Origin of the sequence: Chthonobacter rhizosphaerae (assembly GCF_013839525.1) — a bacterium.
GTDB lineage: Bacteria > Pseudomonadota > Alphaproteobacteria > Rhizobiales > Pleomorphomonadaceae > Chthonobacter > Chthonobacter rhizosphaerae.
In genome coordinates, this window is the sequence record NZ_JACDIS010000016.1 from 1 (window position 1) to 55,836 (window position 55,836).

A 55,836-nucleotide genomic window follows, 5' to 3' on the forward strand; every position below is an offset into this window, starting at 1 on the left:
GTCGTCGATGGCCGCGCCCTCGCGCAGGAACTCCGGGTTCGACACCACCGCCACGTCGGCGCGCGGATTGGCCTCGCGGATGATTCGCTCCACCTCGTCGCCGGTGCCGACCGGCACCGTGGACTTGGTCACCACCACGGTGAAGCCCTTCACCGCCGACGCGATCTCCCGGGCCGCCCCATGGACGTAGGAGAGGTCCGCGTGCCCGTCGCCGCGCCGCGACGGCGTGCCGACCGCGATGAACACCACGTCGGCGTCCGCCACCGGCTGCTCCAGCGCCGTCGTGAACGACAGCCGACCCGCCGCCACGTTCGTCGCCACCAGCTGGTCGAGGCCCGGCTCGAAGATGGGGATCTGCCCGCCGAGGAGGGCGTCGATCTTGCGCTGGTCCTTGTCGATGCACACGACCGTGTGGCCGAAGTCCGCCAGGCAGGCCCCCGACACCAGGCCCACGTACCCCGAGCCGATCATGGCGATTCGCATTGCAGACACTCCAGAATTCGCCCGACCGCCCCCGCGCCGGACCCGCCCGGCATGCGGTCCTACTCGCGGGCGGTCAGACCACCGGGATCCCGGCGGCGGCCCGGGCGGCGCGCTCGCCGGCGAGGCGGCGGAACCGCCCGCACTCTAGTGAGCCCGATCCGCAGGCGCCAGCCGGATCGCCCGGCGCGAGAGGCGCTGCGTCGCCATGGCGCCGCCTGCGTTGCATCCGTGCACAGGGGAACGGGCCGCGCCGGCGCGCCCGAACGGAAACCGCCGGGTCCCATCGGGCCCGGCGGTCTGTCCTGCCGGCGTCGCCGGCGATCGGATCTTCGAGGCGCGGTCAGTAGCCGCTGCCGGAGAGGAACTCGGTCCACACGGTGCGCAGGATGATTCGCATGTCGAGCGCCACCGAGAAGTGCCGGATGTACTCCAGATCGTGCTCCACCCGGAGCCGCGCCTTGTTGGCGTCCGTGGTCGGCCCCCGGTAGCCGTTCACCTGGGCAAGCCCGGTGAGGCCCGGCCGCATGGCGTGGCGCAGCGGGTAGTTCGGCACCAGTTCCTCGTACGGAACGCCGCCGGCGAGCATGCCCGCCACGTGCGGCCGCGGACCGACGAGCGACATGTCGCCCTTCAAGACGTTGAGGAGCTGCGGCAGCTCGTCGATGCTGGTCCGCCGGATGAAGCGGCCGATCGGAGTGACGCGCGGATCGTTCTCCGTCGTCTGGGCGACGCCGGAGACGTCGCACCGGTCGGTGTACATCGAGCGGAACTTGTAGATCTCGAACTCCACGTTGCCGAGACCCACCCGGTACTGCTTGAAGAACACCGGCCCACGGCTGCTCAGCTTGATGATGAGCGCGACCGTCAGGAGGAGAGGGGCGAGCGCGATCAGGGCGGCGAGGGCGAGGGTGAAGTCCATCGCCCGCTTGACGCCGTGCTGCCACGGCGCCGCCGAGCCCAGGATGGTCTGGACCGGCTCGGCGCTGCGGACGGCGCCCTGCGGCACCGGCGTGCGCCGGGCGGTGCTTGCGACTGCCGCGGTGCGGCCGGCGCGGGCTCGATTGTCCCCCTGCGGCTGCCAGATCACCGACTGCAGCGGCGCCGAATCGTCAGCCTCGGACGGAAAGGACCCGACCGGAGACGCGCCAGCGAGGGAGTATTCCGTAGTGCGAACTGGCGAAACCGCCAGACTGTTGAAATAGTCGTTCGCTAACCGCTTGAAAAAGCCGGCTTGCATCATGGAACGCATTTCGAACTCCAGAAAAATAACAAGCCTTGCAGCTGGCACCGCTCAGCCCGCGGAGAACGCGGAAGTCCAATCTCAAAAATCGATAACCAATGTTGCGATACGGTAAACAACCATTAATCTCGCCTTTTAACTGTATGTTAGCCATCGGTCTGATTGCAACAGAAACCTCGGCCTCGGCCATACAGCTTGGAAGAATTTGGTTACCGTGACCGCCCCGTTGAGACTCGCTTGGATCGGACCGTGAAGGTGATATTCCCGACTTCGAAGACACCTGGACTGGCAGGCGAACCGACCCGTCAATCCTAACTAATTTCGGAGGATAAAGCTAAAATTGTTGCATTGCAACAACCTAATGCATGCCTCTGTCTTATCAAGTTGTATGCATGAATAAACTTGGCCTGACTCTCCGTTGCTCGCAAAGCGGCCGAATCATCGAACAATCAACTGGATTTGACCCCGTGACACGCGCCTTCTGGCGCACCCCGGCCTGCCCGGAGAGCCGATCCGACTCTTCACTTGGGCAAGCACCGTGTCCGGAACGACACAGCACCCTCCTTAACGGATGAGCCGTTCGGCTTGTTCCAGATGGTTTATCTAAACTTATCGCGGCCAAACTGGGGCGGCGGCCCCCGGGGTCAGGGTTTTCCCTAATTATAATCGTCTTCGCATGTGTCCCATGCTCGTCCGAACGTGACCGTGACCGGAGGGGGCGATGGTGCGCAAGCGGGTCTGGACGACGCTCGTCCTGATCGCACTTGGAGTTCTGGCGGACAGGGCGAGCGCGGGATTCGTGCCGTCCGACGAGGCCAGCGTCGAGCTTCCGCTCGCCATCCGGCTGACCGAGGCCGAGCCGGCGTCCGAGCCCTTCGGCCATTCCATGTTCTGCCGCCGCGTGCCGTCCCTCTGCACGGTCCGGCCGGGCCAGCGCCCGGCGGACGCCGATGGCGCCCTCGTCCTCGACCATCCCGCCATGGACATGATCTCCCGCGTCCACCGCGTGGTGAACCGCGCGATTCGCCCCCAGGCCGAGCGGGTCGGCGCGCCCGACCACTGGAAGGTCGGCGGCGTGTCCGGCGACTGCGAGGACTACGCGCTCGCCAAGCGCGAGCTCCTGGTGCGGCTCGGCGTGCCCAGCCGCGCGCTCCGCCTCGCCACCGGGCACCTGCGGAACGGCGAGTATCACGCCGTCCTCCTCGTCCGCACCGATCGCGGCGACCTCGTCCTCGACAACCTCAACCGGGACGTCCGCGCCGCCGAACGGTCCGGCCTGCGATTCGACATGATCCAGGATGGCGACGACCCGCGGGTGTTCCGCCGCGTCCGACCGGCCGCCGAGGCGAGGGCCCTAGGCGTCTGAGGGCCAGGCCTCCGCCGCCGACGTCACGGCGTCAGGACCCGCGCGCTCTCGCTTCCCGCGACTTCCGGGACCGCCTGCGGGGTGGACCGGGAGCCGGTCTGCCGCACGATCGCCCGGAGCGCGAGGCCGAGGCCGAGTCCCGCGTTCAGCGCCAGCATCGTGCCGACCAGCGCCAGCGCGCCGGTCCACAGCCCGTGGACGGCGACGAAAACGGGAGCGCCCACCACCAGCGCGAGCCCGGCGAACAGCGCCAGTCCCGCAGGTCGAAATCGGAGACCGGCCATGATGCCGAACAGAGCTGTCGCAGCATAGAGCAGAGTCATCTCGCAACCGCCGTATCCGAACGCGTCTCCGTGGCCTTGGAAACCTTACGTTTACTTACAGAACGGGTCCGTGGACGAAAGGTTCGCCCGGGCGCCGCCGGCCATCGACGATTACGCCGCCGAACTCGTTAGCGCCGGATTACGGCAAACCTTGAAAGCAAGAACAAGTATGCTTTTTCGGCAAATCCGGCGAACTCTGTCGTCGCCGCGTTTGCTTGGCGGGCCGGCGCAACGGAGCCGCACAATCGTCGGCGTCCGGCTCCGGGGATCGTGATCGGCGCGCCCCTGGAGATATCGCCGGGATGCGTTACGTTTTCCCGGGCCCGTCATCTGCATCTCTTGGAAGCTTATGGTCTCGCATACGTTCGGAACACTGGCCTCCATGGCGTCCGTCGGCCGCTCGGGGCCGCTCGCGGCCGCGTTCGTCTTCGTGGCCGTCGTGGCGGTCGCGCTCGCGGCGCTCACCACCGCCGGATCGGCCGGCGCGGCCGTGGCGCTCCTGGTGGCGGGCGTCGGCGCGGCCGCCGTCTGGCTCCATGCCGACGCGGACGCGCCTTTCGGCCTGCCCAACCTCGTCACCCTCGTCCGGCTCGCCCTCGCGGCCCTCCTCGCCGGACACGTGGCCGACCGGAGCGTCGCCTCGCCGGCCGAAACGCTCGCCTGGGGATTCGCGGCCGTCGCGGCGGTCGGCCTCGCGCTCGACGGGGTCGACGGCTGGCTCGCCCGCCGCTTCGGCCCGGACACGCCGTTCGGCGCCCGCTTCGACATGGAGACCGACGCCTTCGCGATCCTGGCCCTGTCCGCCCTGGCGGTCGTCTCCGGCAAGGTCGGCGCCTGGGCGCTCGCCATCGGGCTCATGCGCTACGTCTTCGTGGCGGCCGCCTGGGTCTGGCCGTGGCTCGCCGGCCCGCTGCCGCCGTCGGTGCGCCGGAAGGCGGTCTGCGTGCTGCAGGGAGCGGTGCTCATCCTCCTGGCGCTGCCGCCCGTCGGCCCCGGACCCGGCGCGCCCCTCGCGGCGGCGGCCCTCCTGGCGCTCGCCTGGTCCTTCGCCGTCGATGTCCGCCACCTCGCCCGGTCGCGCTCCCGGTGACCGTCCGCCCGGCTCTCCTTGCGGGCATCGCCCGCTCGCTCGCCGTCTACTACGGCCAGCCCTGGAAGACGGCGGCGCTCCGCCGCCTCTACGCCGGCATCGTCCGGCCGGGCGACCTTGCGTTCGACATCGGCTGCCACGTGGGCAACCGCACCCGCGCCCTGCACCGGCTCGGCGCGCGCGTGGTCGCCCTGGAGCCGCAGCCCGATCTCCACGCGCTCCTCGCCCGCATCCTGCCGGCCGACCGGGTGGTCCTCCTCCGCAAGGCGGCCGGGGCCGCTCCGGGCCGGCTGACGCTCGCGGTCAGCAGCCGCCACCCCACCGTCTCCACCCTGTCCCGGTCCTGGATCGACCAGGTCTCCCGCACGGAGGGCTTCGCCGGCGTCCGCTGGGACGACGCGGTCGAGGTGGAGGTCGTCACCCTGGACGGCCTCATCGCCGAGCACGGCATGCCACGGTTCGTGAAGATCGACGTGGAGGGCTTCGAGCCCGAGATCCTCGCCGGCCTGTCCCGTCCCGTGCCCTGGGTCGCGTTCGAATACCTGCCGGCGACGCGCTCGCTCGCCGACGCCTGCCTCGGCCGGCTCGCCGCGCTCGGCCCCTACCGGTTCAACCGCACCGAGGGCGAGGACCACCGCTTCCGCCATGCGGACTGGCTCGATGCCGCCGCCATGGCGGCTGTGCTCGCCGGGATCGGATCCGACGAGCGCTCCGGCGACGTCTACGCCCGGCTCGACCCGGCCTGACGCGCCCCAGCCGTCAGCGCCGCGAGAGCGAGGCCCGGCAGGGCGCCCGCGATCACCACCGCCCCGTAGAGAGCCGCCGTCGCGGCCCCTTCGGCGGCGGTCAGCCCGGCCAGCGGCCAGAGCGCCGCCGCCGTTCCCTCGCGCAGCCCCCATCCGCCCACCGTGATGGGCACCAGCATGCTCAGGAGCGTCAGCGGCACCAGCACCAGCAGCCCCACCGGCGGCAGCGGCGCGCCCACCGCCTCCGCCGCCAGCGCGAACACCGCCACGTAGCTTGCCGCGATCAGGAGGCTCACGCCGCCCTGCACCGCCCAGGCGCCCCGCTCTCCAAAGGCGCGGCGGAAATCCGGCCCGAGGTCGGCGAGCGCCGCCCGCACCGGCGCCGGACCCACCCGGCCGGCGACCGCGACCGCCGCCGCCCCCGCCGCCATCACGGCCGGCACCGCCAGCACCAGGGCCGCCGCGCCGGGCGGCGCTCCGGAAAGGCCCGCCAGCGCCGCCGCCGCCAGCCCGCCCGCGGCCATCACGGCGAAGGCCGCCTGTCCGGCCAGCCGCTCCAGCACCACGGCGCGCACGGCCGCCCGGGTCGCGGGCGGCCCGCCGCCGGCGTGGCGCGACCGCAGGGCGCGCATCACGTCGCCGGCCATGCCGCCCGGCAGCACCATGTTGAGGAGGCTCGACAGGTGATAGTCCGCCGCCGCCGGCCCGAACGGCAGATCCAGCCCCAGCCGCCCGGCCGTAAACCGCCAGCGCCACGCGGAAGCCAGGATCTGCCCGGCCACCACCGGCAGCGCCAGCAGCAGCGGGCCGGCGTCGACCCGGGCGAGAACCGCCCAGAGCGCCGCCGGATCGACCGCCAGCGCCGTCGCCGGCAGAAGCACAGCCGCCGCCAGCCAGCGCCAGCCGGACGCGGCGGCCCGGTATCGCGTTCGGCTCTTGCGCGGAGCGGTCCTGTCGGGGTCTTCTCGTCCGGATGAGGAGGTCATTGCATGGCGGGCGAGGGCGTGTCGGATCAGCGCGAGGGCCGGGCGGGGCGGACCGCCGGCGAGCCGGCGTCCACGTCCTCTACGGTCGTCACCGTCCTGGCGATCACCGTCCTCATGGCGGCCCTGCTCCTCCCGGATGCGGTGGAGCATATCACGCCCGCCGCCTTTCTGCGTCTGCCGCTCGAGCTCGTGCTGCTCGTCCTGGCGCTCGCCGTCCTGCCGACCCGGCTCGGGCGCCTCCTGGTTCCGGTCGCCGGCCTGCTCGTCGGGCTCGCGGCCATCGCGGGCCTCGCCGACATCGGCACCCGCATGGCCTTCGCCCGCCCGTTCGACGCGGTGCTCGACTGGCACCTGCTGCCGTCCGCCATGCACCTCCTCGCCGGGACCCTCGGCCCGGTCGGCGCGTGGATCGGCGCCGCCGTGGCGGCTCTCCTTTCGGTGGCGCTCCTCGGCCTCGGCGTCTGGGCGGTCCGCCGGCTCGCCCGTCTCGTCGCCCGCTCGCCGCGCCGGGCGGCCCTTGGCGCCCTCTCCCTCGCTGCGCTCTGGAGCGTCCTCTCCTTCTCCGGCGCGGCCATCGACCCGCGCCTTCCGATCGCCGCGGCCGACGCCTCAAGGTCCACGGTCGAACGGATCGCCCGGGCGAGCGCGAGCCTCGCCGACATGGAGGCCTTCGAGGGCATCGCCGCCATCGACGCCTTCCGGACCGTGCCGGCCGACCAGCTCCTCGCCGGCCTGCACGGCAAGGACGTGCTGCTCGTCTTCGTGGAGAGCTACGGCCGCGACGCCCTGGAGAACCCGCTGTTCGCGCCAAACGTGACGGCCCTTCTCGCCGCCGGCGACAGCCGCCTCGCCAAGGCCGGCGTCGGCGTGCGCAGCGCTTTCCTGACGTCCCCCACCGTCGGCGGCCAGAGCTGGCTCGCGCACGGCACGGTCCTCTCCGGCCTCTGGATCGGCAACCAGCAGCGTTACGACAGCCTCGTCGCCGGGGACCGCTTCACTTTGGTGGATGCGTTCTCGAAAGCCGGCTGGCGCACCGTGGCGGTGATGCCGGCGATCGTGCGGCCCTGGCCGGAAGGCGAGACCTTCGGCTACGAGGCCATCTACGCCGCCAAGGACCTCGGCTATCGGGGCCGCCCGTTCGACTGGGTCACCATGCCCGACCAGTACACCCTGGCCACCCTTCACGACCGCGAGCGCACGCTCGGGCCGCGCCGCCCCGTCATGGCCGAGGTGGCGCTCATCTCCAGCCACGCGCCCTGGACGCCCGTGCCCCGGCTCGTTCCCTGGCCCGAGGTGGGCGACGGCACCATCTTCGACCCCATGACCCTGGAGGGCGACCCGCCGGAGGTCGTCTGGCGCGACACCGGGCGCGTCCGCACCCAGTACCGGCTCGCCCTCGAATACACCCTCTCGACGATCCTCTCCTACGTGGAGACCTTCGGCGGCGAGGACCTCGTCACCATCGTGGTCGGCGACCACCAGCCGGCGCCGCTCGTCACGGGGGAGGGGGCCACCCGCGACGTGCCGATCCACATCCTCGCCAGCGACCCCGCCGTCCTCAACCGGATCGCCGACTGGGGCTTCGCCGAAACACTCGTGCCGCCGCCGGACGCGCCCGTCTGGCGCATGGACGCCCTGCGCGACCGACTGCTCGCCGCTTTCGACGCCGACTACGCGCCCGCCGTCACCTCGGCGCCCCATCCGGCGGTGCCGGGCCTTTCGGTGGACTGACCGCGCCGGTCGTCCCGGAACGGATGGTCCACGTCGGTGAGGTCGTCGTCGAGCGCCGCGCCGCGCATCATCGACGGCGACCGGGGCATGCCGCTGCGGTCGCTGTAGTCGTAGACGTGGCTCGAGCGCTCGTGGTTCGCCGCCTGGGCGGCCCGCGCGGCCATCACGTCCACCAGCGTCACGCCGATCAGCGAGGCGATGGCGACGCCGGCCGCGTTCCGGTGGGGGTTGTGGCGGTTCATGGCCGTCGCCGCGCTGGCGATGTCCAGCATGTCGCCGGCCACCCGCGCCCAGAGCCACGGGGCCGGATTGCGCGCCGACAGAAGCCCGACGCCGGTCACGATCTCGCGCATCCCGAAGGCGCGCACTACGGGCTCCGTGCCGCGCAAGCCGAGGGTGCGGGTCACCGAACCCGGGGACACCAGTTCGGCCACGCCGAGTGCGATGGAGAACCAGCCGAGGCCGGTCGCCAGCGACTGCGGGTCCATGTGGTTCCCATGGTGGGAGCCGGTCAGGTGATGGGACATGACACTCCTCCTCCTCAGGTCTTCAGGACCACCTTGATGCACCCGTCCTCCTTGTCCCGGAACGCCTTGTACATGTCCGGGCCCTTGTCGAGCGGCACCGTGTGGGTGATCACGAAGGACGGGTCGATCTTGCCCTCCTCGATCATCCGCAGGAGATCGTGGATGTAGCGGTTCACGTGGGTCTGCCCCATCCGGATGGTCAGGCCCTTGTTCATGGCCGCGCCGAACGGCAGCTTGTCCACGAGCCCGCCGTAGACGCCCGGGACGGACAGGACGCCCGCCGGCCGGCAGAGGTACATCATCTCGCGCAGCACGTGCGGCCGGTCGCTCTCCAGCATCACGGCCTGCTTGGCGCGGTCGACCATGCTGTCGATGGAGCGCGAGGCGTGCGCCTCCATGCCGACCGCGTCGATGCACTTCTCCGGACCCTTGCGGTCGGTCAGCTCGTCGATGCGCTCGACCACGCTCTCCTCGTCGAAGTTGATCGTGATGGCGCCGCCGGCCCGCGCCATGGACAGGCGCTCCGGCACGTTGTCGATCGCGATCACCTGCTTGGCGCCGAGGAGGATCGCCGAGCGGATCGCCATCTGGCCCACCGGGCCGGCGCCCCAGATCGCCACCGTGTCCGTCGGCTCGATGTCGCACTGGACGGCCGCCTGCCAGCCGGTCGGGAAGATGTCCGTCAGGAACAGCACCTGCTCGTCGGAGAGGCTCGACGGCACCTTCACCGGCCCGGCGTCGGCGAACGGCACGCGCACGTACTCGGCCTGCCCGCCCGGATAGCCGCCGGTCAGGTGCGTGTAGCCGAAGAGGCCCGCCGTCGTGCGGCCGAACGCCTTCTCGGCGAGGTCCTTGTTGCGGTTGGTCCGCTCGCAGACGGAGAAGTTGCCCCGCTTGCACTGGTCGCACTCGCCGCAGATGATCGTGAACGGCACCACGATCCGGTCGCCGACCTTCAGCTTCTTGTTGTCGCGCCCCACCTCCATCACTTCGCCCATGAACTCGTGGCCCATGATGTCGCCGGACTTCATGCCCGGCACGAAGCCGTCGTAGAGGTGCAGGTCGGAGCCGCAGATGGCGCAGCTCGACACCTTGATGATGACGTCGCGCCCGTCCTCGATCCGCGGATCCGGGACGCTCTCGCAGCGGATGTCCTTCTTGCCGTGCCAGACGAGGGCCTTCATGGGGCGGATCTCCTTCTTCCTCGGGGGGACGCCGCTGGGGCATCATTCACTCCGAGCACAAAGGTCCGGCGCCGTCGTTCGTTCCCGCTCCGGGGTCGAATTTGATCGCCTCGCCAAGGGCTTGGCTCAAGCTCCAGGCGGCCGGGAAGCCCGGCCGCCGCGTCGCCGATCGCGCCCCTGTTCAGGCCGCGAAGGCCGCCTTGTGGGCCGTCAGGAAATCCCGCAGCCGCTCCGGCTCCCGGCCGGTCAGCCGCTTCACCGTGTCGGTCACCGTGCCGGCGCGCCCGAGCCGGGTGTTGGTGTCGAACGTCACCACCAGGTCCACCACGAACGGCGGCAGGCCCGCGGCGGTGAGCCCGGCCCGGAGATCGTCGTCGCTCACGTCCACCACCGCCAGCCGCCGGCCGGTGATCTCCGTCACCAGCGCGGCGATCTCCGCCTTGGTCAGCGCCTCCGGGCCGGAGACCTCCTCCACGGTCGAGGCCGTCGTGTCCGCCGTCAGCGCCGCCGCCGCCACCCGGGCGCAATCCGCCCGCGACACGTCGGCGAGCCGGCCCGCTCCGGCCGCCGACACCCACTGGCCGCTCTGAAGCGCCTGGGGCAGCGAACCGACGAGGTTCTCGAAATACCAGTGGTTCCGCAGGATGGTGTGCGGCAGGCCGCTCGCCCGGATCGCCTCCTCGGTGCCCCAGTGATCACCCGCGAAGGACACCGGCGAGCCCGGCTCCGGCTGCGGCATGGACGTGTAGATCACGTGGCCCACCCCGGCCGCCTTCGCCGCCGCGACGGCCGCCTTCTGCTGGGCGAGCCGCTGGCCCGGCACCGCGATGGCGTCCGTGGAGACGATCAGCAGCCGGTCCACCCCCTGGAACGCCGCCTCCAGCGACGCCGGATCGTCGAAGTCCGCCCGGCGCGTCTCGACACCGCGCGCGGCATGGTCCGCGAGCTTGGACGGATCGCGGCTCGCCGCGACGATCCGGTCGCCGCCGGGCGAGGCGAGAAGCGCGTCGAGGACGAGGCGGCCGAACTGGCCTGAGGCGCCGGTGACGAGAAGGGTGCGCGACATGGGTGGGAGGCTCCGGGCTGGGGGCGCCGGACACCGCCCGTCGCACCCTTGAGAAAAAGACTGGTCTCAAATCGAGACCAGGTCTATTTCTGTCATCGCCCGAGCGGCCGCAAGACGGCAGCTTTCCCGCCCATAGGCACACCGACGTAACCAGGACACGGCCCCATGAGCGCTCTCGCCGACCCGGACCGGAAGGACCTGCGGCCCTCCGCGGGCTTCGACCCCGGCCAGTGTCCCGTCCGCGACGTCCTCGACCGCATCGGCGACAAGTGGAGCACGCTCCTCGTCCTCACCCTGTCCGACGGCCCGCTCCGCTTCGGCGCGCTCCGGCGCGCGGTGCCGGACATTTCCCAGCGCATGCTCACCCAGACCCTGCGCGACCTTCAGCGCGACGGCCTGATCAGCCGCCACGTTTTCCCTACGCAGCCGCCGGCCGTGGAATACCGCCTCACGCCGCTCGGCCGCTCCATTCTGGCGCCGCTCTCGGCGCTCACCCGTTGGGCGGACGACCACCACGGCGAGATCCGCCAGGCCCGCGCCGCCTTCGACGCGGGCTGACGTCGCCGGCGATCCCGGGATAGGGGAGGGGGCGCCCGCGTCAGCGCCGCCCCCGGCCATCGGACCCGACCCATCTCCGCGTGCCGAGCGGACGAGGCCGCGAACCCCGGCGCTCACGCGCCGCCAAGCGCCGTCCACGTCTCCCGCGACACCGGCCACATCTCCTTCGTGTCCGTGTGTTCCACGTAGAAGAGATCGCCGCCGGCCTGCCAGTCGTCCGCGTCCAGGTGGTTCATGCTGCCGAGCGCCAGCTTGCCGCTCTCGTGGAGCGCCCGCAGCGTCGTCTTCTGGCCGTCGGCCATCACCGGATCATCCAGTCCGCGCATCGTCCCCTCCCGGTCGGCCCCCCGGGGCCCAACCCACGCCTCGGCCTCAGCGTTCCCGAACGGCCGGACCACCCGGCGTCATGGTCGGCTCCAGGCCGACCACCGATGCATTCGGCCCTCGGCGACCCGTCACACGCCCGCTTCCGGCTCCAGCGGCGCCGGCCCGGACAGCACCACCACGGAGGTCCGCACCGGCACGCGGCGGTGCAGGTCGATGATGTCCTGGTTGAACAGCCGGATGCAGCCGCTCGACACCGACCGGCCGATGCTGTCCGGCTCGTTGGTGCCGTGGATGCGATAGAGCGTGTCGCGGCCGTCCCGGTAGAGATACAGCGCCCGCGCGCCGAGCGGGTTTCGCAGCCCGCCCTCCAGGCCGTCCTTGAACGGGCCGTAGCGCTCCGGCTCCAGGGAGATCATGTTCGGCGTCGGGGTCCAGCGGGGCCATTCGGCCTTGCGCCCGACGATCGCCTCGCCCTGGTAGTCGAACCCGGCCTTGCCCACGCCGCAGCCGTATCGCAGCGCCGTCCCGCCTTCCTGCACCAGGAACAGGAACCGGTCGGACGGGCTCACCACGATCGACCCCGGCCGGCCCGGTCCCGAATAGGTCACCACCTGCCTGAGGAATCGCGGGTCGATTCGGCTGACGTCGATCGCCGGCACCGGGAAGGGCTCGTCCGGAATCGCCGCGTACATGGCCACGTAGGCCGGGTCCACCCGCGGCGTCTGCGGCACCGGGCTCGCCATGCGGCCGGACGCGCAGGCGGCGAGGGTGAACGGCATTCCGGCGACGAACGCGCGGCGGCTGAGGGTGGACATCGGACGAACCTTTTCTCTTCCAGGGGAAACGAAACCGCTTCTAACGGGCCGAATGTGACCGCACCTTGGTCCCCGTCGGGCGACCGTGCGGCCTGAAGCTTCCGCCCGTGCTTCGTGCCTCGGCGTGGCGTCGCCGCAACAGGGGCCGCCGTCGCCCCGGATCTCGGCCGAAGCGTCGGCGCAACACCCGCCGGCGAACCTGTGCGGCCGTCATGCGCGGCCCCGTCGTCAAGCCCGCCGCGGTCGCGGATTTCCTCGGTTTTCCATGGCTTTCCACAGTTTTCTGGAATCCGGGTCGCAGCGCCGTTCGGGGCTTCTCCTCACACTTCGTTAACCCTGCGCTTCGTATTCGAATGGGGGTGACGAACACGGCGGACGGCTAGGTCCGAAGAGGCTCCGATTGACGATGCGATCTGCGGCGCGACCCCCCATGGGCTCCCCTGACAAGACCCCCGCGAACTCCCCTGGCGCGGCGGCGTCCGGCGTCCGTCCGGGCGGCGGTCCGGTGGCGCGCCCGCCGGAATCGCACCACGAGCGCGCCACGCTGCGCCAGGACCCGCGCGCCGGCACCTCCCACCAGACGCCGGTGCCGGTCCACGAGATCGTGGCGGCCACGTTCGAGGAGATCGCGGTGCCGAGCTGGTTCCAGCCGTTCATCGCCGTGCCGAACGTCCGCTTCACCCGCACGCCCGACGTGCTGCGCCGCCGCCGGGCCGGGCAGGACGCCCCGGACGGCGAGCCGGAGGCCGCCGACGGCGAAGACCCGGCGTCTGCGGCCGCTGAGGTCCAGGCCTCCGCGCCCGCCGTCCGGCCGGACGCCGCCCCGTCCACGCCCGCCGTTCCCGCGGCCGGCAGGCCGTCGCCCGCCGCACGGCCCGGCGCCGAGGCTCCGGCCGGCCGCGCGGCCTTCGGCCCCGCCGCCCCCGGCCCGCTGCCCGGACTGAGAGCCGCCGGCCCCACCTCGCCGATCACCGCGCGCCCCGCCCAGCCCGTCGCCGCCCGCCCGGCCGAGCCCGATCCGGCGCCCGCTGCCCCCGACTTCCGCCCCCCGGCCGCCGCGCCGCTGGCGGTCCGTCCGCGCGCCGTCGTGCCGCCGAAGACGGCTCGCCCGGCTCCCGTCGCCGAAGCGCCCGCGTCCGTCCGCCAGCAGGCGCCCGCCGTCGAGGCCGCGTCCGCGCCGTGGGACGACGAGGAGGAGACGCCCGTTCTCCCGGACGAGATCCTGCTCGCCGAGACCAACATCCTCGGCCTCACCAGCATGCCCGCCATCCGGGCCACCGCCGTCTTCGCCTGGCCGGCCTATGATCCGGTGCCGGACGAGGTCGGCGTTGCGAGCGAGCCCGCTTACGAGTGGGTCGATTCCGACGAGGCCGAAGCCGTCGAGGTGTCCGTCGAGCCGACCGGCGTCGAAGCCGAGCCGGCCGACGCCTTCGAGGCCGCTTCCGCCGAGGACGCCGAACCCGTCGACGTCATCGCGCCGGACTACGCCGTGCCGGACGTGGTCGGCCCCGACCAGTACGGCTACGAGCTGCCGCCGCTCGCGCTCCTCACCGATCCGCCGAACCAGGAGCCGTCCTTCGACGTCTCGGCCGAATTCCTGGACAAGAATTCGCTCCTTCTCCAGCAGACGCTGCACGACTTCGGCGTGCGCGGCGAGATCATCGACGCCAGCCCCGGCCCGGTCGTGACCCTCTACGAGCTGGAGCCGGCTCCCGGCACCAAGTCGAGCCGCGTCATCTCGCTCTCCAGCGACATCTCCCGCTCCATGAGCGCCATCTCGGCCCGCGTGGCCGTGGTGGAGGGTCGCAACGTCATCGGCATCGAACTGCCGAACGCCCGGCGCGAGACCGTCTGGCTCCGCGAACTCCTCGCCAGCCACGATTTCGCGGAGGCCCGCGCCAAGCTCGGCATCTGCCTCGGCAAGACCATCGGCGGCGACCCGGTCATCGCGGACCTCGCCCGCATGCCGCACCTGCTCGTCGCCGGCACCACCGGCTCGGGCAAGTCGGTCGCCATCAACACCATGATCCTGTCGCTCCTCTACCGGCTGAAGCCGGAGGAATGCCGCCTGATCATGATCGACCCCAAGATGCTGGAGCTCTCCGTCTACGAGGGCATCCCCCACCTCCTCACCCCCGTGGTGACCGATCCGCGCAAGGCGGTCGTCGCCCTCAAGTGGGCGGTGCGCGAGATGGAGGACCGGTACAAGAAGATGTCCCGTCTCGCCGTGCGCAACATCGACGGCTTCAACGCCCGCATGGTGGAGGCGCGCGCCCGGCATGCCGCGCTCGTGGCCGCCGGCCGCGACGAGGAGGCGGAGACCTTCGCCGAGGAGATGGAGGGCATGACGCCGCTGCCCTACATCGTCGTCATCGTGGACGAGATGGCCGACCTCATGATGGTCGCCGGCAAGGACATCGAGGGCGCCATCCAGCGCCTCGCCCAGATGGCCCGCGCCGCCGGCATCCACCTCATCATGGCCACCCAGCGCCCGTCGGTGGACGTCATCACCGGCACCATCAAGGCCAACTTCCCGACCCGGATCTCCTTCCAGGTCACGTCCAAGATCGACAGCCGGACCATCCTCGGCGAGATGGGCGCCGAACAGCTCCTCGGCCAGGGCGACATGCTCTACATGGCCGGCGGCGGCCGCATCACCCGCGTCCACGGCCCGTTCGTCTCCGACCAGGAGGTGGAGAAGGTGGTGGCGCACCTGAAGGTCCAGGGCCGGCCGGAATACCTCGACGCCGTCACCGCGAGCGACGAGGCCGCGGGCCCGCCGCCCGCTCCCAAGGGCGGCGGCGACACCCCGGTGATGGACGCCGGCGAGTTCACCCTGACGCCCGAGGAGGTCGGCGGCGACCTCTACGCCCAGGCGGTCGCCCTCGTCCTGCGCGACCGCAAGGCGTCCACGTCCTACGTCCAGCGGCGGCTCCAGATCGGCTACAACCGCGCCGCCTCGCTGATGGAGCAGATGGAGAAGGAAGGCATCGTCGGGCAGGCGAACCACGCCGGCAAGCGCGAGATCTTCGGCATCGGCCACTCCGCCCACGACGACGACTGACGGCCGGGCGCGGCCGGCGACGACAGCCGGCGACGGCGAAATCCCGACGGGCGGCGCTGATGCGTCGCCCGTCATCGTTCGTGCAGGAACGCTCGCCCGTGTCTCTCGTTCTGCTCGTTCGCGGACCGCAGCCGCGCGCCGACGCCCGTCGTCGGTCGCCGGGGCGGTCCGCCGCCAGCATGGAGCCGTCCCGTCGTGACCACAAAGCCCGCCCCCCACCATCCGACCTTCGAGACGCTGGAACCCGACGGCCTCACGCCGGTGCTCGACCGCAACATCGAAATGCTCCGCCGCCGCCGCGCCGAGGAGCAGCGGAACGCCGGCGTCCAGGAGCGGATCGCCGAGGCGGTCACCCGCTTCACCGGCAGCATGATGTTCGTCTACATCCACCTCGTCATCGTGGCGCTCTGGGTGGCGGTGAACCTCGGCATGGTGCCGGGCGTGCCGGCCTTCGACGAAACCTTCGTGATCCTGGCCACCTCCGCGTCCGTGGAGGCCATCTTCCTCTCCACCTTCGTGCTGATCAGCCAGAACCGCGCCGCCGCCGCCGCCGACCGCCGCGCCGACCTCGACCTGCAGATCAACCTTCTCGCCGAGCACGAGGTGACCAAGCTCATCTCGCTCACCCGCGCCATCGCCCAGCGGCTCGGCGTGGAGGAGGCCGCCGATCCCGGCCTGCCGGAACTGGAGCGCAACGTCGCCCCGGAGAAGGTCCTCGACCAGCTGGAGGAGCGTCTCGCCGACCCGACCGCCGACGACCGGACGCCCGAGCCCGCCGTCACCCGCTGACCACCGCGCCGGCCGGTCGCCGAGTCGCCCGCGTGGTCACCCCGAAACGACAATGGCCGGACGATCCCGTCCGGCCATGCGCATTCGTTCGGTCGCCCGTCCGGGCTGACGTCAGAGGCGGGTGGTCGTGCGCCGGCGGCCCGCGATCATGCCCCAGATGGCCAGCACCACGATCGCGCCCACGATCGCCCCGATGAAGCCGGCGCCGTCGTTGGGTCCGTACCAGCCGAGCGCCCGGCCGAGGAAGGTCGCCACGAAGGCGCCGATGATGCCGAGGATGGTGGTGAGGATGAAGCCCTTCGGCTCGTTGTCGCCCGGCATGATGAACTTGGCGATGACGCCGGCGATGAAGCCGATGATGATGGTCCAGATGATGCTCATAAGTGCTCTCCCGATCTCCGCTCTGAAGCCGTCCCCACCGGGTCCGCAGGACACCGGAGACGGGCCTCCGGCCCCGGACCGGCCGGGCCGCGGGACGAAGGCCGCGTCCGGCCGGGCGGTCGGCCCGGCCGGCTAGCGCTCATCGCCCAACGGGAGAGCGTCCTCCAAGGTTTCAAGAATTCGGGGTTTCGCCGTCTCGGACCTCCGCTCGGGGCGCGGGCGCGCCGTCAGGCGCCGCAGCACGCCTCCAGCGAGCGCATCGCCCCGTCGAATGCCCGCGCGGGCCGGGCGGCGCCGTCCGGCCTCGGCGCGGCGGCCACGCCGCCCGCCGCCACCTTGCCGGCGCGGCGCCTGGCCGCGATGCGGTTCATCAGGGCGCGCACGTCGCCGGGCTCCACGCCGTCGCTCGCCATCACGAGGCGCACGATCGGCTCGTCCAGGAGGTCGGTGAGGGTCGGCTCGAAGATGGTGTCGACGGCTCGGTACATGGCAGGCCTCCTCGGGGTGCGGGTGTGGCGAATCGGCGGCGCCGCCGCTGCGGACCCCGGCGGCCCGCCGCGCCGCCGACGGCCGCGAACGATTTCTGTGTCACTCGATATATTAATGCTGTCCGACTTGTGCAGCCCCGTCAAGCCGTTTATTTAATGACCGATACAGAATTAAAGGAACCCGCCCCATGGCTCCGCGCGGACGGCCCCGCGGCTTCGACCGAGACGACGCCCTCCTGAAGGCGATGGATCTGTTCTGGCGGCACGGCTACGAAGGCGTGTCGATCGCGGATCTCGCCGCCGGCATGGGGATTAACTCCCCCAGCCTCTACGCGGCCTTCGGCTCCAAGGAGACGCTCTTCTTCGAGGCGGTGCAGCGCTTCGGCGAGACCGCCGGCGACCGCATGCTGGCAGCCCTGTCCGACGCGCCCAGCGCCCGCGCCGGCATCGCCGCCATGCTCCGCTCCATGGCCGAGTGCGTCACCACCAGCGGCAAGCCCACCGGCTGCATGATCACCCTGGCGGCCACCAACTGCTCGCCCGCCAACGGGCGCGTGGAGGCCAAGCTCTGCGAAAACCGCCGCCGCACCGTGGATGCGCTTCGCGTGCGCCTCGTCCGCGCCGTGGAGGAGGGCGAACTCCCCGCCACCACCGACGTGCCGTCCCTCGCCACCTATTTCGCCACGGTCCTCAACGGCCTCTCCCTCCAGGCCCGCGACGGCGCCACCCGCTCCGACCTCATGGCCTCCGTCGACCACGCCATGGCGGCCTTCGACCGCACCGCCCGCCTCAACGCCCCCGCCTGACGCCCCCGGCATCCCCGACGCCCTGGCCCGAATCTCCTGGCATCCCAAACGCCTCTGGCCCGCATGCCCCTGAGGCGCCCGCGCCGTCATGGCCCGCGCAGTCCGACCATCCCCGACGTTCCGCGCCGTCATGGTCCGCGCAGGCTGACCACCTACGCATTCTCCACCGCACGGAGCCCCGCCCCCTGGAGCCCCGCGCACGTGCACCTTGCCGCCCGTCACTCCACGCGGAGTTCCGTCCCCACCATCCGGCCCACGGGCGTGCGCTCGTCCCCGGTCACGAACGTGATCTCCGACCCGACCGCGTCCAGGTCGTCCGCGTCCGTCGCCACGCAGGCGATGGTGGTGCCGACCGCCCGCTTCATGTCGGTCGGCATGACGCGCCATTTGATCGGGTCGAGGGTGATGTTCATGCTCACCGGGCCGGTCTTCTCCGCGTGCAGGATCAGCCCCATGGCGACCATCTTGGCCATCTCGCCGCGGCAGTCGCGGGCCTTCGCGGGGTTCGGGGCGGCGGTCGCCGGCAGGGCGGCGGCGATCGCGAGGGCGGCGGCAAGGGCAAGGCGCATGGGTCGTCTCCTCCGGAACTGGCCGCTCCTGCGGCGGCGTTGGGCGGATAATTGGGGTCCGTCCGGCCACATGCCAGGGCCTTCTGCCGGATCGGCCCGGAAAAGGTGACGCAGCCCGCGCTCCCGATAGGCGCTCGGCCGCGGACGGAGTAGATATGGGGGAACCTCAACCGGACGCTCCGCCATGGCCGTTCCCGAACTCCTCCCCACCGTCGAGCGCTATCACCCTGCGGCGCGCATCCTGCACTGGATGGTGGCGGTCCTCCTGTTCGTGGTCTTCCCGGTCGGCGCGGTCATCAAGTTCATCAAGGAGGACGTGAAGCTCACCTTCTACGCCATCCACGAGAACCTCGGCTTCCTCATCCTCTGGCTGATGCTCGCCCGGCTCACCGTTCGTCTCCTGGTGCCGCCGCCCCTGGAGCCGCCCATGCCGAAGATCTTCGTACGGGCCGCCGGCATCACCCACAGGCTCCTCTACGCGGCTCTCATCCTGCAGCCCATCTTCGGCTTCCTCGCCACCAACGCCTTCGGCTTCCCGCTCAACTGGTTCGGCCTCGGCGTCGTCTGGAGCCCGATCGGCAAGGATCCGGAGCTGGCGCCCATCTTGATGAGCGTGCATGTGGCGCTCGGATGGTCCATCCTGGTCCTGTTCGCGCTCCACATCGGCGGCGTCGTCTTCCATCACGTGCTCCGGCGCGACCCGACCCTCTACCGAATGCTCTGAATGGCGCCCGAAGACAGCACCGCCACCGCCCTCTGGATCACCGCTCCGCGCAAGGCCGAACTCCAGGCCGAAACCCTGCCCGGCCGAGGCCCCGGCACCGTTCTCGTGCGCATGCGCTATTCCGGCGTCAGCCGCGGCACGGAGCGCCTCGTCTTCGAGGGCCGGGTCCCCGTCGGCGAGCACGAGCGCATGCGCGCGCCCTTCCAGGACGGCGACTTCCGCTTTCCGGTCAAATACGGCTACGCCGCCGTCGCCGAAGTCGAGGAGGGGCCGCCCGAATGCCGCGGCCGCACCGTCTTCCTCCTCCATCCGCACCAGACCCGCGCCGTCGTGCCCGAAGAGAGCGTCACCGTCCTGCCGGAGGGCGTGCCGGCCCGCCGGGCGGTGCTGGCCGCCAACATGGAGACCGCCCTCACCGTGGTCTGGGACGGCCGCGTCGGCCCCGGCGACCGGGTCGCCGTCGTCGGCTGCGGCGTGGTCGGCCTTCTCGTCGGCCATCTCGCGTCGCGCATTCCCGGCACCGCCGTCACCGTCGTCGACGTCGACCCGGCGAAGGCCGCGCCCGCCGCCGCCCTCGGCCTCGCCTTCGCGCCGCCGGACGCCGTGCCCACCGGCTGCGACGTGGTCGTCCACGCCAGCGCCACCGGCGACGGCCTCGCCACCGCCATCGCGGCCGCCGGCTTCGAGGCCACCGTCGTGGAGGCCAGCTGGTATGGCGACGCCGACGTGCCCGCCCGTCTCGGCGGCGCCTTCCACAGCCAGCGCCTCAGGCTCGTCTGCAGCCAGGTCGGCCACGTGCCGCCGGACCGCCGGGCGCGCTTCTCCGCCGAGCGCCGGCTGATCACCGCCCTCGGCCTCCTCGCCGACGACCGGCTCGACGCGCTCATCTCCGGCGAGACCGCCTTTTCCGACGCGCCCGCCGCCTATCCGGGCATCCTCGCGTCCCCGACCACCCTCTGCCACGTGTTCCGCTATTGAGGCGCCACAGGCGGGGCGATATCCGAAAAGGGTCTGGCGATCAGGTCTGGCCGTCCGCCGCCGCGCGCCTATGTTGACGCTGAAGCCAGCGGTCTCCCCAAGTGCCTTCCGCATGCAAGACGAGGTTCCATGTTCGCCGTCGAAGTCCGCGACCACATGATGATCGCCCACAGCCTGCCGAGGCCGGTGTTCGGCCCCGCCCAGGGCCTGCACGGGGCCACCTACGTGGTGGACGCCGCCTTCTTCACCGAGGCGCTCGACGACGACGGCCTCGTGGTGGACATCGGCCTCGCGTCGGAGGCCCTGAAGGCCATCCTGAAGCCGCTCACCTACCGCAACCTCGACGACGTTCCTGCCTTCGCCGGCAAGGTCACGACCACCGAATTCCTCGCCAAGGCGCTGTTCGACCAACTCGCCGCCGCCATCCGGGACGGCGCGCTCGGCCCCGGCGGCGCCCGCATCCGCCGCCTCAAGGTCACCCTCCACGAAAGCCACGTGGCGCGCGCCTGGTACGAGGCGGCGCTCTGACCGGGACGGGACCGATCATGACCAGCGACGGCATCGTGTTCGCGATCCCGGGCGACCTTCATCAGCGCACCGGCGGCTACGGCTACGACCGCCGGCTGATGGCGGCGCTCGCCGCCGGCGGCCTGCCCGTCCGGCACCTGCGCCTCGCCGTCGGCTTCCCGGCGCCCACCCGGGTCGATCTCCAGCACGCTGACGCCGCCCTCGCGGACCTTCCCGACGGCGCGACCGTCCTCATCGACGGCCTCGCCTACGCGGCCATGCCGGATGCGATGACCCGCCACGCCGGCCGCCTCCGCCTCGTCGGCCTCTGCCACCACCCGCTCGCCCTGGAGACCGGGCTCGACGCCGCCACCGCCGCCGCCTACCGGGCGAGCGAGGCGGCGGCGCTCAAAGCCTGCCGCGCCGTCGTGGTCACCAGTCCGGCCACCGCCGCCATCCTCGCCGACCTGTTCGCCTATCCGGCCGACCGGATCGCCGTCGCCGTGCCGGGCACCGACCCGCGCCCGCCCGCGCCCTGCCGGGGCGATCCGCCGGTCCTCCTCACGGTCGCGACCCTCACCCGCCGCAAGGCGCACGACGTCCTCGTCCGGGCGCTCGCCGCCATCGCCGATCTGCCCTGGCGGGCCCGCTTCGTCGGCGGCGACGGCTTCGATCCCGCCTGGGCGGCGAGCCTTCGCGCCCTGGTGGCCGAGCACGGCCTCGGCGACCGCGTCGCCTTCGTGGGTTCGGTGGACGACGCCACCGACGAACTCATGGCCGCCGACGTCTTCGTCCTCCCGTCCCGCTTCGAGGGCTACGGCATGGCCTTCGCCGAGGCCATGGCTCATGGCCTGCCCGTCGTGGCCGCCCGCGCCGGCGCCGTCCCGGACGTGGTGCCCGAGGCCGCCGGCGCCCTGGTGCCGCCCGACGACGTCGACGCCCTCGCGGACGCGCTCCGCCGCCTCCTGTCCGACCGCGACCTTTACGAGCGGGCGCGGGCTGGATCCCGGCGGGCGGGCGAGGCGTTGCCCACATGGACCGACACGGCGGCCATCGTCCGCCGTCTGCTGGAGAGGGTGAGCGGATGACGGGCTTTTCGGCGGACTGGCTGGACCTGCGCGAGGCGGCCGACGCCGCCGCCCGCGACCGGCGCCTTCTGGACGACGCCGCCGCCCTGGTGGACGGCAAGCCGGACCCGCTGGTCGTCGACCTCGGCGCCGGCACCGGCGCCACGTTCCGGGCCCTCCGGCCGAAGCTGCGCAACCCGGCGTCCTGGCTCCTCGTCGACGCCGACCTCGACCTCCTCCAGGAGGCGGAGCGCCGCGCCGACGGCATCCCCCACGTGGAGGTGCTGCGCTTCGATCTCGCCGCTCCTGCGCCGCTGCCGCTCACCGACGCGACCCTCGTCACCGCGTCCGCCTTCTTCGACCTTGTGGGCGGCCCCTTCCTGGAGCGGCTGATCGCCACCGCCGCGGCGAACCGCGCCGCCCTCTACGCGGCGCTCACCTACGACGGCACCACCAGCTATTCCGTCGCCCACGACCTTGACGCCGCCGTCCTCGCCGCCTTCAACCGGCACCAGCGCGGCGACAAGGGCTTCGGCCCGGCCCTCGGCCCCACCGCCCCCCAGGCCCTCGCCGAGGCCCTGTCGCGCGCCGGCTACCGGGTCCAGGCGGCCGCCAGTCCGTGGCGTCTCGGCCCGGACGACGCGGCGCTCGTCCGCCCGCTCCTCACCGGCATGGCCGACGCCGTCCGCCAGACCGGCGACGTGGACGCGGCCGCCCTCGACGACTGGCTCGCCTTTCGCCTCGACAAGGCCGGCGACAGCCGCATGACCGTCGGCCACGTGGATGTGCTGGCGCGTCTTTGAGCTTTCATCCGCGCCGGGCCCGTCCGAAACTCCCCCGCCGGTCGTGAGCGATCGAGGGGAGGGGGCATGGCCGTCGATTTCGTGCTGAGGAACGCGCTTGTCGCCGGCCATTCCGGCCCCGTCGCCATCGCGGTCGCCGCCGGCCGCATCGCCGCCGTCTCGGCCGACCGCGATCCCGGCCCGGACATTCCGTCGGAGGACGCCGGCGGCCGGTTCGTCTGCGCCGGCCTCGTGGAGACGCACATCCACCTCGACAAGGCCGGCATCATGGGGCGTTGCCGCCTGTGCGCCGGCACCCTCGCCGAGGCCGTCGCCGAGACCGCCCGCGCCAAGGCCGCCTTCACGGTGGAGGATGTCCACGCCCGCGCCACCGCCGTGGTCGCCAAGGCCGTTCTCGCCGGCACCACGCGCCTCAGGACGTTCGTGGAGATCGACCCGCGCGCCGGCTTCCGCTCGTTCGAGGCCGTGAAGGCCGTCCGGCGCGACTTCGCCGGCATCCTCGACATCGAGATCTGCGCCTTCGCCCAGGAGGGCCTCACCCAGGAGCCCGATACCGAGGCCATGCTGGACGCGGCCCTTGAGGACGGCGCCGACCTCGTCGGCGGCTGCCCCTACACCGACCCGGACCCCGCCGCCCACATCCGCCGCGTCTTCGATCTCGCCGCCCGCCACGGCGTCGCCGTCGACTTCCACCTGGACTTCGACCTCGATCCCGCCGGCCCCAACCTCCCCACGGTCATCGCCGAGACCCGCGCCCGCGGCTACGCCGGCCGCGTCTCGGTCGGCCACGTCACCAAGCTTTCCGCCCTGCCGCCGGACGCCTTCGAGGCCGCCGGCCGTGCCATGGCGGAGGCGGGCGTCGCGGTCACGGTCCTCCCCGCCACCGACCTCTACCTCACCGGCCGGAGCGCCACCCATCTGGTTCCGCGCGGGGTGACGCCGGCCCACCGGCTCGCGGCCCTCGGCGTCACCGCCACCGTGGCCACCAACAACGTCCTCAACCCGTTCACGCCCTACGGCGACGCCTCGCTCGTCCGCATGGCGAACCTCTACGCCACCGTCGCCCAGGTCGGCACGGAGGAGGGGCTCGCCGCCGTGTTCGGCATGGTCACCGACGCCGCCGCCCGCCTCCTCGGCCACCGCGACTACGGCCTCGCCCCCGGCAACCCCGCCGACCTCGTCCTCCTCGACGCCGCGTCCCCGGCGGAAGCCGTCGCCGTCATCGCCCAGCCGCTCGCCGTGTGGAAGCGCGGCGTCAAGACCGTCGACCGCCCGCCCGCCCGCATCCTCCTCCGCTGACCGGCGCCCGTTTTGGCCCGCCGGACGAGATCGCCCAGTCACATCCCGCTCGCGACCTTCGGACGGGCCGACCGTCCTGACCCCGCGTCACACCCGCTCGCCCGCCACGTAGGTCGCCGCCACGGCGCGGTCGTCGCCCATGGTCATCAGCACGAACAGCTCTTCCTCCAGGTCGCCGTCCACGGCCTCCATCCGGTGCGCCATCGCCGGCGTCGCCCGCGCGTCCAGCACCACCAGGTCCGCCGTCAGCCCCGGCTCGATCCGGCCGATGCCGTCGCCTTCGCCGATCGCCGCGGCGTTCGCCCGCGTGATCTGGTCGAAGGCCTGCAGCGCCGAAAGGGTCTGGCCTTTCAGCTGCATCACCTTGTAGGCCTCCGCGGCGGTCGCCAGCATGGAATAGCTGGTCCCGCCGCCCACGTCCGTCGCAAGGCCGATCCGCACCGGCCGCGGCCCGCGCTCCAGCCCGTCGTGGTCGAACAGGCCCGACCCGATGAAGAGGTTGGACGTCGGGCAGAACACCGCCACCGCGCCCGCCTCGCTCATCCGGGCTATCTCGTCCGGCCGCAGGTGGATGCAGTGGCCGAGCAGGGTGCGCGGCCCGATCAGGCCGTAGTGGTCGTAGACGTCCAGATAGCCCGCCCGGTCCGGATAGAGCTCGGCCGTATAGGCGATCTCCCGCAGGTTCTCCGACATGTGGGTCTGGATCAGGCAGTCCGGGTTCTCCCTCGCCAGCGCGCCCGCCGCTTCCAGCTGGGCGGGGGTGGACGTGATGGCGAAGCGCGGCGTCACCACCACCCGCTGCCGCCCGCGCCGGTGCCAGGCCTTGATGAGCGCCGTGGTGTCCCGGTAGCCGCTCTCCGCCGTGTCGCACAGCGCCTCCGGGGCGTTCCGGTCCATCATGGTCTTGCCGGCCAGCATCAGGGTGCCGCGCCGCTCGCTCTCCTCGAAGAAGGCCTCCGCCGCCCCGAGGTGCGACGACCCGTAGGCCACCGCCGTCGTGGTGCCATTGCGCAGCAGCTCGGCGATGAAGAAGCGCGCGCCGGCGTCCGCGACGTCCCGGTCCGCGTAGCGCATCTCCGACGGAAAGGTGTACCTGGACAGCCACTCCAGGAGCTGCGTCCCGTAGGAGGCGATTACTCGGGTCTGCGGGAAATGGATGTGCGTGTCGATGAATCCCGGCAGGATCAGCCGGTCGCCATGGTCGTCCACCACCGTGCCCGGCGTCCGCCAGTCGTCCAGCGCGGCCGCGTCCGCCACCGCCGCCACCCGGCCGCCCTCGACCACCACGATCCCGTTCGGATGGAAGCGATAGCTTTCCCGGTCGCCCTGGCCCGTCGGCCGGCGCACGAAGCTCAACACCTTGCCGCAGAGAATCCTGCGCGGCCCCGTCCCGGCCTGCTCGCTCATGAACGATCGCGTCCCGTCGTGAAGATTCGTCTATCCTGGTAGCAGACCCGAGCCGTCCCCGTCACCGCTTCCGGCGGCCTCTCCTCCAGTCCGGGCACGCTCCTGCCCGCGCGGCGCGGACGACCCACGCGGCGTGGCCGAGCGACAGAACGTCGCTTGGCGGAGGCGCGCCGGATCCTGTGCGCGGCCGATAGCGGTCTGCCCGCGCGAAACCGAGGCCTTCCCGCCGTCGTTTCAGAAACTCCGAACGGCGGGACAGAAAAAACGCAAGGCGCTTCCCTTTCGGGATGCCGCTCTGTCGGGCACGGTGACGGTCAGGTCTGTCGAACGGGGGGCCGAAACATCCCCGGACCTTGGAAACGCTGGAGAGAGCACGCCATGCTGAGCGATATCGAGATCGCCCGATCCACCAAGATGAAGCCGATCGCGGCGGTCGCCGAGCGGCTCGGCATCCCGGACGAGGCGCTCATCCCGTATGGCCGCTCCATCGCCAAGATCGACCACGCCTACATCAAGTCCGTTCAGGACCGGCCGCGCGGCAAGCTGGTGCTCGTCACCGCCATCACGCCCACCCCGGCGGGCGAGGGCAAGACCACCACCACCGTCGGTCTCGGCGACGCGCTCAACCGCATCGGCAAGCGCGCGGCCATCTGCCTGCGCGAGCCCTCGCTCGGCCCCTGCTTCGGCGTCAAGGGCGGCGCGGCGGGCGGCGGCTACAGCCAGGTCGTCCCCATGGAGGAGATCAACCTCCATTTCACCGGCGACTTCCACGCCATCACGTCGGCGCACAATCTCCTCAGCGCCATGCTGGACAACCACGTCTACTGGGGCAACCAGCCGAAGATCGACGGCCGCCGCCTCACCTGGCGCCGCGTCCTCGACATGAACGACCGCATGCTGCGCAACCAGCTGAACGGTCTCGGCGGCACCACCAACGGCTACCCGAAGGAGGACGGCTTCGACATCACCGTCGCCTCCGAGGTGATGGCGGTATTCTGCCTGTCGAAGAACCTGGAGGACCTGGAGGCTCGCCTGTCGCGCATCGTGGTCGGCGAGGACGACAAGAAGACCCTCCTCACCGCCGATGTGGTCCAGGCCCCCGGCGCCATGGCGGTGCTCCTGAAGGACGCCCTGCAGCCGAACCTCGTGCAGACGCTCGAAGGCAACCCGGCCTTCGTGCACGGCGGCCCGTTCGCCAACATCGCCCACGGCTGCAACTCGGTGATCGCCACCGAGACCGCCCTCCGCCTCGCCGACGTGGTCGTCACCGAGGCGGGCTTCGGGGCCGACCTCGGCGCCGAGAAGTTCATGGACATCAAGTGCCGCAAGACCGGCCTCGCGCCGGACGCCGCGGTCATCGTCGCCACCATCCGGGCGCTGAAGATGCACGGCGGCGTCGCCAAGGAGGACCTCTCCAAGGAGAACCTCACGGCGCTCGAGACCGGCTTCGCCAACCTCGCCCGCCATGTGGAGAACGTCGCCAAGTTCGGCGTCGACGCCGTCGTCGGCATCAACCGTTTCGGCACCGACACGGACGCGGAGGTGGATCTCCTCAAGTCGCTCTGCGAGAAGATCGGCGTCACCTGCGTGCTCTGCACCCACTTCGCCGAGGGCGGCAAGGGCGCCGAGGCCCTCGCCCGCGAGGTGGTCGCCATCCTCGACCAGCCCCGCCGCGCGCCGTTCAAGACGCTCTATCCGGACGACATCCCGCTTCTCTCCAAGGTCGAGACCATCGCCCGCGAGATCTACCGCGCCTCGGCCGTGGAGGCCGACCCGAAGGTGAAGGCCCGCTTCAAGCAGCTGGAGGCGCAGGGCTTCGGCCACTTCCCGGTCTGCATCGCCAAGACCCAGTCGTCCTTCTCGGCCGACGCCAGCAACAAGAACGCGCCCGTCGGCCACATCCTGCCGATCCGCGAGGTCCGGCTCTCCGCCGGCGCCGAGTTCATCGTGGTGATCTGCGGAGACATCATGACCATGCCGGGCCTGCCCAAGGTTCCGGCGGCCGTGAACATCCGCCTGGACGACGCCGGCCAGATCGTCGGCCTCAGCTGAGGCCAACCCGCGCCGGCTGCGCCGGCCGTCCCGCTCCTCCCGCGACCGTCGTCTCCTCCCGCCACGACGCCGCAGCAGAAAGGCCCGGTCCTCCCGCCGGGCCTTTTTGCATTCCGACGCCCGTCGCGGTCTGGGCCCCGCCGTGCCCCCCCGTCGGCCCGGCTTGCGCCCACTCGCGCCGGCCATGAGGCCGAACCTTCCGGTCGCCCGCCGCGTTGCCCGATCACGCGGTTGTTTTCCATCCCGCCCTTCGGCGCTGCGGGCTCCGGTCCCATATGAAGAGGGGAGAGTGTGAGCAATCGGCCACGTCTTCACCCTAACTGAAGATGCCGCGCTGCGGGACGTGGTCTCGTCCAAGCCGTCGTGTTAGGAAAACAATGGTATTTGCATCGCTCATTTCAGCTTTTCGCGTCGTGCCGGGCCCATGATTTCGCAGAAAGCCAAGTATGCCTTCAAGGCGCTCCTGTCGCTGGCGGCGGCGCCGCGCGGGCAGGCGATGCTGATCGAGGACATCGCGCGGGACGCCAACGTTCCCCGCAAGTTTCTCGAGCACATCCTCCTCAATCTCAAGCATGCCGGCGTCATCGCCAGCCGTCGCGGCCGGGGAGGGGGCTATGTGCTCCTGAAGGATCCCGCCGAGGTGACCATCGGGTCGGTCCTGCGCGTCATCGACGGGCCGATCGCCCCACTCGGCTGCCTGTCGCGCTCCGCCTACCGGCCCTGTTCCGATTGCGTGGACGAGCAGGCCTGCGCCGTGCGCAAGATCTTCGGCGACATCTTCGCCGCCACCGTCATCCTGATGGATGCCACCACGCTCGCCGACGCGGTCCGCCACGCCCGCTCGCACCATGGCGGCGGCGACGGTCAGGCGCCGGAAACGCCCGCCACCATCGTCCAGGCGTTTCTCGCCACCTGACCCTCGGCGAGAACTTGGGTCAGAGGTACCGGAAGCGCGCCAGCCGCGGGTCCGGCGAGGTATGGATGTTGATCGGCGCGCCCTCGAAGGCGACGCCCATCTCCTTGGATCGCCGCCAGCGCACCTCGGCGCGCCGCAGAATGCCCTCGTTCGGATCGAACAGGAAGAAACTGTCCGGCGCCTCGGTCAGGTGCTCGCACTTCAGCCGCGCGCCCTCGTCCGACATGTCGCGCACCACGCAGTCGAGCGTGAAGCGATAGTCTCCGTAGACGATCTTGCCGCCTCGGAGGGTCCGCTTGCGCGCGTTCGTACGACGTTCTTCGCTCATGGCACCGACCTGATCTGACCGGTCGCATCATAGAACGGATCGAATGAAGGAAATGTAAGCACCGCGCAGCGCCTGCCGCCGCCGGCACGGATTAAGCGCTTGCACCATCTTGCCTTTTTTCGCCCCGGACGGCACCGGCCGGTGCTCGCATCGGCATCGGTCCGTAGGCAGCGGAAATCCCACAGGTTGTGTCCAGGGACAAGCCTTAACGTTTCCTTCGCGGTTGCCCGGCTCAATGGGCGCGACCAGCGAGGGAGGACCCATGTGCGCCGCGCCCTGAAGACCGCGACCATCCGGTGCGCGCTTCGCGGCCTGTCGCTCGCCCGCGCCGACCGATGGTTCGCCGAACCGGCCCTCGGCGTCGTCCTGATGCTGCACCGGGTCCGGCCCGCGCCGGACGATCCCTTCCGGCCGAACGGCCATCTGGAGGTCACGCCCGACTTCCTCGACCGCGCGCTCGCCCGCGTGCGCGCCACCGGCGCCCGCTTCGTCTCGCTGGAGGAGGCGGCCGACCGGGCGCGTCGCGGGTTCACCGACGAGCGGTTCGTCGCCACCACCCTCGACGACGGCTACCGCGACAACCTCGTCCACGCTCTCCCGGTGTTCCGCCGCCACGGCGTGCCTCACACCGTGTTCGTGGCCACCGGCATGGTGGAGGGCACCGCCAGCGCGTGGTGGCTCACCCTGGAGGCCGTCGTCCGCGCCGCGCCGCGCATCGAGGCCGTGCTCGACGGCCGGCCTCTGTCGCTCGACACCCGCGCTCCCGCCGCCAAGGCCCGCGGCTTCGACCGCATCGCCCGCCGGGTCGACGTCATGGCGGAGGACGACCGCGCCGCGTTCGTGCGGGCCCTCGCCACGGCCCACGGCCTCGCCGTCCCGCGCATCCTGTCGGCCGAGATGATGACCTGGGACGACGTGCGCGCCATCGCGGCCGACCCCCTGGCCACCATCGGCGGCCATACGGTGGACCACCCGGCGCTCGCCACGCTGCCGGTCGATCGGGCCCGGCGCGAGATCGGCCTCGGCCTCGACCGGCTGGAGACCGAGCTCGGCGTCCGCCCGCGCCAGTTCGCCTATCCGTTCGGGAATGTCCGGGCGGCCGGCCGCCGGGAAGCCGCCCTGATGGCGGAGTTCGGCATCGACGTCGCCGTCACCACGCGCGGCGGGCTCATCGGCCCGCGCGAGGCCGGCGACACGCTGTTCTGGCCGCGGGTCTCGCTCAACGGCGACCACCAGACCGACGCGGTGGTGGACCTTCTCGTCTCCGGCGCCCCGTTCCGCCTGGCGCGCGCGGCCGGCGCGGTGAGGCGGCTCATCCCCACCGGTCGGCGCGGCACGTCCGCTCCCGACCACACGCCCGACCCCGCCGCCGGCGGAGCCGCGCCGGTCTGATCGGCCCGGGCCGCATCCGCTCCGGACCGTCGCGCTCGAGCGCCGTCGAGGCTGTGCCTTTGAGGATCAGGGGATTCGCTTGAGGTCGCCGCTGAAGCCCTCGCTCGCGCGCGAGCCCTGCAGCACCGTCGTCACCATGTCCGCGGGGCGGTCGCCGCGCAGGGCCTCGGCGAAGACCTCCGCGTTGTCCTGCGGCCGGTAGCCCAGCCGGATGGCGTTGCTGTTGTCCCACCAGCCGCGGGTGTTGGCCGACACACCGTAGACCACCTCGAAGCAGTAGTCCGCCGTGATGCCCATCCGGATCAGCCGCCGGAAGTCGTCCGGCGAGATCCAGGTGGAGAGCGCGCGCTCGTTGGCCGGCTCCGGCGCCAGCGTGCCCATGCGGATGCAGAGGGCCGTCACGTCGTGCTTGTAGGCGTAGAGCGCCGCGATCGACTCCTGCATGGCGCCCGCCACGCCGCGCCGGCTGTCCGGGCGCGGCAGCGACAGGTGGTCGAGCACCGCCGAGCGGCGGTAGAGCCCCACCACGGCGTCCGGGGCGGCCGCCACCACGCGCTTCACGCCGTTGATCCGGGCCGCCTCGAAGATGTTCGAGATGGCGCTGATCGCGTTCGTCAGGTCGTTGCCGCTATCCATCGGCGAGCCCATGCCGGCCATGTTGACGATCAGGTCGACGCCCCGGCACATGGCGTCCACCGCGCGCAGGTCCGTCAGGTCCAGCGGCCGCACGATTTCGGACTTGCTGATCGCGTTGGCGATGTCGCTGTCCACGGCCACCACCTGGGCGCCCGTGCAGCGCAGCGTGTCGCGGGCGAGGAGACCGGCCGCGTTGGTGGCGCCGATCACAAGAATCTTCTTGTTGTTTGTCATAAGCTTACCTCTGGCGCATGCTTTGGTTGGACGGCGGGAGTCGTCCTTTTTGTTGTGAGATCCGACCCATTCGTAACTGTCATCATCTTAGATCAAATTTTCAGACTTTGAATGAGTAATCGCCCGCTTTGCATTTGCAGCATCGCGAAATTCCATGGTTCGTAAGCGGAGTATTTCCTGGATCGAAGAATGACCAATGGTTCAGCGGCGCTGCCTATCGGTATGTAATTTGTGCCTATCAGCGGGTTACCTAAATTACTGAGGTCAGCTACACTGACGGCACTCGTATCAGGCAAATGTGTGCGCATTTCATGCTTGGATGAACTGTATATGCTGCCTTACGACCCGATTTTTTCTGCCGACACCCGGCCGCGCCATCCTCGCCGCCGCCGGATAGCAGGCCATCGCGAGCGTCTGCGATTTTTCTTGACCGCGCAACTCAGGTTTAGAATGGTGTGGGCGTATCCTTTGTCTGGGCCTTGAACCCTTTCGATCGGAGACTGCCCCTTGACCGCCTTCTTGAGCGCCGTCCGGCGTGCGCGCCCCCCGAGGCCGCACCCATGACTCTCGTCCTCGCCACCGGTCGCAACGACCCCATCCTCGCCCGCCAGCCGGAACGGCTGCTGGTGGAGGGTTTCCGCCACTGGCTGAACGGCTATGCCACCGGCAGCATCGACTGCTGGGAGCTCGGCTGGGCGCTCTACGCCCGCGAGCTCGGTCCGCGCGACGCGCGCCGGCTTCTCGCCGAACTGTCCTTCTGGGTGCGTGAGACCCGCGATGCCGCCAGCCGGCCGCTCGGCTGCTTCCCCTACGGATCCTGCTGGCTCTGCCGCGACGAGTGCCTCGCCCTGTCCCTCGTGGCCGCCGCCCAGCACGGCGACCGCGACGCCCTCCGCGCCGCGGCCGGCCATCTCGCCGACGGCGGGCCGACCGAGCCCCTGGAAGGGGCCGCCGCCGCCTTCGCGGAGGCGCTCCAGTCCGTCCACCAGCAGCTGCTGCCGGTCCCGTCGGCGGTCATCGACACCGTCGCCCGCCACGCGCCCATGACGCGCTTCAACTGAGCCCCGCCCAATCGACCCGACCCGTCCAGCCGGGCCCGTCCGCATAACCGACCCGTCGACCCCGGAGGGAGACGGCGATGAAGGAAGCCACCATGACGAGACGATCCTCCCTTCTTCTGGCAGCCGCCGGGCTCGCGCTTCTCGCCGGCCCGGTCCGGGCCGAAGCGCCCACGCCGAAGGCGGTCGCCGAGACCTACGCGTCCATGGCCGAGGCCATGTTCCAGGATTCCCTCTCCACCGCAGAGGCCCTGAGGACCGCCATCGCCGCCCTGGTGGCGAACCCGACCGATGAGACCCTCGCCGCCGCCCGCACGGCCTGGCTCGCCGCCCGCGTTCCCTACCTCCAGACGGAGGTCTACCGCTTCGGCAACCCGGCCGTGGACGACTGGGAGGGCAAGGTCAATTCCTGGCCGCTCGATGAAGGCCTGATCGACTATGTGGACGCCGGCTACGGCACCGAGTCCGACGCCAACGGCCTCTACACCCTCAACGTGATCGCCAACCCGAAGCTGCGCATCGAGGGCGTCGAGGTGGACGCCACCGAGATCACCCCGGCGCTCCTCGCCGAAACGCTCCAGGGCGCGGCCGGCGTCGAGGCCAACGTCGCCACCGGCTACCACGCCATCGAATTCCTGCTCTGGGGGCAGGACCTCAACGGCACCGGACCGGGCGCCGGCGATCGCCCCGCCACCGACTTCGACGCCAAGGCCTGCACCAACGGCAACTGCGAGCGCCGCGCCGCCTATCTCACCGCCGCCGCCGACCTCCTCGTCAGCGACCTGCAGGAGATGGTCGAGGCCTGGGGGCCGCAGGGCGAGGCGCGGGCGCGCGTGTTGGAGAACGAGGGCCAGACCGGCCTTGCGGCCGCGCTCACCGGCATGGGCTCGCTCTCCTACGGTGAACTCGCCGGCGAGCGCACCAAGCTCGGCCTGATGCTCCACGACCCGGAGGAGGAGCAGGACTGCTTCTCCGACAACACCTTCAACTCCCACTATTACGACGTGGTCGGCATCCGCAGCGTCTACCTCGGCAGCTACACCCGGGTGGACGGCTCCAAGGTGGAAGGCCCGTCCCTGTCCGACCTCGTGGAAGCCAAGGCGCCGGACGTCGACGCCGAGCTCACCGCCAGGCTCGACGCCACCCTGCAGGCCGCCACGGCCCTCAAGACCCGCGGCGAGACCGTCGAGGCCTACGACCAGATGATCGGCGAGGGCAACGCAGAGGGCAACGCGGTGGTCCAGGCTCTGGTGGACAGCCTCGTCGCCCAGGTGCCGTCCATCGAGCGGGCCGTCTCGGCTCTCGGGCTCTCGGACATCGCCTTCGAAGGCTCCGACAGCCTGGACAACCCGACCGCCGTCTTCCAGTGACGGCGCCGCCGTGGTGGTCCGGACCGCACCGACCTCCACGGCACCCCCGGGCGCCGGCCCCGCCGGCTCCCGATCCGGCGGTCCCGGCTCTGCGGTCGTGACACGCCCGTCGAGACTCGCCGGTCCAAACCGTCCGGTCCGACCTCGCCGGTCCAAGCTGTCCGGGCGCTCGTAGCACGATGGGTCGACCCTCCGCCCGGACGGAGGGCGACAGGCTTGATTGGTCCGCCATGCCCGCCCGTGGCATGGTCCCGGCCTTGGCCATCCGGCCGCTCGAGGCATGACATGGTTCGGTGGGTGCTCCTGATGCTGGCGTCCGGGACGGCGGTCCTTTCCGCCGCCGGCGCCGTCGCGTCGGGCGCGCTCGACCACCGGACCGACCTCTCCCCGGCGGACCGCGACCGGGTCGCGCGAATCCTCCAGCCGCCCGCCGACTTCACCGCCCCTGAGCCGTTCGAGCGCATGCCCGGCGGCGGCGCCACCACCCGCATCGCCCGGGGGCCGGCCTCCTTCCGCCAGCCGCTCGGCAATCTCGACCCGGACGGCGAGCAGACCTTCGGCCTCGGCAACGGGCTCTTCAAGAAGCTCTGGGTCGCCGCCCCGTCCTCCACCCAGGCCTCCGACGGCCTCGGCCCGCTCTACAACGCCCGCGCCTGCCGCAGCTGCCACATCAACGACGGCCGCGGCCGCTCCGGCGGCGAGGACGGCTTCGTGCTCCGCCTCGGCCTGCCCGGACCGGGCGGCATGGACCCGCACCCGGTCTACGGCCGCCAGATCCAGGACCGCGCCGCGCCCGGCCTTTCCGCCGAGGGCAGGGTGGCGGTCACCTGGACCGAGGAGCCCGTCACCCTCGCCGACGGCGCCGTCGTGTCGCTCCGCCGCCCGGCCTACAGCCTTGCCGACCCCGCCCATGGCCCGCTCGCCGAGGGCGTCGCCCTGTCGCCGCGCATCGCCCAGCCGATGATCGGCCTCGGCCTCCTGGAGGCCATCCACGAGGGCGACATCCTCGCCGCCGCCGACCCGGACGACGCCGACGGCGACGGCATCTCCGGCCGGCCGAACCGCGTCGTCGATCCCGCCACCGGGGCCGCCGGTCTCGGCCGGTTCGGCTGGAAGGCCGCCGAGCCGACCCTCCGGTCCCAGGCCGCCCAGGCCTTCTCCGCCGACATGGGCCTCTCCACCGCCTTCCACCCGGACCCCGCCGGAGACTGCACCGCCGCCCAGGCGGACTGCCGCGCCCGCCCCACCGGCGTGCAGGCCCGGCTCGGCGCCGAGGAGATTCCGGACCCGGTGCTCGACCTCGTCGCCTTCTACGCCCGCACGGTGGCCGTCCCCATGCGCGAGACCGCGGCCGACCCGCTGGTCCTCGCCGGCAAGCGCCAGTTCCACGCGGCCGGCTGCGCGTCCTGCCACACGCCGAAGTTCGTCACCCGCCGCGATGCCGCCCTGAAGGAACTCGCCTTCCAGCTGGTCTGGCCCTACACCGACCTCCTCCTCCACGACATGGGCGACGACCTCGCCGACGGTCTCGCCGAAGGCGACGCCACCGGCCGCGAGTGGCGCACGCCGCCGCTCTGGGGCCTCGGCCACACGGAGGCCGTCTCCGGCCGCACCGAATACCTCCACGACGGTCGCGCCCGTTCGGTCCTCGAGGCCATCCTCTGGCATGGGGGAGAAGCCGCCGCCGCCCGGGAGCATGTGATCGGCCTGTCGAAGCGCGACCGCGACGCCCTGATTGCATTCCTGCATTCGCTCTGAGGAAGACACCTCATGCACCCGCCCTCCCGCGTCACGCTCGCCCTCTTCGCCATCCTCGCCGGCCTCGTCGTCCCCCTCGGGACGGCGACCGCCGACGACGATCCGACATCGTCCCACACGACCCCACAGGAGGAGGCCTATTCGCGGCTCGTCGCCGACATCATCGCCGATCACATTCGCCCGGCGACCGCGCGCTTCCGCGACGCCTCTGACGCCCTGGAGACCGCCGTCTCGGCGGCCTGCGCCACCCCGTCCGCCGCCGGGCTGGAAGACGCCCGCGCCGCGTTCGCCGGCGCCGTCCAGGCGCTCGCGGCGCTCGAACCGCTCCGCTACGGCCCGCTCGTCGAGGGCAACCGGCTGGAGAAGCTCGCCTTTTGGCCGGACCCGCGTGGCCTCGGCCTGAAGCAGGTGCAGGCGGTCCTTGCCGCCGAGGATCCGTCCGCCGCCGACCCCGCCACCCTCCCGGCCAAGTCCGTCGCCGTCCAGGGGCTGACCGCCCTGGAGTTCGTGCTGTTCGGCACCGGATCCGACATCCTCACGACATCGGGCGACACGAAATCCGCGTTCCGCTGCCGGTACGGCGTCGCGATCGCCGCCAATGTGTCCCGCCTGGCGACGGAGGTCGCCGCCGGATGGCAGCCGGGCGGCAGCGGCGACGTCTTCGTCACCGCCGGCCCGGACAACCCGATCTTTCTCACCCACCAGGAAGCAGCCGGCGAGATGATCTCCAGCATGGCGACCGCGCTCGAAATCATCGCCGAACAGAAGGTCAAGTCCATCCTCGGCGAAAGCCCGCAGCGCGCCAAGCCGAAACTGTCCGCCTTCTGGCGAAGCGGCCAGACGTTCACCACCATGGCCGCCACGCTCCAGTCGATTTCGGACGAATTGGCCGCCAGCAGTGCCGCTGATCTGTTAAGCGCGGACGACCGCTGGCTCGTGGGCGCCGTCGATTTGGAGCTCCGGCAGGCCCGCGCCGCCGCCCTGTCCATCCCGGCGGACGCCGAGACGGCCTTCAAGGACCAGACCCTTCGCGACAAGCTCGGCTATATCCGGATCGCCGCATCCAGCCTGAAGACGTCCATAGGCCAGTCCTATGCAACGGCACTCGGTCTCCAGCAAGGCTTCAACTCTCTGGACGGTGACTGATCATGGCCGAACCGTCCCGCCGCGCCATCCTCAACATGATCGCCGGCGCCGTCACCTTGCCGTTGCTCGGCCCACGCGCGATCTATGCTGCCGAGCCCTCCGCCGAACCTCTGTTCGCCGCCTGCGTCAAGCAGCCGGACGGCGCCTATGCGGTCGCCATCCTGGACGACGCCGGCACGATCCGCCGCCTTCACCCGCTCCCGGACCGGGGCCACGACATCGCCTTCGATCCCGTCCGCCGCCGCTGCATCGCCTTCGCCCGTCGGCCCGGAACATTTGCCGTCGTCTTCGATCTTGCTGGCGAGAGCGAGCCGAAGATCCTTTCCAGCGCTCCTGGCCGCCACTTCTACGGCCACGGAGTCTTTTCCGCCGACGGATCTCTTCTCTACGCCACGGAGAACGACTTCGAGGCGGGTCGCGGCGTTGTCGGCATCTATGCCGCCGAGGCGGATTTCCGCCGTCTCGGGGAGGTGCCGACCGGCGGGGTCGGCCCGCACGAACTGGTCTGGCTGCCGGACGGCCGCACGCTCGCCATCGCCAACGGCGGCCTCGACACCCATCCGGATTTCGGCCGCGTCGACCTCAACGCCGCCGACATGGCCCCGTCGCTGACCCTGATGGATGCGTCAAGCCACCGCCTCCTGGCCTCGCAGGTCCTCGACAAGTCCTTGAGCCGGCTCTCGATCCGCCATCTCGCCGTCGATCGCCGGGGCGCGGTCTGGTTCGGCGGCCAGTACGAGGGCGATCCGGCCGAGCACCCGCCGCTGGTCGGCCGGCTCACCCCCGGCGCCGGCGTGGACCTCTTCTCGCTGCCACCCGAGATCCGGCCGCGAACCCGCAACTATATCGGCTCGGTCGCGGCGTCCGCCGACGGCGACGCCGTCGCCTTCTCGGCCCCGCGCGGCAATCTCGTGTTCGCGCTCGACGCCGCGTCCGGGCGCTATCTGGGAGACGCCGCCTTTCGCGACGGCTGCGGTCTCGCCCCGGCGGCCCGGGCGTCCGGCCTCGTCGTCACGGCCGGCACGGGTCGGGTGGCCCGGCTGGAAACGGCCGACGGCCTCGCCTTGAAGCCCGTCGCCGCCGAGCCGGTAGCGTTCGACAACCACCTCGCGCGCCTGGCGTAAGCCGCGGCGTCGCAAAGGCATTCCGGATTAGGCGGCATCCAGCTCGCGCCGCCACGGCGGGTTGGCGCCCGCGCGCGAGCAGGTGATCGCGGCGCACTTTACGCCGAACCCGAGCGCGTTCGCGATGTCCGCCGCCGTCGCGCCTTCCAGCGCCTCGCGCTCGATCAACTGGGCCTCCTTCAGGGCCACCAGCGTGGTGCCCTGGAAGGTGTCGCCCGCGCCGATGGTGTCCACCACGTCCACCTTGGGGGCGGGCACCTCCACGCATCCGGCCGTCTTGTGCCAGGCGATCACGCCCTTGCCGCCGCGCGTCACGATCACCAGCGTCGCGCCGCCCGAAAGAAGAGCCTCGGCCTTCGGAGCGTAATCGCTGCCGCCGTACAAGTAGTCGAAGTCCACGTCCGACATGCGGACGATGTCCGCGTTGGCGGCGAACGCCTCCATCCGCCGGCCATAGTCCGCCTTGTCCCGGACGAGCGACGGCCGGCAGTTCGGGTCGAAGGAAACGGTGGTCAAGTCTCTGGCGGCCTTGGCCATTTCGAGCGTGGAGGTCGACACCGGATCGTTGATCAGCGTGGTCGACCCCACATGGATGGCGTCCACCGCCGCGAACGGAATCGACCCGGCCTTGTAGGTCCACAGCCGGGCGGCCGTGGTCTCGTCGTAGAAGGCGTAGTGCGGTTCCCCGTCCACGAACCGCACGAAAGCCAGGGTCGCCTCCGTATCCGACCGGTCCACATAGCGCAAATCCACCTTGGAGGCGGTCGCGTGGTCGGCGATCATCTGGCCGAACATGTCCTTGGACAGGCCGCCCACAAGGCCGGCCGGCACGCCGAGCCGGGCCATCGCGACGGCGATGTTCAGGCAGGAGCCGCCCACCACCGGCACATAGGCGTCCCGCCCGTCCTGGGCCTTCACCGGAACGAAGTCGATCAGCGCGTCGCCACAGCTCAGAAGCATCGGATCGGGCCCATGAGAGAGGGTCGGGTGCGGCGGAAGGACCCGCCGCCTCGGTCGCCCTTGCTAGCCCCAAAGGCCCGCTCGATCAATGCCGTCGCGCGGCTCCGCCCGGTCAGGTGCCGGACGGCGCGGCGTTCGGGTAGAAGAGCTGCTCGCCGTCGATTCTGAACCCGGCGATGGCCGCCTGGCCTTCCTTGGAGATCAACCAGTCCACGAAGACTTGGCCGAGATCCGCCTTCACCGTCGGAATCTTCTCCGGGTTCACCAGGATCACGCCATACTGGTTGAAGAGCGACGCGTCACCTTCCACCAGGATCGCGAGATCGCCTCTGTTCTTGAACGAAGCCCAGGTCGCCCGGTCGGTCAGCGCGTAGGCGTCCATGCCGGTCGCCACGTTCAGGGTCTGCCCCATGCCGGAGCCGGTCTCCCGATACCAGGTGCCGGACGCGGCCTTCACGTCCACGCCCGCCGCCTTCCAGAGCTTCAACTCCGCCTTGTGGGTGCCGCTGTCGTCCCCGCGCGAGGCGAACGGCGCCCCCGCCTCGGCGATCGCCTTCAACGCTCCGGCGGCGTCGTTGCCGCCGGCCACCTTGGCCGGATCGGCCTTCGGCCCGACGATGACGAAGTCGTTGTACATCACGTCGAAGCGCTTCACGCCGTAGCCTGCCGCCACGAACGCCTCCTCGTCCGCCTTGGCATGGACGAGCAGCACGTCGCCGTCGCCGTTCTGGGCGTTCTTGATCGCCTGCCCGGTGCCGACGGCGACCACGTCCACCCGGATGCCGGTCTTCTCGGTGAACTTCGGCAACAGATGGTCGAACAGCCCGGAATTGGCCGTCGAGGTGGTGGACTGCACCAGGATCGACTTTTCCTCCGCGATGCCGGCGCCCGCCCCCATGGCGGACAGGAGGGCGGCGGCCGTCAGGCCGAACAGATGGCGGCGAGTAATCACGGGCGGTCTCCTCAATAAAGGTCGAGAAAAAGCTCAGATAAGCAGCCGTCCGGCCAGATAGGCCCTGGCGGCCTCGCTGGCGGGGCCGGCGAAGAAGCGCTCGGCCGGCGTCTCCTCGGTCACGCGGCCGGCGTGAAGGAACACCACCCGGTCGGCCAGCCGCCGGGCCTGCGCCACGTCGTGAGTGACGAGGACCACCGCCGTCCCGGAGGCAGCCTCCCGGCGGATCACCGCCTCGATGGCGCCGACCGACGCCGGGTCGAGGCTCGCGGTCGGCTCGTCGAGGAGCAGCACGTCCGGCCGGTCCACCAGCGCCCGCGCCAGCGCCAGCCGCTGGCGTTCGCCGCCCGAAAGCACCCGGGCGGGCCGGTGCGCGAGGGCCGTGAGGCCGACGCCCGCCAGTGCGGTCTCGGCCGCGCTCCGGGGCAGGCGGCGGAGGTCCGACACGTAGGTGAGATTGGCGAGGACCGACCGGCGGAGCAGCACCGGATCCTGGAACACGAAGCCGATCCGCCGCCGCACCACGTCGTCCGGCGCCCGGCCGGCCCAGGTCACCGTGCCGGCGTCCGGTAGGATCAGCCCGTCGAGCGCCTTGAGGAGCACGCTCTTGCCGGCGCCGTTCGGCCCCAGCAGCACGGTGACGCCGCCCCCCTGCAGGGTGAAGGTGACGGACGCCAGGACCGGCTGATCGCCGCGGCGGAGCGCCAGTTCCCGCACCACGAGCGGCAGCAAGGGCGACGCGCGGCCCGTGACCTGGAGGTTGGGCGGGCAGCCGTCAGCCATGGCCGGCCTCCTCGGCCCGGAGCCTCAGGGCCATGACCGCGCCGTTGACGCCGAGCGCCACCAGCATCAGCACGAAACCGAGCGCCAGCGCGAGGGCGAGGTCGCCCTTGGAGGTTTCCAGCGCGATGGCCGTCGTCATCACCCGGGTCACGTGGTCGATGTTGCCGCCGACCACGATCACCGCGCCGACCTCGGCGATGGCCCGCCCGAACCCGGCGAGGCCGACGGTGACGAGGGCCGAACGCCCGTCCCAGAGGAGGGTGGCGAGCCGCGTCCGCCAGGGCACCACCAGCGACCGGAACGTCTCGTCATAGTCGCGCGCGAGGGACTCCACCGTCTGGCGGGCCAGCGCCGCGACGAGCGGCGTCACCAGCACCGCCTGGGCGATCACCATGGCCGTCGGCGTGTAGAGGAGGCCAAGAAAGCCGAGCGGCCCGGCGCGGGACAGGAGCATGTAGACGAGGAGGCCGATCACCACCGGCGGCAGCCCCATCAGGGAATTGAGCGCGACGATCACCGCCCGCCGCCCCGGAAACCGCGAAAAGCCCACCAGCGCGCCGAGCGGCAGGCCGATGAGGCAGGCGCAGGCCACGGCGCCGAGGCTGACCGCGAGCGACCGGCCGATGATCTCCATCAGCACCGGATCGCCATTGAAAAGCAGAGAGGCCGCGAGCCCGAAGGCGGCACCGAAATCCTGCACCTGTCGTGTCTCCCACTTTTCCCGTCGTCTTTGTCCGCGCAATCTGGTCTATCCGGGACCGAGACTTCGCAGTGCGGGCGGCGACGCGATCGGCCGATTAGTGTCAGCCTGGATGCGGTCCAACAAGGTGAAGCGGTGCATTTTTCCGCGCGACGGACGAAAAATCGCAGGATGTCGTCACGCTCTGGAAAAAACGCACTCTGAAGCAGGTCTGCGCAGGAGAGCGGCATGGTCGGTGGGATCGTGGTTGTGGGTGGTGGGCACGCCGGCGCGGCCCTGGTCGCGTCCTTGCGCAGCGAGGGCTACGAAGGACCGATCCGACTGGTGTCGGCGGAAGCGGAAATCCCCTACCAGCGGCCGCCGCTCTCCAAGGCCTTCCTGAAGGACACGTCCGCCGAAATCCTGCCGATCAAGCCGGAGGCCTGGTACGCCGCCAACCGGGTGGACGTGGACCTCGCCGTCACCGCCACCGCGATCGACCGGCAGGCGCGCACCATCCACCTCTCCGATGGCCGGACCGTGCCCTACGAGGGGCTGGCGCTCGCCCTCGGCGCCCGCGTCCGCAAGCCGGCCGTGCCCGGCGCCGACCTCGACGGCATCCTCTATCTCCGGTCGACCGCCGATGCCCGGATCCTGCGCGAGGCCCTGGTCGCCGCGAAGGATGTGGTGGTGGTCGGCGGCGGCTTCATCGGCCTGGAGGTGGCCGCGACCGCCGCGCTCCTCGGCAAGGCCGTGACCGTGCTGGAGGCGGCGCCGCGGCTCATGGGCCGGGCTGTCGCGCCGGAGGTATCCACCATCATGCTCGCCCGCCACCGCGCCGCCGGCATCGACGTGCGGCTGAACACCTCGCTCGTGTCGTTCGAGGGCGAGCGCGGCCGGGTTATGGCCGTGCGCGGATCGGGGGAGGGGTCGGCCATCCCGGCGGACCTCGTCCTCGTCGGCATCGGCGTGATCCCGAACGTGGAGATCGCCGAGGCGGCCGGCCTTGCGGTGGACGGCGGCCTGCTCGTCGACGACCACGCGGTCACGTCCGACCACACCATCGTGGCGAGCGGCGACGGCGTGGTGTTCGACCACTGGCAGGCCGGGCGGCGGCTCCGCGTGGAATCGGTGCAGAACGCCACCGACCAGTCGCGCCACGCCGCCCTGGCGCTTCTTCACAAGCCGGACCCCTACCGCTCGGTGCCGTGGTTCTGGTCCGACCAGGGGCCGACCAAGCTGCAGATGGTCGGCCTCTCCCACGGCGCGGACCGGACGGTGGTGCGCGGCAATCCGCAGGAGGGCCGCTTCTCCGTCTTCCACTACGCTGGCGACCGGCTCGTCGCCATCGACAGCGTCGACCGCCCCGCCGATCACATGATCGGACGCCGCCTGCTCGCCGCCGGAACGCCCCTGCCGCCCGAGCTCGCCGCCGACGAGAGCGTGGACCTGAAGGCCCTCGCCGGCCCGACGCGATAGCCCTAAGTTTAATTCGGCCGGTTGAATGTGACAGGTTGGACCCACGCGGACCGCCCCCGATGAGGGGCGGTCGGATTGACGATGGGATCCCCTCGCGCTACTGATCAAATCAGAGCAGAGGAGGCCCGGCCATGAAGGTGACGCTGAAGGACGTGGCCGATGCGGCGGGCGTGAGCATCGCCACCGTGGACCGCGTCCTGAACCGCCGCGAGGGGGTGCGCGGCGACACGGTGGCCCGGGTTGAGGCGGCGATCCGCCAGCTCGGCTATGCGCCGTCGAGCCTCGCCTCGCGCGTCCAGCCCGCGCCGAGCCGCACTCTCTTCCTGCTGCCGCTTGGCGGAAACCCGTTCTTCACCAGCCTCACCGACGGCGTCGGCCAACTGCGCGAATGGCTGCCGTTCGCCGGCAGCACGTTCGACGTCCGCACCGTCGACGTGTTCGACGGTCCTGTGCTCGCCGCCGCCCTGGAGCGGGCCGGCGGCGACGGCTACGACGGAATCGCCGTCGTGGCGCTCGACCATCCCGCCGTGAAGGAGGCCATCAACGCGTTGACGCGCGCGGGCGTGCGCGTGGTGACGCTGGTGTCCGACGTGCCGGGCTCGCTCCGGGACCGTTACGTGGGTATCGACAACACGGCCGCCGGGCGGACGGCCGGGTCGCTGACCGCCCGTTTCCTGCCGAACCGGCGCGGCAAGGTGGCCTTCATCACCGGGTCGTTCGCGCTCCGGGACCATGCGGAACGCTGCTTCGGGTTCGAGCAGGTGATCGCCCAGGACTTCCCCGACGTCGAGGTCATCGCGGTCCGGGAAGGGCGTGACGATCCGGAGCGGGTGGCCCATCTCGTCCGCGATCTCCTGCACGATCATCCGGACCTCGCCGGCCTCTACAACGTCGGCGCCGGCACCGGCGGCGTCATTCGCGCCCTGGAAGCGGCAGGCCGGGCCCGGGAGGTGGTGTTCGTCGCCCACGAACTCACCCAGGAAAGCCGCTCCGCGCTCCTGCGCGGCACCATCGACGCGGTGATCGGCCAGGACCCGCGGCACGAGGCCCGGTCGGCCGCGCGCGTGCTTCAGGCGTTGATCAACGGCTTCCCCGTGCTGGACGACCAGGAGCGGATCCGGATTGAGGTTTACCTGCGAGACAATCTGCCGTAATTCAATCGGCCAATGAGAAATCACATCAGGGAGGAAGCGGCATGGCCCACTACATAGGCGTCGACGTGGGAACGTCGTCGGTCAAGGTCGTCCTCATCGACGAGGCCGAGCGGGTGATCGCCAGCCAGTCGGTGGCGCTCGAGGTGTCCCGCCCGAACCCGGGCTGGTCGGAGCAGGATCCGGACACCTGGGTCACCGCCACCTTCAAGGCCATGGACGCCCTGAAGCGGTCCAACGCGACCGAACTTTCGGACGTGAAGGGCATCGGCCTCTCCGGCCAGATGCATGGCGCCACCCTCCTCGACGAGGCCGACAAGCCGCTGCGCCCGGCCATCCTGTGGAACGACGGCCGGTCGGCCACCGAATGCGCGCTCCTGGAGCGCGTCGCCCCGAACTCCCGCGCGATCGCCGGCAACATCGCCATGCCGGGCTTCACCGCGCCGAAGCTGCTCTGGGTGTCGCGGCACGAGCCGGACGTGTTCAAGCGCGTCGCCAAGGTGCTGCTGCCCAAGGACTATGTGCGGCTGAAGCTCGTCGGCGACTACGTCTCCGACATGTCGGACGCCGCCGGCACCCTGTGGCTCGACGTCGCCGGGCGCGACTGGTCTGACACGCTGCTGGCCGCCACCGGGCTCTCCCGCTCGCAGATGCCACGCCTAGTGGAGGGCACGGCGGCCTCCGGCACGCTGCTGCCCGCGCTTGCGGCCCGCTGGGGCATGACTACGCCGCCGGTGGTGGCGGGCGGAGGCGGCGACAACGCCGCGAGCGCCGTCGGCATGGGGGCGGTGAAGCCCGGCGCGGCCTTCGCGTCGCTCGGCACCTCCGGCGTGCTGTTCGTCTCCAACGCCTCCTTCCTGCCGAACACCGAGGGCGCGGTGCACGCCTTCTGCCATGCGGTTCCGGACACCTGGCACCAGATGGGCGTGATCCTTTCGGCCACCGCCAGCCTGGAGTGGCTGTCGCACATCCTGGAAGCGCCGGCGCCGACCCTGACCTCGCCGCTCGACCCGAAGCCGACGGCCCCGTCGCCGGTGCTCTTCCTGCCCTACCTTTCCGGCGAGCGCACACCGCACAACGACGCCGGCGCCCGGGGCGCCTTCATCGGCCTCGGCCATGAGACGACCCGCGCCACGCTCACCCAGGCGGTGCTGGAAGGCGTCGCCTTCGCGTTCCGCGACTGTCTGCGCGTCCTCTCCGACGCCGGCACCGAGATCGACCGCGCCTTCGCGGTCGGCGGCGGTTCCCGGTCGGAGGCCTGGCTCGCCATCCTGGCGTCCGTGCTGAACAGGCCGCTCGACGTGACGAAGGAAGCGGACGCCGGCGGCGCCTTCGGGGCCGCGCGTCTCGGCCGCATCGCCGCCACCGGCGACGACCCGCTGGAGACGCTCACGCCGCCGCCGGTCGCGCGCACCATCGATCCGGACCCGGCGCTCGTCGGGCCCTACGAGGAGGCCTACGACCGCTACCGCCGCCTCTTCCCCGCCATCCGCCAGGTCGTCTGACCGTCACAGGCCTTCACAGGAGCCTCACGCATGAACGCCCCCTTCTTCTCCAACCCGACGCCGCTCGCCTACGAGGGGCCGGAGTCCAAGAACCCGCTCGCCTACCGCTGGTACGACAAGAACAAGGTCGTGCTCGGCAAGACGATGGAGCAGCATCTGCGCTTCGCGATCTGCTACTGGCACTCGTTCACCTGGCCGGGCGGTGATCCGTTCGGCGGCGAGACCTTCGAGCGTCCCTGGATGCACGGCAGCGACGTGATGGCGCTCGCCCGCCAGAAGGCCGACGTGGCCTTCGATCTCTTCACGATCCTGGACGTGCCGTTCTACTCCTTCCACGACCGCGACATCGCGCCGGAAGGCTCGACCCTCGCCGAGTCGAACCGGAACGTGCGCGAGATCGCCGAGATCTTCGCCAGGAAGCAGGAGGAGACCGGCATCAAGCTTCTCTGGGGTACCGCCAACCTCTTCTCCAACCGGCGCTTCATGGCCGGCGCGGCCACCAACCCGGATCCGGAGGTGTTCGCCTACTCCGCCGCCCAGGTGAAGAACGCCATGGACGTGACCCGCGAGCTCGGCGGCGAGAACTACGTGCTCTGGGGCGGCCGCGAGGGCTACGAGACGCTGCTCAACACCAACCTGAAGAGCGAGATGGACCAGGCGGGCCGCTTCCTTTCCATGGTGGTGGACTACAAGCACAAGATCGGCTTCGACGGCGCCATCCTGATCGAGCCGAAGCCGCGCGAGCCGACGAAGCACCAGTACGACTTCGACGTCCAGACCGTGTACGGCTTCCTGAAGGCCTACGGGCTGGAGAAGGAGGTCAAGGTCAACGTGGAGCAGAACCACGCCATCCTGGCCGGTCACTCGTTCGAGCACGAACTGGCGATGGCAGCCGCCCTCGGCATCTTCGGCTCGGTGGACCTCAACCGCGGCGACGAGCTGGTCGGCTGGGACACGGACCAGTTCGCCATGAGCGTGCCGGAGCTGACCCGCGCCATGCTGGAGATCATCCGCGCCGGCGGCTTCACCACGGGCGGCCTCAACTTCGACTCCAAGGTCCGTCGCCAGTCGCTGGATCCGGAAGACCTGATCATCGCCCACGCGTCGTCCATGGACGCCGCCGCCAAGGCTCTCCTCAACGCCGCCGCCATCATCGAGGACGGCACCCTCGACCGGTTCGTCGCCGACCGCTACGCCGGCTGGCAGGGCGACCTGGGGCAGTCGATCCTCAAGGGCGAGAAGACCCTGGAGGACATGGCCGCCTACGTGGAGACGAACGGCGTAAATCCGCAGCCGAAGAGCGGGAAGCAGGAATACCTGGAAGCGCTGATCAACCGCTTCAGCTGAGAAACGCACCCGGGGCGGCGGTCAGGCGACCGCCGCCCCTGAATTCCCGGATCGGAGGCACGGGTAAGCCTCTCCGTCCCGAAGAAGCCCGGCGTTCTCGGCTGTTCGGCTGTCGAGCTGAACGGCCTTGAAATCAGGTTCGACGATCAGGAAGAAAGACGACCCCTTCCGGCCGGCTTCGCCGTCCACCTTCCCCTGAGGGGAAGGATGGGGGTCGCGGTCATTGCTCAGCCGATCGCCCGCTCCGGCATCCTCACAGCCCCAGCATCTCCGCCACCTCGGCCGCGGCGACGCTGGCGGACAGGGTGCCGTCGCCCACGCGCGCCTCGCGCTCGTCGATGGCGCGGCGGATCTCGGGGTCGCGGGTCAGGCGCTCGTGGAAGCGGTCGTTGATCATCTGGCGCATCCAGTGGACCTGCTGCTGGCGACGCTTGGCCTGGAAGGCGCCCGACGCCTCCGTCACGGCGCGATGCCGCTCCACCTCGCCCCAGAGCTTGTCGAGGCCCTCGTTGGCGAGGCCCGAGATGGTGAGGACCGGCGGGGTCCAGTCGGGAGACGCAGGGGCCAGGATGTGGAGGGCGGCCCGGTACTCGGTGGCGGCGGCCCGCGCGCGGATGGCGGCGTCGCCCTCGGCCTTGTTGACGGCGATCAGGTCGGCGAGTTCGATGATGCCCTTCTTGATGCCCTGCAGCTCGTCGCCGGCGCCGGGCAGCATGAGGACGAGGAAGACGTCCACCATGTCGGCGACGGCGGTCTCCGACTGGCCGACGCCCACGGTCTCGACGAGGATCACGTCGAAGCCGGCGGCCTCGCAGAGAAGCATGGTCTCGCGCGTCTTCGCGGCGACGCCGCCGAGGGTGCCGGCGGACGGGGAGGGGCGCACGTAGGCGTTCCGGTCCACCGCGAGGCGCGCCATGCGCGTCTTGTCGCCGAGAATGGAACCGCCCGTGCGGGTGGACGACGGGTCCACCGCGAGCACGGCCACCTTGTGGCCGGCGGCGGTCAGGTTGGTGCCCAGCTGGTCGATGGTGGTGGACTTGCCGACGCCCGGCACGCCCGTGATGCCGACCCGGAAGGCCTTGCCGGTGTGCGGCAGGAGCGCCTGCAGGAGCGCGCGGGCCGCCGGCTGGTGGGCCGGCTTCCGGCTCTCCACCAGCGTGATCGCGCGGGCGAGCACGGCGCGCTCGCCGGCCAGCACTCCGGCAACCAGCGTGTCCACGTCGATTGCGGCGGGCGTGGCGGCGTTCATGACGATCCTTCCGGGGGAGGGGTCCAGATCATGCGCTGGAGCGTGGCGGTGGCCAGGGCCTCCGCCTCCGTGGCGGCAAGGCCGGAGGTGGAGAAGACGAGGGAAACGTTCGGGGCCGCGCGGGACGGACAGATCGGCATGCCGACCCAGTTGCCCGTGCCGATCCGGCACGAGCCGGAGCCGACACGGGCCTCGGCGAGCGTCATGCCGATATGCTCGCCGCCGGGGCCGCGAAGGCGCGCGGAGACGCCGTGCACCGCGCCGATGCGGCCGCCCTCGCCCGGCAGCACCTGGGCGACCTGCAGACCGTCATGGAAGAGCGCGAGGGCGGCGAGGGTGTCCGTCTCCGTCGCCATGGTGACCGGCGTCGCGTCGAACCCGGGAAGGGCCGCCTCCACCGCGGCTTCCGAATAGCCGGTTCCCGCCGGCAGGCCGCGGATGCCCTCGGCCGAGAGGGCGAGGAGGTCCACCGTCCCGGTCGCGCCCTCGTCCACGGCCATGTCGAGCCCGGCGGAACAGCCTGCGGCCGAAAGGGCGAATGCGAGAACGACGATGCTGGGGATGCGGCGAGAACCCATGGCGAGACGGTTACCACGCTGGAGGGAGGGAGCAAACGCGACATGCGGCCCGGCACGGAGCCGGGCGCGGGTGATGCCATCCGGTCAGCCGGCGAGCGCGTCGATGATCCGCGCCCAGGACCGGATGCCCTTGTGGTAGCTGGTCACGTCGTACTTCTCGTTCGGGGAGTGGATCCGGTCGTCGGAAAGGCCGAAGCCCACCATCAGGCTGTCCATGCCGAGGAGCGACTTGAAGAGGCCGACCACCGGGATGGAGCCGCCGCCGCCGATGATGGCCGTCGGCTTGCCCCATTCCGCCTGGAGCGCGGCCGCGCCCTTCGCAAGGGCCGGATTGTCGAACGAGAGCCGGATCGCCGGGCTGCCGCCGTGCGGGTGGAACTCCACCCGGGCGCCCGCGGGCAGCCGCTCGGTCACGTAGGCCCGGAAGGCGGCGCGGATCGCCACCGGGTCCTGGTCGCCGACGAGGCGGAAGGAGACCTTGGCGGAGGCCTTGGCGGGCAGGACGGTCTTGAAGCCGTCGCCGGCGTAGCCGCCCGAGATGCCGTTCACCTCGGCGGTCGGCCTGGCCCAGATCTTCTCCAGCACGGTCCGGCCCGCCTCGCCGGCGGGGGCCGTGAGCCCGACGGAGGCCAGGAAGGCGTCGCCGTCGAAGCCGAGGCCGTCCCAGTTGCGGCGGATGTCGTCCGGGATCTCCGGCACGCCGTCGTAGAAGCCCGGCAGCGTGACGCGGCCGGCGTCGTCGTGGAGGCCGGCCAGGATGCGCGCGAGCACATGGATGGGGTTGAGCGCCGGGCCGCCGAACATGCCGGAGTGGAGGTCCTGGTCGGCGGCGTGGATGGTCACCTCCTCGCCGACGAGCCCGCGCAGCATGGTGGTGATGGCGGGCGTTTGACGGTCCCACATGTTGGTGTCGCAGACGAGCGCCACGTCGTGGGAGAGCTCCGCCCGGTTCGCCTCCAGGAACGGCAAGAGGGACGGCGAGCCGCTCTCCTCCTCGCCTTCGCTGAGGATGGTGACGTTGATCGGCAGGCCGCCGGTCTCGGCGATCAGGGCGCGCGCCGCCTCCACGAAGGTCAGGAGCTGGCCCTTGTCGTCGGCGGCGCCGCGCCCGACGATCCGCCGCGAGCCGTCCGGCCCCTCGGCGAGGCGCGGCTCGAACGGCGGCGTCTCCCAGAGATGGAGCGGGTCCACCGGCTGGACGTCGTAGTGGGCGTAGAAGAGCACGTGCGGCTTGTCCGGCCCGGCCTTCGTCCAGTGGGCGACGACCATCGGGTGGCCGGCGGTCGGGCGCACGGACGCGTCGAAGCCGAGGGCGGAGAGTTCGCCGGCGAGCCACTCGGCGCCGCGGGCGCAGTCGGCGGCGTGGGCCGGGTCCGTGGAGATCGACGGGATGCGGATGAAGTCGAACAGCCGCTTGAGGCTGTCGTCGAACGAGGTGTCGATACGCGAAAGCACCGGGGTCAGCGCCATGTCGGCTCCTTGAAACTGGGGGCGACGCCGGCTTCGGCCCCGCGCCGCGACTGATCCAGGTCTAACGCCGCCGGTCGGCTTTGCAAGGCCCGGGAGCGGTGGGCGCGGCTCGTCCGCGACGGTTCCGCTCAGCCTTTCAGGATGCCGCCGAGAACGCCGCGCAGGATCGCCTTGCCGAGCTGGTTCCCGACCTGGGTGCTGACCGAGCGGACCACCGACTTCACGGCCGCCTCGACCACGGTCTGGCGGCCGCCGGAGGAGGACCGTTCCGCCCGCGTCTCCTCGCGCTCCCGCCGCTTGCGCTCGGCGGGCGATTCGTATTCGTCGAGGCGGGGCGGACGGGACGGCGCCTCGACGTCCGCCGGCTCCGGCGCGGGTTGGCGGGAGGACGGGCCCCAGCCGAAGTCCGGGATCTGGAAGCCCGTGGAGGTCTTGCGGAGGCCGCCGGCGGGCCGGGCGGTCACCGTCTCCAGGCGCTTGCCCTCGGCGCGGGCCTTGAGGATCTCGAACGCGGAGTCCCGGTCGAGGACCTCGTCGTAGGCGCCCGCGAGGGGGCTCGCGGCGGTGATCTGGGCGCGCTCCTCGTCGGTCAGCGGGCCGAGGCGGGAGGAGGGCGGGCGGATCAGCGTCCGCTCCACCATGGACGGCACGCCCTTGCCCTCCAGCATGGACACGAGGGCCTCGCCGACGGCGAGCTGGGTGATGACGTCGAACGTGTCGAAGGCCGGGTTGGGCCGGAAGGTCTCGGCCGCCACCCGCACCGCCTTCTGCTCGCGCGGAGTGTAGGCGCGCAGGGCGTGCTGGACGCGGTTGCCGAGCTGGGCGAGCACGCTTTCCGGCACGTCGAGCGGGTTCTGGGTGACGAAATAGATGCCGACGCCCTTGGAGCGGATCAGCTTCACCACCTGTTCCACCTTCTCCAGCAAGGCCTTTGGCGCCTCATCGAACAGGAGGTGCGCCTCGTCGAAGAAGAAGACGAGCTTGGGCTTGTCGAGGTCGCCCACCTCGGGCAGTTCCTCGAAGAGCTCCGACAGCAGCCAGAGCAGGAAGGTGGCGTAGAGCCGCGGCGTCTGCATCAGCGTGTCGGCCGCCAGCACGTTGACGGCCCCGCGGCCGTCGCCGGTGAGGCGCATCAAGTCGGCGATGTCGAGGGCGGGCTCGCCGAAGAAATGGTCGCCGCCCTGGGTTTCCAGCACCAGAAGCTGGCGCTGGATCGCCCCGATCGTCGCCTTGGCGACGTTGCCGTAGCGGGCCGACACGGCGTCCGTGTTGTCGTGCAAGTAGGCGAGCATCGACCGCAAGTCCTTGAGATCAAGGAGCAGCAGTCCCTCGTCGTCGGCGATCTTGAAGGCGATGTTGAGAACGCCCTCCTGGGTGTCGTTGAGCTGCAGGAGGCGAGCGAGGAGGAGCGGCCCCATCTCCGACACGGTGGCGCGGATCGGGTGGCCCTTCTGGCCGAACAGGTCCCAGAAGATCACCGGCGCGGGGGCGAGCTGATAGTGGTCGAGGAAGCCGATGTCCTGCGCGCGCTGCACGAGGAAGTCCTTCTCCTCGCCGACGGCGGCGAGGCCCGACAGGTCGCCCTTCACGTCCGCGCAGAAGACCGGCACGCCGGCGTCCGACAAGCCCTGGGCCAGCACCTGCAGGGTCACCGTCTTGCCGGTGCCGGTGGCGCCCGTGACGATGCCGTGCCGGTTGGCGAGCTTCAGGGTGAGATATTCCGGCTTGGAGCTTGCTCCGACAAAGACCTTCCCGTCCTCAAGCATCGTCGACTCCTCGCCACGTTCGCATTTATTGTTAACAGATCCTGGATGTGCGCCTCAACGTCGCCGGAGCGGACGATCCGACCGCGCGATCGCGAGGCGGCGCGGCCGAGCAGGAAAAAAGCCGGATTGCCGTTGCGGCACGATCTTGATGGGTCCCGACCGCGGTGCGACAGTCCCGGCCGAACGAGCAACCGAGGCGCGACGCGCCCAGCATCGGCCGCCCCCGCCGGCGGCCAGGGAGAGACGATGAACGACCTCATCAGCCGGATCAGCTCGGACGTGGGCATCTCGCCGGACCTCGCCGAGACGGCCGTCCGCATCATCCTCAATTTCCTGAACGCCGAGGGACCGAGCGGCCGGGTGCAGGAGATGGCGGCCGAACTCGGCGTGGCGGACTATCTGGGCGGCGAGCAGACGGGCGGCGGCATGATGGGCGCCATCGGCGGCCTGTTCGGCGGCGGCGGCGCCATGGCGGCCTTCAGCGCCCTGTCGAACGCCGGCCTGGACATGGGGCAGATCCAGGGCGTGACGCGCAGCTTCGTGGATCACGCGCGGGAGAAGGTGGGGCCGGAGACGGTCAACGAGATCGTCGACTCCATTCCGGGGCTGTCTCAGTTCGTCTGAACCGAGGGGCAGGACCGGCCCGCCCGATCGGCTCCGGGGCCGTCCGTTCGACGCGATAGCGGCCCGACCCGCGATCCCGTGTCAGCCCTTACGGAAGCCGCGCCTCCCCCCGGTGGCGCGGCTCCATGGCCGGACGCTGTCCGGCTTGGCCTCGAGCCGTCGACCGGCTCAGTCCTCCAGCGTGATCTGGCCGTAGCGCAGGGCTTCGACCACGGTCTGCGTCTTGTTCGACGCATCCAGCTTCTCGCCCGCGTTCTGCAGGTGCGCGTGCACCGTGCGCTGCGAGATGTTGAGGAGTTCGGCGATCTCCTGGGCGGTCTTGCCGGTGGCGGTCAGTTCCAGGACCTTGCGCTCGCGGGTGGACAGGTCACCCGGGCGGCTGTCGATCAGGAAGCCGAGCGCGCGCAGGCGGCGGAAAGCCTGATTGCACAGGAAATCGAAGGCCACCAGATCGAGTTCGGTCAGCGACAGGGCCGTGCCGAGGCCGATCACGGCCGCCTGGTAGGGCTGGATCGACTTGACGGGAACAGCGACAATTCGCGCGGCCGCCTCCGGGCCCGCCGCGCCGACCAGATCGGAATGGCCGGAGATGCTCACGCCGTCGACCAGGAAGGGACGGTGGGACACGCGGCACCGCTCCAGGATCGGATCGCCCTTGGAGATGGTGATCAGCTGGCCACGCTCGCTCCGGACATCGGGCCACTTCATGTGGAGGATCAGCGGCTCGACCGGCCGGCCAGGCATGGGCAGACCCGTCACCAGGATGTGGCTGGCCCCGTGGCTGACAAGCCGCCGCTCGATGATGTCGAAGATCCTGTTGGCGCTGGAGCAGGTCCGGAGGCCGACTGCATCAGCAAGGATCTCGTCAGGTGTATTCATGCTTTTTATACCCGATCTCGAGTTGACGTCTGTGACGACGGGTAGAGCATTGCCGCTCGAACGCCCAGAGATGAAGTCTTGTACGTTTCATCCATGGTGATCGCCTACCCGACGATAGTTCAACGTTAGTAAGAGATGCGGCCAACGGTCTGCCCAAGCGCGACAAATTACTCCGTGACCCTCGAGTGTCACCGCCTTATGGCTAGTTGTGCCAAATTCGGCGACGTCTCATAAGGCCGGCATACCGTCCTACGCATCTCTTCCGAAACCGAGCCCAGGACTGTGACATCCATGGACATCGATCTCCGTCACTTCGACGACATTTCCCCCGTTTCTCGCGGGGCCTGGGAGGACGCGGTCGCCAAAGCCCTCGGGGCTCTGTCGTTGGAGCGTCTCCAGGCCGTCACAGTCGACGGTATCGCCATTCCACCTCTCGCCGCCCCCCGGGCAGATCGAGATCCGCAGACCGCAAGAGGTGCCGGTGTTCCCTGGTCCATCATCCAGCGCGTCCGTCTGGGCGACGCCGCCGAAACGAACGCCGTTCTTCTGGACGAACTGGTGTCGGGCGCCGATGGCGTCGACCTCGTTCTGAACCCGGTTCCGGTCTCCACCCCATTAAGGGCGGACGATTGGAAATTAATGCGAGTTCTGGAAGGTGTCTACCTCGACATGATCTCGGTCCATTTGACGGTCCGGGATGCTCATCTTCCCATCTTGGAACAACTTCTTCAGGTTGTAGCATCGCACGACGCGCCAAAGAAATTGAAAACTCTCCACGTCGGCTTGGATCCCTACGCGAATGCAGTCGCCGGATATGCAGGTTTGCGAAACCAAAATGTTGAAGACAATGCAATAAATGACATATTAGCACTTCATGCAGAGTGCGCGCAGGGCGGGAGTGCGCTCTCCGCACGTGGTCAGGAATGGCATGCGGTCGGTGCGTCGGAACTGCAGCAAATAGCCATAGCGGTCGCAACCGGGATATTGCATTTTGAAACATTGTCACGGTATGCACCAGCCAGTAAAAATTTCGTGAGTTTGGCGAATCGAATCGAGTTTCGTCTGGTCGCCGACCAGAATCAGTTCCTCACAATCGCGAAACTGCGGGCCTTCCGGCGGCTTTGGGCATTGGTGCTGGACAGCATGGGCCTGCCGCAGACGCCCGCCTTCGTGCACGTGGAGACCGCCTGGCGCATGACGGCCAAGCGCGATCCCTGGGTGAACATCATCCGCTCCACCATCGCGACCTTCGCGGCTGCGGTGGGCGGAGCCGACGCCATCACGACGACGCCGCACACGGATCTTCTCGGCCTGCCGGACGAGGCGGCGCGCCGCCTGTCGCGCAACGTCCAGACGGTGCTGATGGACGAGTCGAACATCCACCGGGTGGGCGACCCAGCGGCCGGGGCCGGCGGCATCGAGGCGCTGACCGACGAACTGGCCGAACGGGCCTGGGACGAGGTCCGGCGGATCGAGCGGGAGGGCGGCCTCGCGGAGAGCATCCGCTCCGGCGCCATCCTCGGCCGCATCGCCGAGAAGGCCGAGACCCGAAAGGTCGCGGTCGCCCGACGCCGGGAGCCGATCACCGGCGTCAGCACCTATCCGCTTCTCAACGAACTGATGCCCACGGTGGCGGCTCCGCTGCCGCCGGCGGCGCCGCCGCCGTTCCCGCCGCTCGCCAAGGCCACCCGGCCGGCGGAGCCCTGGGAGGCGCTCCGCGACCGCTCCGACGCCATGCTGGCGGCGACGGGGCGTCGGCCGGCGATCTTCCTCGCCAACCTCGGCACGGTGGCGTCGTTCACGGTGCGCTCCACCTGGGCGAAGAACCTGTTCGAGGCCGGCGGCATCGAGGCGGAGACCCGGGAGGGGCACACGAGCGCCGAAGCCGCCGCCGCCGCCTTCAAGGCCTCCGGGGCGCGGATCGCCTGCCTCTGCTCCGACGACAGGACCTATGCGACACTGGCGGCCGACACCGCCGCGGCGCTGAAGGCGGCCGGGGCCGAGATCGTCTTCCTGGCGGGCAAGCCGAAGGACGGCGAGGAGGCCTTGAGGGCCGCCGGAGTCGACCGCTTCGTCCATGAAGGGCTCGACGTGCTCGCCCTGCTGACGGACCTCAACCACCGCCTGACGGCGGCCATCGCGTGATCATGGGGGATAGACCGATGATGAAGAAGCCGTCCTTCGCCGACATCCCCTACCGCCTTGTCCAGCCGGCCGCCCGTCCGGACGCCACCGACGTGTGGACCACGCCGGAGGAGATCGACGTGAAGCCGATCTACACGGCCGCCGACGTGGAAGGCCTCAGGCACCCGCACACCTTCCCGGGCCTGCCGCCGTTCGTGCGCGGGCCCTATCCGACCATGTACGTGCAGCAGCCCTGGACGATCCGCCAGTACGCGGGCTTCTCCACGGCGGAGGACTCGAACGCCTTCTACCGGCGCAACCTGGAGCAGGGCCAGAAGGGCCTCTCGGTCGCCTTCGACCTCGCCACCCATCGGGGCTACGACAGCGATCATCCGCGCGTCGCCGGCGACGTCGGCATGGCGGGCGTCGCCATCGACTCCATCTACGATATGCGCATCCTGTTCGACCGCATCCCGCTCGACCAGATGTCCGTGTCCATGACCATGAACGGGGCGGTCCTGCCGATCCTGGCGCTGTTCGTGGTGGCGGCGGAGGAGCAGGGCGTCGGGCCGGAGAAGCTGTCCGGGACCATTCAGAACGACATCCTGAAGGAGTTCATGGTCCGGAACACCTACATCTATCCGCCCGTGCCCTCCATGCGGATCATCTCGGACATCTTCGGCTACACCAGCCAGCACATGCCGAAGTTCAACTCGATCTCCATCTCCGGCTACCACATGCAGGAGGCCGGCGCGACGGCGGACCTGGAACTCGCCTATACGCTGGCGGACGGCATCGAGTACATCCGCGCGGGGCTCGCCGCCGGGCTGAAGGTGGACAAGTTCGCGCCGCGGCTGTCGTTCTTCTGGGCCATCGGCATGAACTTCTTCATGGAGGTGGCCAAGATGCGGGCGGCCCGCCTGCTCTGGTCCATCCTGGTGAAGCGCGAGTT

The 55,836-nt window shown here is 70.8% G+C and carries 52 protein-coding genes and 1 pseudogene (1 of these 53 only partly in view); 29 read left to right on the forward strand and 24 right to left on the reverse strand.

Annotation, left to right across the window (positions count from 1 at the left end):
* Together HND91_RS20160 and HND91_RS20165 are read right to left on the reverse strand one after the other, a co-directional pair.
* Positions 1-483 (reverse strand): annotated as a pseudogene (locus HND91_RS20160) (UDP-glucose/GDP-mannose dehydrogenase family protein); the annotation flags it as partial.
* Between the two features lie 340 nt (positions 484-823).
* Positions 824-1,447: a sugar transferase gene (locus HND91_RS20165; RefSeq protein WP_343057436.1), complete on the reverse strand. Its 624-nt coding sequence runs from the start codon at positions 1,445-1,447 to the stop codon at positions 824-826.
* A gap of 997 nt (positions 1,448-2,444) precedes the next feature.
* On the opposite strand from HND91_RS20165, the gene HND91_RS20170 reads away from it, so the two are divergent.
* Positions 2,445-3,089 (forward strand): transglutaminase-like cysteine peptidase, encoded by a 645-nt coding sequence (locus tag HND91_RS20170; protein WP_181708409.1) that lies wholly within the window; start codon positions 2,445-2,447, stop codon positions 3,087-3,089.
* 23 nt (positions 3,090-3,112) lie between these two features.
* Here the strand turns inward: HND91_RS20170 and HND91_RS20175 are convergent, their stop codons facing one another.
* A complete protein-coding gene (locus HND91_RS20175) occupies positions 3,113-3,412 on the reverse strand; it encodes a hypothetical protein (protein WP_181708410.1) in 300 nt (99 codons plus the stop codon).
* Positions 3,413-3,794: 382 nt separating this feature from the next.
* Here HND91_RS20175 and HND91_RS20180 point away from each other — a divergent pair, with 382 nt between their 5' ends.
* Both HND91_RS20180 and HND91_RS20185 read left to right on the forward strand, forming a co-directional pair.
* Positions 3,795-4,502, forward strand: a complete 708-nt coding sequence (locus HND91_RS20180) for a CDP-alcohol phosphatidyltransferase family protein (RefSeq protein WP_181708411.1) — start codon at positions 3,795-3,797, stop codon at positions 4,500-4,502.
* A complete protein-coding gene (locus HND91_RS20185) occupies positions 4,499-5,248 on the forward strand; it encodes an FkbM family methyltransferase (RefSeq protein ID WP_181708412.1) in 750 nt (249 codons plus the stop codon). Before HND91_RS20180 ends, HND91_RS20185 begins: the two co-directional genes overlap by 4 nt.
* Here the strand turns inward: HND91_RS20185 and HND91_RS20190 are convergent.
* Positions 5,224-6,234, reverse strand: coding sequence for a lysylphosphatidylglycerol synthase transmembrane domain-containing protein (locus HND91_RS20190; RefSeq protein ID WP_181708413.1), 1,011 nt, complete (start codon positions 6,232-6,234; stop codon positions 5,224-5,226). The two genes, HND91_RS20185 and HND91_RS20190, sit on opposite strands and share 25 nt — an antisense overlap.
* Positions 6,235-6,237: 3 nt before the next feature.
* Here HND91_RS20190 and HND91_RS20195 point away from each other — a divergent pair, with 3 nt between their 5' ends.
* The gene (locus HND91_RS20195) at positions 6,238-7,965 is read left to right on the forward strand and encodes an alkaline phosphatase family protein (RefSeq protein WP_181708414.1); all 1,728 of its coding nucleotides are present in this window, start codon (positions 6,238-6,240) and stop codon (positions 7,963-7,965) included.
* Here HND91_RS20195 and HND91_RS20200 read toward each other — a convergent pair.
* From HND91_RS20200 to HND91_RS20210, 3 genes are all read right to left on the reverse strand, one after another.
* Positions 7,905-8,492: a hypothetical protein gene (locus tag HND91_RS20200; protein WP_181708415.1), complete on the reverse strand. Its 588-nt coding sequence runs from the start codon at positions 8,490-8,492 to the stop codon at positions 7,905-7,907. The genes HND91_RS20195 and HND91_RS20200 overlap by 61 nt on opposite strands.
* A 14-nt stretch (positions 8,493-8,506) precedes the next feature.
* The gene (locus HND91_RS20205; RefSeq protein ID WP_181708416.1) at positions 8,507-9,676 is read right to left on the reverse strand and encodes a zinc-dependent alcohol dehydrogenase; all 1,170 of its coding nucleotides are present in this window, start codon (positions 9,674-9,676) and stop codon (positions 8,507-8,509) included.
* 181 nt (positions 9,677-9,857) lie between these two features.
* Positions 9,858-10,742, reverse strand: a complete 885-nt coding sequence (locus tag HND91_RS20210; protein ID WP_181708417.1) for an SDR family oxidoreductase — start codon at positions 10,740-10,742, stop codon at positions 9,858-9,860.
* 165 nt (positions 10,743-10,907) lie between these two features.
* Here HND91_RS20210 and HND91_RS20215 point away from each other — a divergent pair, with 165 nt between their 5' ends.
* A complete protein-coding gene (locus HND91_RS20215; protein ID WP_181708418.1) occupies positions 10,908-11,300 on the forward strand; it encodes a winged helix-turn-helix transcriptional regulator in 393 nt (130 codons plus the stop codon).
* Positions 11,301-11,413: 113 nt separating this feature from the next.
* Here the strand turns inward: HND91_RS20215 and HND91_RS20220 are convergent, their stop codons facing one another.
* Positions 11,414-11,626, reverse strand: a complete 213-nt coding sequence (locus HND91_RS20220) for a hypothetical protein (RefSeq protein WP_181708419.1) — start codon at positions 11,624-11,626, stop codon at positions 11,414-11,416.
* 129 nt (positions 11,627-11,755) lie between these two features.
* A complete protein-coding gene (locus HND91_RS20225; protein WP_181708420.1) occupies positions 11,756-12,442 on the reverse strand; it encodes a L,D-transpeptidase in 687 nt (228 codons plus the stop codon).
* 430 nt (positions 12,443-12,872) lie between these two features.
* Between HND91_RS20225 and HND91_RS20230 the strand changes: the two genes are divergently transcribed.
* Positions 12,873-15,506, forward strand: a complete 2,634-nt coding sequence (locus HND91_RS20230) for a DNA translocase FtsK (protein ID WP_246329605.1) — start codon at positions 12,873-12,875, stop codon at positions 15,504-15,506.
* Positions 15,507-15,701: 195 nt separating this feature from the next.
* The gene (locus HND91_RS20235) at positions 15,702-16,295 is read left to right on the forward strand and encodes a DUF1003 domain-containing protein (RefSeq protein ID WP_343057434.1); all 594 of its coding nucleotides are present in this window, start codon (positions 15,702-15,704) and stop codon (positions 16,293-16,295) included.
* A 111-nt stretch (positions 16,296-16,406) separates the two neighbouring features.
* On the opposite strand, the gene HND91_RS20240 is transcribed toward HND91_RS20235, so the two are convergent.
* Both HND91_RS20240 and HND91_RS20245 read right to left on the reverse strand, forming a co-directional pair.
* Positions 16,407-16,676 carry a GlsB/YeaQ/YmgE family stress response membrane protein gene (locus HND91_RS20240; RefSeq protein ID WP_181708421.1) on the reverse strand — a complete coding sequence of 90 codons (270 nt, stop codon included), beginning with the start codon at positions 16,674-16,676 and terminating at the stop codon, positions 16,407-16,409.
* A 227-nt stretch (positions 16,677-16,903) separates the two neighbouring features.
* The gene (locus HND91_RS20245) at positions 16,904-17,164 is read right to left on the reverse strand and encodes a hypothetical protein (RefSeq protein WP_181708422.1); all 261 of its coding nucleotides are present in this window, start codon (positions 17,162-17,164) and stop codon (positions 16,904-16,906) included.
* Between the two features lie 188 nt (positions 17,165-17,352).
* On the opposite strand from HND91_RS20245, the gene HND91_RS20250 reads away from it, so the two are divergent.
* Positions 17,353-17,970 (forward strand): TetR/AcrR family transcriptional regulator, encoded by a 618-nt coding sequence (locus HND91_RS20250; RefSeq protein ID WP_181708423.1) that lies wholly within the window; start codon positions 17,353-17,355, stop codon positions 17,968-17,970.
* 218 nt (positions 17,971-18,188) lie between these two features.
* Here HND91_RS20250 and HND91_RS20255 read toward each other — a convergent pair whose 3' ends face one another.
* Positions 18,189-18,539: a hypothetical protein gene (locus HND91_RS20255; protein ID WP_181708424.1), complete on the reverse strand. Its 351-nt coding sequence runs from the start codon at positions 18,537-18,539 to the stop codon at positions 18,189-18,191.
* A gap of 184 nt (positions 18,540-18,723) precedes the next feature.
* Here HND91_RS20255 and HND91_RS20260 point away from each other — a divergent pair, with 184 nt between their 5' ends.
* From HND91_RS20260 to HND91_RS20285, 6 genes are all read left to right on the forward strand, one after another.
* Positions 18,724-19,263 (forward strand): cytochrome b, encoded by a 540-nt coding sequence (locus tag HND91_RS20260; protein ID WP_181708425.1) that lies wholly within the window; start codon positions 18,724-18,726, stop codon positions 19,261-19,263.
* On the forward strand, positions 19,264-20,241 hold the full coding sequence (locus tag HND91_RS20265; protein WP_181708426.1) for a zinc-dependent alcohol dehydrogenase: 978 nt from the start codon (positions 19,264-19,266) through the stop codon (positions 20,239-20,241).
* 129 nt (positions 20,242-20,370) lie between these two features.
* Positions 20,371-20,769 carry a 6-pyruvoyl trahydropterin synthase family protein gene (locus HND91_RS20270; RefSeq protein WP_181708427.1) on the forward strand — a complete coding sequence of 133 codons (399 nt, stop codon included), beginning with the start codon at positions 20,371-20,373 and terminating at the stop codon, positions 20,767-20,769.
* A 17-nt stretch (positions 20,770-20,786) separates the two neighbouring features.
* A complete protein-coding gene (locus HND91_RS20275; protein ID WP_181708428.1) occupies positions 20,787-21,836 on the forward strand; it encodes a glycosyltransferase family 4 protein in 1,050 nt (349 codons plus the stop codon).
* On the forward strand, positions 21,833-22,618 hold the full coding sequence (locus HND91_RS20280) for a hypothetical protein (RefSeq protein WP_181708429.1): 786 nt from the start codon (positions 21,833-21,835) through the stop codon (positions 22,616-22,618). The genes HND91_RS20275 and HND91_RS20280 overlap by 4 nt, the downstream gene beginning before the upstream one ends.
* 66 nt (positions 22,619-22,684) lie before the next feature.
* A complete protein-coding gene (locus HND91_RS20285) occupies positions 22,685-23,917 on the forward strand; it encodes an amidohydrolase family protein (protein WP_181708430.1) in 1,233 nt (410 codons plus the stop codon).
* An 87-nt stretch (positions 23,918-24,004) separates the two neighbouring features.
* Here the strand turns inward: HND91_RS20285 and guaD are convergent, their stop codons facing one another.
* Positions 24,005-25,324: a guanine deaminase gene (gene guaD, locus HND91_RS20290; protein WP_181708431.1), complete on the reverse strand. Its 1,320-nt coding sequence runs from the start codon at positions 25,322-25,324 to the stop codon at positions 24,005-24,007.
* Positions 25,325-25,702: 378 nt separating this feature from the next.
* Between guaD and HND91_RS20295 the strand changes: the two genes are divergently transcribed.
* Both HND91_RS20295 and HND91_RS20300 read left to right on the forward strand, forming a co-directional pair.
* The gene (locus tag HND91_RS20295; RefSeq protein WP_181708432.1) at positions 25,703-27,376 is read left to right on the forward strand and encodes a formate--tetrahydrofolate ligase; all 1,674 of its coding nucleotides are present in this window, start codon (positions 25,703-25,705) and stop codon (positions 27,374-27,376) included.
* A gap of 424 nt (positions 27,377-27,800) precedes the next feature.
* Positions 27,801-28,292: an RrF2 family transcriptional regulator gene (locus tag HND91_RS20300; protein ID WP_181708433.1), complete on the forward strand. Its 492-nt coding sequence runs from the start codon at positions 27,801-27,803 to the stop codon at positions 28,290-28,292.
* 19 nt (positions 28,293-28,311) lie between these two features.
* On the opposite strand, the gene HND91_RS20305 is transcribed toward HND91_RS20300, so the two are convergent.
* Positions 28,312-28,620: a PilZ domain-containing protein gene (locus HND91_RS20305; RefSeq protein WP_181708434.1), complete on the reverse strand. Its 309-nt coding sequence runs from the start codon at positions 28,618-28,620 to the stop codon at positions 28,312-28,314.
* Between the two features lie 264 nt (positions 28,621-28,884).
* Here HND91_RS20305 and HND91_RS20310 point away from each other — a divergent pair, with 264 nt between their 5' ends.
* Complete coding sequence (locus HND91_RS20310; RefSeq protein WP_181708435.1) at positions 28,885-30,012, forward strand: polysaccharide deacetylase family protein; 1,128 nt, start codon at positions 28,885-28,887, stop codon at positions 30,010-30,012.
* 66 nt (positions 30,013-30,078) lie between these two features.
* Here HND91_RS20310 and HND91_RS20315 read toward each other — a convergent pair whose 3' ends face one another.
* Positions 30,079-30,882: an NAD-dependent epimerase/dehydratase family protein gene (locus tag HND91_RS20315; protein ID WP_181708436.1), complete on the reverse strand. Its 804-nt coding sequence runs from the start codon at positions 30,880-30,882 to the stop codon at positions 30,079-30,081.
* A 560-nt stretch (positions 30,883-31,442) separates the two neighbouring features.
* On the opposite strand from HND91_RS20315, the gene HND91_RS20320 reads away from it, so the two are divergent.
* The 5 genes from HND91_RS20320 to HND91_RS20340 all read left to right on the forward strand — a co-directional run bounded on the left by HND91_RS20320 (position 31,443) and on the right by HND91_RS20340 (position 37,338).
* Positions 31,443-31,943 (forward strand): hypothetical protein, encoded by a 501-nt coding sequence (locus HND91_RS20320; RefSeq protein WP_181708437.1) that lies wholly within the window; start codon positions 31,443-31,445, stop codon positions 31,941-31,943.
* Positions 31,944-32,035: 92 nt separating this feature from the next.
* On the forward strand, positions 32,036-33,310 hold the full coding sequence (locus HND91_RS20325) for an imelysin family protein (RefSeq protein WP_181708438.1): 1,275 nt from the start codon (positions 32,036-32,038) through the stop codon (positions 33,308-33,310).
* 285 nt (positions 33,311-33,595) lie between these two features.
* Entirely contained in the window at positions 33,596-35,068 is a 1,473-nt protein-coding gene (locus HND91_RS20330) for a di-heme oxidoreductase family protein (protein WP_181708439.1), read from the forward strand.
* Positions 35,069-35,080: 12 nt separating this feature from the next.
* Positions 35,081-36,214 (forward strand): imelysin family protein, encoded by a 1,134-nt coding sequence (locus tag HND91_RS20335; RefSeq protein ID WP_181708440.1) that lies wholly within the window; start codon positions 35,081-35,083, stop codon positions 36,212-36,214.
* Positions 36,215-36,216: 2 nt separating this feature from the next.
* Entirely contained in the window at positions 36,217-37,338 is a 1,122-nt protein-coding gene (locus tag HND91_RS20340; RefSeq protein ID WP_181708441.1) for a DUF1513 domain-containing protein, read from the forward strand.
* Positions 37,339-37,365: 27 nt separating this feature from the next.
* On the opposite strand, the gene HND91_RS20345 is transcribed toward HND91_RS20340, so the two are convergent.
* The 4 genes from HND91_RS20345 to HND91_RS20360 form a co-directional block, all read right to left on the reverse strand.
* A complete protein-coding gene (locus tag HND91_RS20345; RefSeq protein WP_181708442.1) occupies positions 37,366-38,298 on the reverse strand; it encodes a carbohydrate kinase family protein in 933 nt (310 codons plus the stop codon).
* A gap of 112 nt (positions 38,299-38,410) precedes the next feature.
* Positions 38,411-39,247, reverse strand: a complete 837-nt coding sequence (locus HND91_RS20350; protein ID WP_425485509.1) for an ABC transporter substrate-binding protein — start codon at positions 39,245-39,247, stop codon at positions 38,411-38,413.
* Between the two features lie 36 nt (positions 39,248-39,283).
* Positions 39,284-40,033: a heme ABC exporter ATP-binding protein CcmA gene (gene ccmA / locus HND91_RS20355; protein ID WP_181708443.1), complete on the reverse strand. Its 750-nt coding sequence runs from the start codon at positions 40,031-40,033 to the stop codon at positions 39,284-39,286.
* Positions 40,026-40,733 carry an ABC transporter permease gene (locus HND91_RS20360; RefSeq protein ID WP_181708444.1) on the reverse strand — a complete coding sequence of 236 codons (708 nt, stop codon included), beginning with the start codon at positions 40,731-40,733 and terminating at the stop codon, positions 40,026-40,028. The genes ccmA and HND91_RS20360 overlap by 8 nt, the downstream gene beginning before the upstream one ends.
* A gap of 228 nt (positions 40,734-40,961) precedes the next feature.
* On the opposite strand from HND91_RS20360, the gene HND91_RS20365 reads away from it, so the two are divergent.
* The 4 genes from HND91_RS20365 (at position 40,962) to xylA (ending at position 46,194) form a co-directional block, all read left to right on the forward strand.
* Positions 40,962-42,191, forward strand: coding sequence for an NAD(P)/FAD-dependent oxidoreductase (locus HND91_RS20365; RefSeq protein WP_181708445.1), 1,230 nt, complete (start codon positions 40,962-40,964; stop codon positions 42,189-42,191).
* A gap of 131 nt (positions 42,192-42,322) precedes the next feature.
* A complete protein-coding gene (locus HND91_RS20370) occupies positions 42,323-43,345 on the forward strand; it encodes a LacI family DNA-binding transcriptional regulator (protein WP_181708446.1) in 1,023 nt (340 codons plus the stop codon).
* Between the two features lie 41 nt (positions 43,346-43,386).
* Complete coding sequence (xylB, locus tag HND91_RS20375; RefSeq protein WP_181708447.1) at positions 43,387-44,847, forward strand: xylulokinase; 1,461 nt, start codon at positions 43,387-43,389, stop codon at positions 44,845-44,847.
* Between the two features lie 30 nt (positions 44,848-44,877).
* The gene (xylA, locus tag HND91_RS20380) at positions 44,878-46,194 is read left to right on the forward strand and encodes a xylose isomerase (protein ID WP_181708448.1); all 1,317 of its coding nucleotides are present in this window, start codon (positions 44,878-44,880) and stop codon (positions 46,192-46,194) included.
* 253 nt (positions 46,195-46,447) lie between these two features.
* Here xylA and meaB read toward each other — a convergent pair whose 3' ends face one another.
* From meaB to HND91_RS20400, 4 genes are all read right to left on the reverse strand, one after another.
* On the reverse strand, positions 46,448-47,443 hold the full coding sequence (gene meaB / locus HND91_RS20385; protein ID WP_181708449.1) for a methylmalonyl Co-A mutase-associated GTPase MeaB: 996 nt from the start codon (positions 47,441-47,443) through the stop codon (positions 46,448-46,450).
* Positions 47,440-48,021, reverse strand: a complete 582-nt coding sequence (locus HND91_RS20390) for a DUF1131 domain-containing protein (protein WP_181708450.1) — start codon at positions 48,019-48,021, stop codon at positions 47,440-47,442. Before HND91_RS20390 ends, meaB begins: the two co-directional genes overlap by 4 nt.
* 84 nt (positions 48,022-48,105) lie before the next feature.
* On the reverse strand, positions 48,106-49,491 hold the full coding sequence (locus tag HND91_RS20395) for a dipeptidase (RefSeq protein ID WP_181708451.1): 1,386 nt from the start codon (positions 49,489-49,491) through the stop codon (positions 48,106-48,108).
* Positions 49,492-49,619: 128 nt separating this feature from the next.
* On the reverse strand, positions 49,620-51,257 hold the full coding sequence (locus tag HND91_RS20400) for a helicase HerA-like domain-containing protein (RefSeq protein ID WP_181708452.1): 1,638 nt from the start codon (positions 51,255-51,257) through the stop codon (positions 49,620-49,622).
* A gap of 246 nt (positions 51,258-51,503) precedes the next feature.
* Here HND91_RS20400 and HND91_RS20405 point away from each other — a divergent pair, with 246 nt between their 5' ends.
* Complete coding sequence (locus HND91_RS20405; RefSeq protein ID WP_181708453.1) at positions 51,504-51,881, forward strand: DUF2267 domain-containing protein; 378 nt, start codon at positions 51,504-51,506, stop codon at positions 51,879-51,881.
* Positions 51,882-52,049: 168 nt separating this feature from the next.
* On the opposite strand, the gene HND91_RS20410 is transcribed toward HND91_RS20405, so the two are convergent.
* Positions 52,050-52,760, reverse strand: coding sequence for a helix-turn-helix transcriptional regulator (locus HND91_RS20410; protein ID WP_075218117.1), 711 nt, complete (start codon positions 52,758-52,760; stop codon positions 52,050-52,052).
* A gap of 291 nt (positions 52,761-53,051) precedes the next feature.
* Between HND91_RS20410 and HND91_RS20415 the strand changes: the two genes are divergently transcribed.
* Positions 53,052-54,905 (forward strand): methylmalonyl-CoA mutase family protein, encoded by a 1,854-nt coding sequence (locus HND91_RS20415; RefSeq protein WP_181708454.1) that lies wholly within the window; start codon positions 53,052-53,054, stop codon positions 54,903-54,905.
* Positions 54,906-54,922: 17 nt separating this feature from the next.
* Positions 54,923-55,836: the 5' portion of a methylmalonyl-CoA mutase gene (gene scpA / locus HND91_RS20420; protein WP_181708455.1), read on the forward strand. The gene runs 1,252 nt beyond the window's last position; only the first 914 of its 2,166 coding nucleotides appear in the window; its start codon is at positions 54,923-54,925; its stop codon lies off the right edge, out of view.

Excerpts from the sequence above, each read along its gene's own strand:
- HND91_RS20370 (WP_181708446.1), top strand. The coding sequence starts at position 42,323 with ATGAAGGTGACGCTGAAGGACGTGGCCGATGCGGCGGGCGTGAGCATC.
- HND91_RS20340 (WP_181708441.1), top strand. The coding sequence starts at position 36,217 with ATGGCCGAACCGTCCCGCCGCGCCATCCTCAACATGATCGCCGGCGCC.
- HND91_RS20210 (WP_181708417.1), bottom strand. The coding sequence starts at position 10,742 with ATGTCGCGCACCCTTCTCGTCACCGGCGCCTCAGGCCAGTTCGGCCGC.
- HND91_RS20345 (WP_181708442.1), bottom strand. The coding sequence starts at position 38,298 with ATGCTTCTGAGCTGTGGCGACGCGCTGATCGACTTCGTTCCGGTGAAG.
- HND91_RS20260 (WP_181708425.1), top strand. The coding sequence starts at position 18,724 with ATGGCCGTTCCCGAACTCCTCCCCACCGTCGAGCGCTATCACCCTGCG.
- HND91_RS20320 (WP_181708437.1), top strand. The coding sequence starts at position 31,443 with ATGACTCTCGTCCTCGCCACCGGTCGCAACGACCCCATCCTCGCCCGC.
- HND91_RS20180 (WP_181708411.1), top strand. The coding sequence starts at position 3,795 with ATGGCGTCCGTCGGCCGCTCGGGGCCGCTCGCGGCCGCGTTCGTCTTC.
- HND91_RS20255 (WP_181708424.1), bottom strand. The coding sequence starts at position 18,539 with ATGCGCCTTGCCCTTGCCGCCGCCCTCGCGATCGCCGCCGCCCTGCCG.
- HND91_RS20390 (WP_181708450.1), bottom strand. The coding sequence starts at position 48,021 with ATGGGTTCTCGCCGCATCCCCAGCATCGTCGTTCTCGCATTCGCCCTT.
- HND91_RS20205 (WP_181708416.1), bottom strand. The coding sequence starts at position 9,676 with ATGAAGGCCCTCGTCTGGCACGGCAAGAAGGACATCCGCTGCGAGAGC.
- HND91_RS20240 (WP_181708421.1), bottom strand. The coding sequence starts at position 16,676 with ATGAGCATCATCTGGACCATCATCATCGGCTTCATCGCCGGCGTCATC.
- HND91_RS20200 (WP_181708415.1), bottom strand. The coding sequence starts at position 8,492 with ATGTCCCATCACCTGACCGGCTCCCACCATGGGAACCACATGGACCCG.
- HND91_RS20330 (WP_181708439.1), top strand. The coding sequence starts at position 33,596 with ATGGTTCGGTGGGTGCTCCTGATGCTGGCGTCCGGGACGGCGGTCCTT.
- HND91_RS20170 (WP_181708409.1), top strand. The coding sequence starts at position 2,445 with ATGGTGCGCAAGCGGGTCTGGACGACGCTCGTCCTGATCGCACTTGGA.
- HND91_RS20325 (WP_181708438.1), top strand. The coding sequence starts at position 32,036 with ATGACGAGACGATCCTCCCTTCTTCTGGCAGCCGCCGGGCTCGCGCTT.
- HND91_RS20410 (WP_075218117.1), bottom strand. The coding sequence starts at position 52,760 with ATGAATACACCTGACGAGATCCTTGCTGATGCAGTCGGCCTCCGGACC.
- HND91_RS20295 (WP_181708432.1), top strand. The coding sequence starts at position 25,703 with ATGCTGAGCGATATCGAGATCGCCCGATCCACCAAGATGAAGCCGATC.
- HND91_RS20405 (WP_181708453.1), top strand. The coding sequence starts at position 51,504 with ATGAACGACCTCATCAGCCGGATCAGCTCGGACGTGGGCATCTCGCCG.
- guaD (WP_181708431.1), bottom strand. The coding sequence starts at position 25,324 with ATGAGCGAGCAGGCCGGGACGGGGCCGCGCAGGATTCTCTGCGGCAAG.
- meaB (WP_181708449.1), bottom strand. The coding sequence starts at position 47,443 with ATGAACGCCGCCACGCCCGCCGCAATCGACGTGGACACGCTGGTTGCC.
- HND91_RS20215 (WP_181708418.1), top strand. The coding sequence starts at position 10,908 with ATGAGCGCTCTCGCCGACCCGGACCGGAAGGACCTGCGGCCCTCCGCG.
- HND91_RS20245 (WP_181708422.1), bottom strand. The coding sequence starts at position 17,164 with ATGTACCGAGCCGTCGACACCATCTTCGAGCCGACCCTCACCGACCTC.
- HND91_RS20195 (WP_181708414.1), top strand. The coding sequence starts at position 6,238 with ATGGCGGGCGAGGGCGTGTCGGATCAGCGCGAGGGCCGGGCGGGGCGG.
- HND91_RS20225 (WP_181708420.1), bottom strand. The coding sequence starts at position 12,442 with ATGTCCACCCTCAGCCGCCGCGCGTTCGTCGCCGGAATGCCGTTCACC.
- HND91_RS20395 (WP_181708451.1), bottom strand. The coding sequence starts at position 49,491 with ATGGCGCTGACCCCGGTGCTTTCGCGTATCGACACCTCGTTCGACGAC.
- HND91_RS20315 (WP_181708436.1), bottom strand. The coding sequence starts at position 30,882 with ATGACAAACAACAAGAAGATTCTTGTGATCGGCGCCACCAACGCGGCC.
- ccmA (WP_181708443.1), bottom strand. The coding sequence starts at position 40,033 with ATGGCTGACGGCTGCCCGCCCAACCTCCAGGTCACGGGCCGCGCGTCG.
- HND91_RS20175 (WP_181708410.1), bottom strand. The coding sequence starts at position 3,412 with ATGACTCTGCTCTATGCTGCGACAGCTCTGTTCGGCATCATGGCCGGT.
- xylA (WP_181708448.1), top strand. The coding sequence starts at position 44,878 with ATGAACGCCCCCTTCTTCTCCAACCCGACGCCGCTCGCCTACGAGGGG.
- HND91_RS20305 (WP_181708434.1), bottom strand. The coding sequence starts at position 28,620 with ATGAGCGAAGAACGTCGTACGAACGCGCGCAAGCGGACCCTCCGAGGC.
- HND91_RS20335 (WP_181708440.1), top strand. The coding sequence starts at position 35,081 with ATGCACCCGCCCTCCCGCGTCACGCTCGCCCTCTTCGCCATCCTCGCC.
- xylB (WP_181708447.1), top strand. The coding sequence starts at position 43,387 with ATGGCCCACTACATAGGCGTCGACGTGGGAACGTCGTCGGTCAAGGTC.
- HND91_RS20400 (WP_181708452.1), bottom strand. The coding sequence starts at position 51,257 with ATGCTTGAGGACGGGAAGGTCTTTGTCGGAGCAAGCTCCAAGCCGGAA.
- HND91_RS20230 (WP_246329605.1), top strand. The coding sequence starts at position 12,873 with ATGGGCTCCCCTGACAAGACCCCCGCGAACTCCCCTGGCGCGGCGGCG.
- HND91_RS20275 (WP_181708428.1), top strand. The coding sequence starts at position 20,787 with ATGACCAGCGACGGCATCGTGTTCGCGATCCCGGGCGACCTTCATCAG.
- HND91_RS20270 (WP_181708427.1), top strand. The coding sequence starts at position 20,371 with ATGTTCGCCGTCGAAGTCCGCGACCACATGATGATCGCCCACAGCCTG.
- HND91_RS20280 (WP_181708429.1), top strand. The coding sequence starts at position 21,833 with ATGACGGGCTTTTCGGCGGACTGGCTGGACCTGCGCGAGGCGGCCGAC.
- HND91_RS20220 (WP_181708419.1), bottom strand. The coding sequence starts at position 11,626 with ATGCGCGGACTGGATGATCCGGTGATGGCCGACGGCCAGAAGACGACG.
- HND91_RS20285 (WP_181708430.1), top strand. The coding sequence starts at position 22,685 with ATGGCCGTCGATTTCGTGCTGAGGAACGCGCTTGTCGCCGGCCATTCC.
- HND91_RS20250 (WP_181708423.1), top strand. The coding sequence starts at position 17,353 with ATGGCTCCGCGCGGACGGCCCCGCGGCTTCGACCGAGACGACGCCCTC.
- HND91_RS20190 (WP_181708413.1), bottom strand. The coding sequence starts at position 6,234 with ATGACCTCCTCATCCGGACGAGAAGACCCCGACAGGACCGCTCCGCGC.
- HND91_RS20300 (WP_181708433.1), top strand. The coding sequence starts at position 27,801 with ATGATTTCGCAGAAAGCCAAGTATGCCTTCAAGGCGCTCCTGTCGCTG.
- HND91_RS20265 (WP_181708426.1), top strand. The coding sequence starts at position 19,264 with ATGGCGCCCGAAGACAGCACCGCCACCGCCCTCTGGATCACCGCTCCG.
- HND91_RS20365 (WP_181708445.1), top strand. The coding sequence starts at position 40,962 with ATGGTCGGTGGGATCGTGGTTGTGGGTGGTGGGCACGCCGGCGCGGCC.
- HND91_RS20415 (WP_181708454.1), top strand. The coding sequence starts at position 53,052 with ATGGACATCGATCTCCGTCACTTCGACGACATTTCCCCCGTTTCTCGC.